The sequence below is a fragment of the Shewanella hanedai genome (genome assembly GCF_007197645.1).
Taxonomy (GTDB): Bacteria; Pseudomonadota; Gammaproteobacteria; order Enterobacterales; family Shewanellaceae; genus Shewanella; species Shewanella hanedai.
Window position 1 is genome coordinate 1 of the sequence record NZ_VKGK01000044.1, and the last position, 42,037, is coordinate 42,037.

Annotated in this window: 33 protein-coding genes and 6 tRNA genes; 33 read left to right on the forward strand and 6 right to left on the reverse strand. The window is 41.9% G+C overall.

Annotation, left to right across the window (positions count from 1 at the left end; translation table 11 throughout):
- Positions 1 to 372 precede the first annotated feature (372 nt).
- The 6 genes from FN961_RS23125 (at position 373) to FN961_RS23150 (ending at position 1,568) form a co-directional block, all read left to right on the forward strand.
- Positions 373 to 448, forward strand: a tRNA-Glu gene (locus FN961_RS23125).
- Between the two features lie 75 nt (positions 449 to 523).
- Positions 524 to 599, forward strand: a tRNA-Glu gene (locus tag FN961_RS23130).
- A gap of 449 nt (positions 600 to 1,048) precedes the next feature.
- A tRNA-Glu gene (locus FN961_RS23135) sits at positions 1,049 to 1,124 on the forward strand.
- Between the two features lie 75 nt (positions 1,125 to 1,199).
- Positions 1,200 to 1,275 (forward strand) — tRNA-Glu (locus tag FN961_RS23140).
- Positions 1,276 to 1,376: 101 nt separating this feature from the next.
- Positions 1,377 to 1,452: transfer RNA gene (locus FN961_RS23145), tRNA-Glu, on the forward strand.
- Between the two features lie 40 nt (positions 1,453 to 1,492).
- Positions 1,493 to 1,568, forward strand: a tRNA-Ala gene (locus FN961_RS23150).
- Between the two features lie 292 nt (positions 1,569 to 1,860).
- Here FN961_RS23150 and FN961_RS23155 read toward each other — a convergent pair.
- Positions 1,861 to 2,736: a LysR family transcriptional regulator gene (locus FN961_RS23155; RefSeq protein ID WP_144042517.1), complete on the reverse strand. Its 876-nt coding sequence runs from the start codon at positions 2,734 to 2,736 to the stop codon at positions 1,861 to 1,863.
- Between the two features lie 735 nt (positions 2,737 to 3,471).
- A complete protein-coding gene (locus FN961_RS23160; RefSeq protein WP_144042518.1) occupies positions 3,472 to 4,569 on the reverse strand; it encodes a DcaP family trimeric outer membrane transporter in 1,098 nt (365 codons plus the stop codon).
- Between the two features lie 487 nt (positions 4,570 to 5,056).
- On the opposite strand from FN961_RS23160, the gene FN961_RS23165 reads away from it, so the two are divergent.
- The 11 genes from FN961_RS23165 to FN961_RS23215 all read left to right on the forward strand — a co-directional run bounded on the left by FN961_RS23165 (position 5,057) and on the right by FN961_RS23215 (position 15,003).
- Positions 5,057 to 5,866, forward strand: a complete 810-nt coding sequence (locus FN961_RS23165) for a putative hydro-lyase (protein WP_144042519.1) — start codon at positions 5,057 to 5,059, stop codon at positions 5,864 to 5,866.
- Positions 5,867 to 5,905: 39 nt separating this feature from the next.
- Positions 5,906 to 6,997, forward strand: coding sequence for a TRAP transporter substrate-binding protein (locus FN961_RS23170; protein WP_144042520.1), 1,092 nt, complete (start codon positions 5,906 to 5,908; stop codon positions 6,995 to 6,997).
- Between the two features lie 42 nt (positions 6,998 to 7,039).
- A complete protein-coding gene (locus FN961_RS23175; protein WP_144042521.1) occupies positions 7,040 to 7,222 on the forward strand; it encodes a hypothetical protein in 183 nt (60 codons plus the stop codon).
- Positions 7,223 to 7,277: 55 nt separating this feature from the next.
- Positions 7,278 to 7,910 carry a TRAP transporter small permease subunit gene (locus FN961_RS23180; protein ID WP_144042522.1) on the forward strand — a complete coding sequence of 211 codons (633 nt, stop codon included), beginning with the start codon at positions 7,278 to 7,280 and terminating at the stop codon, positions 7,908 to 7,910.
- 2 nt (positions 7,911 to 7,912) lie between these two features.
- Positions 7,913 to 9,199 carry a TRAP transporter large permease gene (locus tag FN961_RS23185; protein WP_144042523.1) on the forward strand — a complete coding sequence of 429 codons (1,287 nt, stop codon included), beginning with the start codon at positions 7,913 to 7,915 and terminating at the stop codon, positions 9,197 to 9,199.
- Between the two features lie 116 nt (positions 9,200 to 9,315).
- Entirely contained in the window at positions 9,316 to 10,044 is a 729-nt protein-coding gene (locus FN961_RS23190) for a 5-oxoprolinase subunit PxpA (protein WP_144042524.1), read from the forward strand.
- Between the two features lie 2 nt (positions 10,045 to 10,046).
- A complete protein-coding gene (locus tag FN961_RS23195; protein WP_221936142.1) occupies positions 10,047 to 10,727 on the forward strand; it encodes a 5-oxoprolinase subunit B family protein in 681 nt (226 codons plus the stop codon).
- Positions 10,724 to 11,644: a 5-oxoprolinase subunit C family protein gene (locus FN961_RS23200; RefSeq protein ID WP_144042525.1), complete on the forward strand. Its 921-nt coding sequence runs from the start codon at positions 10,724 to 10,726 to the stop codon at positions 11,642 to 11,644. Before FN961_RS23195 ends, FN961_RS23200 begins: the two co-directional genes overlap by 4 nt.
- A 162-nt stretch (positions 11,645 to 11,806) precedes the next feature.
- Positions 11,807 to 12,058 (forward strand): OadG family transporter subunit, encoded by a 252-nt coding sequence (locus tag FN961_RS23205; protein WP_144042526.1) that lies wholly within the window; start codon positions 11,807 to 11,809, stop codon positions 12,056 to 12,058.
- Between the two features lie 9 nt (positions 12,059 to 12,067).
- The gene (locus FN961_RS23210; protein WP_144042527.1) at positions 12,068 to 13,861 is read left to right on the forward strand and encodes a pyruvate carboxylase subunit B; all 1,794 of its coding nucleotides are present in this window, start codon (positions 12,068 to 12,070) and stop codon (positions 13,859 to 13,861) included.
- An 8-nt stretch (positions 13,862 to 13,869) separates the two neighbouring features.
- Positions 13,870 to 15,003 carry a sodium ion-translocating decarboxylase subunit beta gene (locus tag FN961_RS23215; RefSeq protein WP_144042528.1) on the forward strand — a complete coding sequence of 378 codons (1,134 nt, stop codon included), beginning with the start codon at positions 13,870 to 13,872 and terminating at the stop codon, positions 15,001 to 15,003.
- A 224-nt stretch (positions 15,004 to 15,227) separates the two neighbouring features.
- Here FN961_RS23215 and FN961_RS23220 read toward each other — a convergent pair whose 3' ends face one another.
- The gene (locus tag FN961_RS23220) at positions 15,228 to 17,057 is read right to left on the reverse strand and encodes an ABC transporter ATP-binding protein (RefSeq protein WP_144042529.1); all 1,830 of its coding nucleotides are present in this window, start codon (positions 17,055 to 17,057) and stop codon (positions 15,228 to 15,230) included.
- A gap of 182 nt (positions 17,058 to 17,239) precedes the next feature.
- On the opposite strand from FN961_RS23220, the gene FN961_RS23225 reads away from it, so the two are divergent.
- The 6 genes from FN961_RS23225 to sstT all read left to right on the forward strand — a co-directional run bounded on the left by FN961_RS23225 (position 17,240) and on the right by sstT (position 24,183).
- Complete coding sequence (locus FN961_RS23225) at positions 17,240 to 18,775, forward strand: DNA-3-methyladenine glycosylase 2 family protein (RefSeq protein ID WP_144042530.1); 1,536 nt, start codon at positions 17,240 to 17,242, stop codon at positions 18,773 to 18,775.
- The gene (locus tag FN961_RS23230) at positions 18,772 to 19,335 is read left to right on the forward strand and encodes a methylated-DNA--[protein]-cysteine S-methyltransferase (RefSeq protein WP_229814792.1); all 564 of its coding nucleotides are present in this window, start codon (positions 18,772 to 18,774) and stop codon (positions 19,333 to 19,335) included. The genes FN961_RS23225 and FN961_RS23230 overlap by 4 nt, the downstream gene beginning before the upstream one ends.
- 153 nt (positions 19,336 to 19,488) lie before the next feature.
- Positions 19,489 to 20,787 (forward strand): DEAD/DEAH box helicase, encoded by a 1,299-nt coding sequence (locus FN961_RS23235; protein WP_144042532.1) that lies wholly within the window; start codon positions 19,489 to 19,491, stop codon positions 20,785 to 20,787.
- Between the two features lie 98 nt (positions 20,788 to 20,885).
- The gene (locus tag FN961_RS23240; RefSeq protein WP_144042533.1) at positions 20,886 to 21,356 is read left to right on the forward strand and encodes a dual specificity protein phosphatase family protein; all 471 of its coding nucleotides are present in this window, start codon (positions 20,886 to 20,888) and stop codon (positions 21,354 to 21,356) included.
- 331 nt (positions 21,357 to 21,687) lie between these two features.
- Entirely contained in the window at positions 21,688 to 22,590 is a 903-nt protein-coding gene (locus FN961_RS23245; protein ID WP_144042534.1) for a chemotaxis protein CheV, read from the forward strand.
- A 363-nt stretch (positions 22,591 to 22,953) separates the two neighbouring features.
- Positions 22,954 to 24,183, forward strand: coding sequence for a serine/threonine transporter SstT (gene sstT, locus FN961_RS23250; protein ID WP_144042535.1), 1,230 nt, complete (start codon positions 22,954 to 22,956; stop codon positions 24,181 to 24,183).
- A gap of 84 nt (positions 24,184 to 24,267) precedes the next feature.
- On the opposite strand, the gene FN961_RS23255 is transcribed toward sstT, so the two are convergent.
- Complete coding sequence (locus FN961_RS23255) at positions 24,268 to 25,674, reverse strand: Gfo/Idh/MocA family oxidoreductase (RefSeq protein ID WP_144042536.1); 1,407 nt, start codon at positions 25,672 to 25,674, stop codon at positions 24,268 to 24,270.
- A gap of 328 nt (positions 25,675 to 26,002) precedes the next feature.
- Here FN961_RS23255 and FN961_RS23260 point away from each other — a divergent pair, with 328 nt between their 5' ends.
- On the forward strand, positions 26,003 to 26,404 hold the full coding sequence (locus tag FN961_RS23260; RefSeq protein ID WP_144042537.1) for a hypothetical protein: 402 nt from the start codon (positions 26,003 to 26,005) through the stop codon (positions 26,402 to 26,404).
- A gap of 53 nt (positions 26,405 to 26,457) precedes the next feature.
- On the opposite strand, the gene FN961_RS23265 is transcribed toward FN961_RS23260, so the two are convergent.
- Positions 26,458 to 27,117: an RluA family pseudouridine synthase gene (locus FN961_RS23265; RefSeq protein WP_144042538.1), complete on the reverse strand. Its 660-nt coding sequence runs from the start codon at positions 27,115 to 27,117 to the stop codon at positions 26,458 to 26,460.
- A 253-nt stretch (positions 27,118 to 27,370) separates the two neighbouring features.
- On the opposite strand from FN961_RS23265, the gene FN961_RS23270 reads away from it, so the two are divergent.
- On the forward strand, positions 27,371 to 29,131 hold the full coding sequence (locus tag FN961_RS23270) for an aryl-sulfate sulfotransferase (protein ID WP_144042539.1): 1,761 nt from the start codon (positions 27,371 to 27,373) through the stop codon (positions 29,129 to 29,131).
- A 63-nt stretch (positions 29,132 to 29,194) separates the two neighbouring features.
- On the opposite strand, the gene FN961_RS23275 is transcribed toward FN961_RS23270, so the two are convergent.
- On the reverse strand, positions 29,195 to 29,797 hold the full coding sequence (locus FN961_RS23275; protein ID WP_144042540.1) for an acyl carrier protein phosphodiesterase: 603 nt from the start codon (positions 29,795 to 29,797) through the stop codon (positions 29,195 to 29,197).
- Positions 29,798 to 30,163: 366 nt separating this feature from the next.
- On the opposite strand from FN961_RS23275, the gene queA reads away from it, so the two are divergent.
- The 8 genes from queA (at position 30,164) to FN961_RS23315 (ending at position 41,914) form a co-directional block, all read left to right on the forward strand.
- On the forward strand, positions 30,164 to 31,201 hold the full coding sequence (gene queA / locus FN961_RS23280; RefSeq protein ID WP_144042548.1) for a tRNA preQ1(34) S-adenosylmethionine ribosyltransferase-isomerase QueA: 1,038 nt from the start codon (positions 30,164 to 30,166) through the stop codon (positions 31,199 to 31,201).
- 171 nt (positions 31,202 to 31,372) lie between these two features.
- A complete protein-coding gene (gene tgt / locus FN961_RS23285) occupies positions 31,373 to 32,506 on the forward strand; it encodes a tRNA guanosine(34) transglycosylase Tgt (RefSeq protein WP_144042541.1) in 1,134 nt (377 codons plus the stop codon).
- A 31-nt stretch (positions 32,507 to 32,537) separates the two neighbouring features.
- The gene (yajC, locus tag FN961_RS23290; protein WP_144042542.1) at positions 32,538 to 32,870 is read left to right on the forward strand and encodes a preprotein translocase subunit YajC; all 333 of its coding nucleotides are present in this window, start codon (positions 32,538 to 32,540) and stop codon (positions 32,868 to 32,870) included.
- Between the two features lie 17 nt (positions 32,871 to 32,887).
- A complete protein-coding gene (gene secD, locus FN961_RS23295) occupies positions 32,888 to 34,738 on the forward strand; it encodes a protein translocase subunit SecD (protein WP_144042543.1) in 1,851 nt (616 codons plus the stop codon).
- A 12-nt stretch (positions 34,739 to 34,750) separates the two neighbouring features.
- Positions 34,751 to 35,698, forward strand: a complete 948-nt coding sequence (gene secF, locus FN961_RS23300; protein ID WP_144042544.1) for a protein translocase subunit SecF — start codon at positions 34,751 to 34,753, stop codon at positions 35,696 to 35,698.
- A 1,580-nt stretch (positions 35,699 to 37,278) separates the two neighbouring features.
- Positions 37,279 to 38,820, forward strand: coding sequence for an alginate export family protein (locus FN961_RS23305; protein WP_221936143.1), 1,542 nt, complete (start codon positions 37,279 to 37,281; stop codon positions 38,818 to 38,820).
- Positions 38,801 to 40,129 (forward strand): serine hydrolase domain-containing protein, encoded by a 1,329-nt coding sequence (locus FN961_RS23310; RefSeq protein ID WP_144042545.1) that lies wholly within the window; start codon positions 38,801 to 38,803, stop codon positions 40,127 to 40,129. The genes FN961_RS23305 and FN961_RS23310 overlap by 20 nt, the downstream gene beginning before the upstream one ends.
- 906 nt (positions 40,130 to 41,035) lie before the next feature.
- Positions 41,036 to 41,914 (forward strand): hypothetical protein, encoded by an 879-nt coding sequence (locus FN961_RS23315; protein WP_144042546.1) that lies wholly within the window; start codon positions 41,036 to 41,038, stop codon positions 41,912 to 41,914.
- The last annotated feature ends 123 nt before the right edge of the window (positions 41,915 to 42,037 follow it).

Below are 42,037 nucleotides of genomic sequence, written 5' to 3' on the forward strand. Positions count from 1 at the left end.
GTTGCTCATGCCTTTGAGTTTCAACCTATAAGCTCTTTATTTGTAGAGTCTAAAGAATGAATGTCCGGGTCCCCATCGTCTAGTGGGAACAAGACTAGGACACCGCGCAGTGTTTTCTTATAGAGAGTACGGCGGTAACAGGAGTTCGAATCCTTTGGGTTTGGGACTATAGACAGCTCTCTTCACTGAGCACTCTGGTTAAGAGTAAAGATGAGTCCGGGTCCCCATCGTCTAGCGGGAACAAGACTAGGACACCGCGCAGTGTTTTCTTATAGAGAGTACGGCGGTAACAGGAGTTCGAATCCTTTGGGTTTGAGACTATAGACAGCTCTCTTCACTGAGCACTCTGGTTAAGAGTAAAGATGAGTCCGGGTCCCCATCGTCTAGAGGCCTAGGACACCGCCCTTTCACGGCGGTAACAGGGGTTCGAATCCCCTTGGGGATACCACTATTTATAAAGCGTTGAGTTTTAGCCTATAAACTCAATGAATATTCACTCTTTGCAGAGTCTAATGCAGTCCGGGTCCCCATCGTCTAGAGGCCTAGGACACCGCCCTTTCACGGCGGTAACAGGGGTTCGAATCCCCTTGGGGATACCAATATTTCTTTTTAACTGATGTGATTCGGTTAAATGTGAAAAGATTCACTTCCTGAAGGGAAGTAGTCACATGTAACGTTGTTGCTCATGCCTTTGAGTTTCAACCTATAAGCTCTTTATTTGTAGAGTCTAAAGAATGAATGTCCGGGTCCCCATCGTCTAGTGGGAACAAGATTAGGACACCGCGCGGTGTTTTCTTATAGAGAGTACGGCGGTAACAGAGGTTCGAATCCATAGCCTTCGGAATTGAACTTATAGATAACTCTTTATTTGTAGAGTCTAAAGAATAAATGTCCGGGTCCCCATCGTCTAGCGGGAACAAGACTAGGACACCGCGCAGTGTTTTCTTATAGAGAGTACGGCGGTAACAGAAGTTCGAATCCTTTGGGTTTGGGACTATAGACAGCTCTCTTCACTGAGCACTCTGGTTAAGAGTAAAGATGAGTCCGGGTCCCCATCGTCTAGAGGCCTAGGACACCGCCCTTTCACGGCGGTAACAGGGGTTCGAATCCCCTTGGGGATACCACTATTTATAAAGCGTTGAGTTTTAGCCTATAAACTCAATGAATATTCACTCTTTGCAGAGTCTAATGTAGTCCGGGTCCCCATCGTCTAGAGGCCTAGGACACCGCCCTTTCACGGCGGTAACAGGGGTTCGAATCCCCTTGGGGATACCACTATTTATAATAATCAGACTTCGGTCTGGTTGTTTAAGCGTTAAATCTTAGCCTATAGATTTAATGAATATTCACTCTTTGCAGAGTCTAATGCAGTCCGGGTCCCCATCGTCTAGAGGCCTAGGACACCGCCCTTTCACGGCGGTAACAGGGGTTCGAATCCCCTTGGGGATACCAATGTTTTACAAAGTTTCATGCAAGTTCCAGTGCGTGAAATGGGGCCTTAGCTCAGCTGGGAGAGCGCAACACTGGCAGTGTTGAGGTCAGCGGTTCGATCCCGCTAGGCTCCACCATATCAATACTTGTTACTATAATCATTGATGCAGGCAGTAATAAGGAAAAAACCACCGAAAGGTGGTTTTTTTATGTCTGAATTTTACACTTCCTGTTTATTATTCTCTGCGTAAATAGGATAGAAGAGGGCGGCTAACGATCGACTGGTTTTCTATGTGTGTCTGTTTGTTATAATATTTTATCCAAATCTGTTGTTATGAATAATTGACAAAATTAAAGAGCAATGGGATTTGGGATAAAGCTGGCTGTACTGTATGACCTCTACCATTTGATCACAGTGCAAAGATACGATTACTTGGCAACAGCAAGCGCTAACTCAATGGCTTTTTTTATCAAGCCATTGTATGGGGACTTAGGATAAGATGCTGTGAAATGTAAGTTGTTAGGCACCCAGTTCGTATTGACTATTTCTAGTTTTCCGCTGGCCAATTCGGCATCAATCATTTTTTTGGGTAACGGACTAACGCCTATCCCATCAGTTACCATGCGCAAACATGCAGATAATGAGCTGCATGAAAATAGTCTAGGTGGTGGAATGTTTAATTCACGAAATTTATTGCTTATATCTTCATATGGACGTGTGTTTCTAGCATAAGTAATGACTGGCCACTGGCTTAGTTGCTCTATTGATGTTGTCATTTTTGCCATGCCTAACTTTGGGTTAGCTACCCATATCAGCGAGAATTCACATAAATCTACATTTTCAATTTTACTGTCTGATACTGGGCCCATTAAAAAAGCTAAATCCAATGATTGTGAAAGCAGTCCTTCTCGTAAATTGGTAGTGACATCAACGGTTATTTCTACGTCTAGCTTAGGGAAGGTATTATGAATTTTATTCAAAAATGTAGGTAGCCATGTGTGAACAATAGTTTCAGATACGCCTAGTCGTAATAATCCACATAATGGTGAGTTTTCATCGGCCACCTCTTTTAATTGCTCTGCCATATGCATTATTTTTTTTACATACGGTAATATTTCTTGTCCTTTCGATGTTAAAGATACTGGGCTGTTATCACGTTCAAACAGTTTTACCCCTAACTCTTCTTCTAATGCGATAATCCGTGCTGATATGGAGGGTTGAGTTGTATTCATTTTTTCGGCTGTTAGTCGGAAATTTCCTAGAACAGCAACCCACATAAATGTTTCAAGACGTTTAAAATTCATAACAAAACCTTAGCTCTCATCAATAAGCGAGACACGCTTATCTGTTAAATATTCGTACTGAACCAGACTGTTTAGTGCATTTTTGATTCTTTTTAACTTGGCTCGTCAGTTGTCATCTCTAGACTCATTCAATCAAAATAAGAGATGGCTATGTGTCTGTGAACCTACATCACTTCCTTTATAATAGCTATGTGGCTAGAGGGAGCTGTAAAGTGCTCTCTAAGGCTAATTTATTATTAGCTTAGCTCATGTGCTATTACCTGCTTGGGCCTAGTAATGAGACTCATGGGCTTTAATGTGTATTACTTGGAGTATATTTAATGTGGTGTAAGAATACTGAGTTCGTCGGGTGTCTATCATGGCAAATTTGGGCATGATCTTGTTTGATAATAAAGTCATCAGAATATGATTCTGTGATGACATAGTCCATAAAGGTGATAGGTTATAATTTCAGGGATCATCTGAGCCCATTATTCTGGTCTTATATATCTATTTCTTATCATTTTAAGCTGCAATTACCCCATGTAACGTCAGGGAAACAATGCTAAAAGGTGTGTTGAAGCGATATTGTCGATTCATAGTGCTCAATCTTTGATTTAGTCAGCATATCGATAAATAATCAGAACAATGACGATGAAGTTGTCGTTGTTCTGATTATTTTTTACTGTTCTTAATCACATATGTCCAAAGGTTTTAGCGATAGCAAGAATAGTGATATTTGATAGTTAAAAGGCATCAAAAAGCATACTTAACACCTAACTGTAAACGGGTATTATTCGCATCATCACCATTAAACTCCACTTTTCGATTGTGTTGCAGTTCAACAGAGTATTCAATGCCATCATCCATTTTCCAAAAGCGATTAATATGAAATTCAATCGATTTTTCAAAGGTGTCAACAGACAAGCCATCTTGACGGTCGATTTTTAACTGTGCAATAGATGCATTGAAGCTACCATCATCAAGTTGATGCTTAAATGCTACTGCGACACTCGTGCTTGAGACGGCTTGCGCATCTCCATTGCTATCAATGTATGCATTTGCTGAGTACCATTTTTCTTGATTATAACGTCCAGGAGAACCAAAAATTGTGCTAATAGAAATTTTATCTTTAGCGCCTAGATTAACGGCAAGACCTAGGTGAGCCGCAGCAGCAACAACAGAATCTTCTACCCCAGAGTTATTTGTTATGTCAGCTGCTCTTATAAGGCCAGCAACATAATAACTAAACAGATCCCCTTGCTTCCTATATTTGACAACCATGTCGGGTAATATATCGTTGGAATGACCCATATAAGTTTTCAGTTCAGGGTTCTCTAACGAAAATGACCAGTTGTTATTGGTATAACGAATTTGAGATTGCCTAATAAATGACACACCTGGACTACTGGAAAAATCAACAAATTTCGGATATGCAATCCAATCCATAAATGTTGACCAGTTTTGTCCAACCATCCAATGGTCACTTTCTATATAGGCAAGCCTTAAGCGTAGAGAATGAGAATTTGATACGACTTGGTTTCCACCGTTACCATAAAAGTCTGTTTCTATCACAGCTTTAATTCCATCATTTTTTGCCGTAAAGTTAAGCCTACTTTCTCTAGCATGAATACGAACACTTCTTTGTTCTTCAATATCTCCAGTTTTCAAACCACCAGTAAAAGCCAAGTCTCCTTGATCTTGATTACTATCGATAATTAAATCGACTTTTACATACCCTCCAATATTTATATCCCAATCGTTAACTTCAGTTTTAAGTAATGCAGCTTCTGCAGATGCCATACTTAATACTGTACCCGCTATAAATGTAATTATTATATTTTTATTGCTCATTTTTATTACCTGTGAAGTGAGTTTTTAATTCAACAAGTTAAACTTAGTTCTCATTTGATGTATTTTAATAATATGACAGTAAGTGATAATGTTTTTTGATGGACAATATTGACAGTCCTGTCAGTTGTTTTATTTAATTGCTATTTACGTTAAGCCTAATTACAGTACAGGTAATTAAAAAAATAAGTCCAATCGTTAATATTTACTGTGAGTGATAGATATTATCTATCGGTATGTGGTTTTGTGGTTCTATAACCTAGGCTTCTCACCTTTACCGTTAATATTAGTTATCCATAAATATTAAAGTAAGAGTGTGAATAATGAATTTAGTACCTATCGTAGGGGGGAATAATGTTGGTTATCATTAATTTAACATACTCATAACCAAAGCTTATCAATGCTGTTAAATAGTTTCAATTAGACATGCAGGCTTCGATGTAAGATAAATATTAGCCATCGGGATAGATATCTTTATGGATGGATTAGAATGCAGAAACCAGTAAATAATAATTTTAAAGAGTCATTGCTACACACTGTGGACTCTCTTAGGAAGAGCATACGTTCTGGCGAGATGGATGATAGTACAAGTGGCTTAGTGCCAGGTTTAGTTCAAGTAAATATCGTCATCTTACCTAAAATATGGGTACATGATTTCTTACTTTTTTGTCAAAAAAACCCTATAGCCTGCCCACTCATTGACGTTTTCGATGCTGGACAGTTTCTATTAAAAAGCTTAGGGAAAGATATAGATGTTCGTACAGATATTCCTGAGTACTGTGTTTTTGTTAATGGAGTTAAAACTGAAGTAAAAAAAGACATATCAGATTTGTGGCAAGATGACTTTGTTGTTTTTGCATTAGGATGCTCTTTTAGTTTCGAGTATGCGTTACAGCAAGCAGGGTTATCTATCGCAAACCTAGAGTCTAATCGTAATGTTTCAATGTACGAAACTAATGTTCCAACCAATAGTGTTGGAGTGTTTCAAGGTAATGTAGTTGTATCCATGAGACCGTTTACACCTGCTCAGGCGATAAAAGCGATTCAAATTACAAGTCAATTCCCTCTGGCTCATGGCGCGCCTATTCATATTGGAAAGCCAGAGATGATAGGTATTCACTCTCTAAGTAACCCATCTTTTGGTGATGCTGTTGAAATAAATGAAGAGCATATTCCAGTATTCTGGGGTTGTGGTGTTACACCTCAAGTCGTTATTAATAATGCTAAAATTCCGATGTTCATCACTCATGCACCAGGGAAAATGTTAATTACAGACAAGCTATATTCTGAATTACGTTAATAATAAATTCTGCTATAAAAATAAAATAAAGGTGAAATTATGAATGTATTATCTAAGGTTCTTTTTACAAGTGTATTGTTACTCAATACCAACGTTATATTTGCTAGTGACAATAACAAGGAGGATAACGCGGAGACGAGTAATGTTCAAATTGATGACGTTAAGGTTTCGGTTGTTGGAACTTGGAGCATGCTGTCTCAGTATAAGCAATTTGAACGTCCTTTTTGGAGTGAAACGATTACTGAGAATAGTAATGGTGCCGTCATTGCTGACGTAAAAGGCTTTAATGAGATGGGATTAAAGGGGAGTGAAGTCGTAAGGTTGATGAAGAGTGGCGTTATAGACTTTGGCTCTACAGTGCTAGGTTATTTGGCTGCTGACAATCCCAAAAATGAAGCGATAGATTTAGCTGGATTAAGTCCCAATATAGAGACTGCAAAGATAGTTTCCGATGCATATAAAAATGAACTTAGCGAGTTATACAATAAAACATACGATATTAAACTATTGGGGCTATGGCCATATTCAGCTCAGGTTCTGTTTTGTAATGTACCAATAACAGGGCTTTCGGATTTAAAAGGTAAGAAAATCCGTACATCAAATAGAACACTTGCTGAGTTTGTTGGTGCATTGGGAGGAGTAGGTGTAACGATGTCGTTTGGTGAAGTGGTACAGAGTTTACAGAAGGGGGTTGTGGATTGTGCTATTACAGGTTCAATGTCTGGCTATAGTGCAAAGTGGCATGAGGTAACCACCCATTTGTATACCTTACCGTTAGGTTGGGCCAATGTTATGCATGCTGTGAGTAATAAAGCTTGGAACAAGTTACCGAAAGCGACGAAAAATTATATTGAACAAGAGATCAATGGCCTTGAAAGTGGCATATGGAAAGGTGCTGCACTGGAAACGGAACAAGGAATCGCCTGTAATACTGGTCATGGTGAATGTCAATCTGGTGAACCTGCAAATCTAATATTAGTCGAGTATACCGAGCGTGAAAGTAAGTTATTGGATAATATTTTAAGTGATCATGTTTTACCATTATGGGCAGAACGTTGTGGTAAACCTTGTGTAAATAAGTGGAATGAAACGATTGGTAAAGCAGTAGGGAAAGAAATAGAAACCAAGTAACGTTTGCTAAGGTGATAATAAGTTAGGTTTTGAGGATGTAAAATGGTTAATACACAAGAATTAAATAATTGTGATTATTTACTTTGTTTTAATGAACAACGTGAGAATGTAACAAAAAAAACAGAGAAAGAGAGGAGAGATACATTAAGTATGTTAAGCACAAATTTTCCAACTGTACTTGTCGATGACAGTGAAACTGAAAGTTATATTAGAGGATATAATTAAACCCTCTTGATTTACGTTAACTTTTAAATAATATAATTATAAGAGATGTTATTAAATGAATCTTGATAATAATAAAACCAACCTTAATCCCATTACTGGCTTATTAGACTCTATGATTGCTAGAGTAGAGACTATATCTCAGTGGATGGCGATTGGAGGAGGTGTGTTGATACTTTTTTCTGTTTTCCTTATATTTTCTGAAGTTGTTCTTCGTAAGTTATTCAATGTTTCGATTGGCGGTGCGGATGAGCTGTCTGGATATGCATTAGGTATTAGCATTACCTGGGCTTTAGCCTATAACGTTATTAGACGTGTAAATGTGCGCATTGATGCTGTCTATCAAATGTTGACTCCCCGTTACGCCTCATTTGTGAATGTAATGTCACTCATATCTCTAGGCTTAATAGGTATTCTACTTGTCTACTATGCAGGGCTGACCACGTTAGATACCTGGGAATTTTCATCAAGAGCAAACACTCCATTAGGCACACCATTAATTATTCCACAGTTCCTATGGTTATTGGGTTTTGTATTGTTTGAAACAACAATTCTATTGTTATTTATACGAAGCCTTATCGCTATTTTTTCAGGAGACCATGTCAAAGTTAACGACTTATGTGGTGTGCGGACTGTTGAAGATGAAATTATGGCAGAAAATCTTGATTTTGATAAACCTAGAAAGGTGTAGTTATGTTGGCTTTTACTTTAGTTATTTTGTTGGTGTTGTTGGCCCTAAGTATACCTATTGCCTCATCACTTGGTATATTGGCATTCTCATTGGATTCAAAGTATTCATCATTACCTTTATATAAGGCAGTTGGTGAAATAGCTTGGTCATCAAGTACTGATTTTTTATTACTATCTATACCCTTGTTTATTCTTTTAGGGGAAATAATGCTTCGCTCTGGAACGGCAGAACGTATGTATGATGGTCTTGTAAAATGGATCTCTTGGTTACCTGGTGGCTTACTACATTCAAATATCGGTGCCTGTGCATTATTTGCCGCGACATCGGGTTCAAGTGTTGCTACCGCCGCAACGGTAGGCACTGTTGCTTTACCACAAATCAAAAAACAGAAATATAATGAACCCCTGTTTTTAGGGACTTTAGCTGCAGGAGGCACATTAGGGATATTGATACCACCGTCTATCAATATGATTATTTATGGCGTGTTAACAGATACATCAGTACCTAAGCTATACATGGCAGGCATCATACCTGGGATCGTATTAGCTGGGTTGTTTACTTTATTAATCGTTATTTTATGTAGTTGTAAGAAATCACTTGGAGGACAGTCTTTACATTATTCATGGTCAGAAAAAATATCAAGTTTACCATCGTTGTTACCACCAGTATTTATATTCATTATCGTGGTAGGTGCAATATATGGCGGTTTTGCTACACCGACAGAGGCGGCTGCATTAGGTGTTGTGGGTTCATTGGGGATAGCTTTTAAGCAAGGAAAGCTAAGTTTATCAATGATAAAACTAGCGCTTGAGGGAACAGTAAAAACGTCATCTATGGTTCTACTTATCATTATTTGTGCTTACTTTCTTAATTTTGTATTGGCGGGGATTGGTTTAACTGATGAAATAAATAGATTTATAGTTGAATTAGAGTGGAGCCCAGCCCAAACAATTTTGGCTATTATTGTTTTTTATTTAGTGCTTGGTTGCTTTATGGAAACATTGTCAATGATGATAACTACCGTGCCAATAATGGCACCGATAGTTATTGGTATGGGATATGATCCAATATGGTTTGGAATATTGTTGATGGTGTTGTTGGAAACAGCTCTGATATCTCCACCTATTGGATTGAATTTATATGTTGTTCAAGGCGTTCGAGAACGAGGTGATATATCGGATGTTATGTTAGGTGTGATCCCTTTCTTCATAGCAATGTTAGCTATGATTGTATTAATAGTATGTATCCCTGAAATAGTAATGTGGCTTCCTGAACTTATTTACAATTAAATATTATAAGGTGGTTCTCGCTACAATGGTATTGAACTAGTTAATTGTTATCTAAAGTTTGATTAATAATGTATTAATTAGTTCGTTTTTTATTAGTAACTGAGAGTTGAATTCAAATGAAAATTAATTGTGACTTAGGTGAAAGCTTTGGTTCTTGGTGTAAAGGCCAAGATGAGCTAGTTATGCCGCTGATTGATCAGGCCAATATCGCGTGTGGTTTTCATGCCGGCGATCCTCAAATAATGGAAAATACGGTTAAACTGGCTATTGAAAATAATGTAGAGATTGGTGCACATCCGGGTTACCCAGATCTTATCGGATTTGGCCGTCGACCGTATTCTTGTGATTTATTAGAGTTAAGAAGTATTCTGCTTTATCAAATTGGAGCCCTGCAGGCAATGTGCAGCAGTTTAGGCACCAAGGTATGTTATGTAAAGCCTCATGGCGCTTTATATCATTCTATGATGAAAAATGAGGAGGTGATGAAATGTATTGTGCAAACTCTTTCCAGCTTACCTTTCCAACTGTCATTAATGGTACAAGCATCGACTGAACACGGTAAACATATTGATATCGCATCTAGCTTAGGTGTTAAGTTGATTTTTGAAGCATTCGCAGATCGTTCTTATGTTGATCACAATAATTTGGCAGGAAGAGAAATACCAAATTCTGTTAAACATGACAGTGATGAAATATTTTTAAATATTAAAAATATGAAAGAAAACCATCAAGTAGTCAGTATTTCTGGTGAAGTTATTGATATGAACATGGATACTATTTGCTTGCATGGCGATAATGAAAGTTCATTGTTAGCGTTAGAGAAATTACACCGTGTAGGACTATGATTGTGGATATTAAAATAATAAATGAATCTTCACTTATTATCTATTTTGGAAATGAGATAACGCCAGAGAATGGAGCTTTGGTATCACAGGCATGTAACATCATTTTGAAACAGCTATCTTCGATTGTGATTGATTATATTCCATCATATTGTTCATTGCATTTAAGTTTTGATATAAGCCGAGTCAACATACTCTCCATCAGAACTGATATACAGAATATTTTGAACTGTCAGCAAAGTATCGCAAGTGTAGATAGTGATTTAGTTATTGAAATCCCTAGTTATTATGATGTGGAAGTCGGCTTAGATCTTAACAATGTTGCTGAAGAGTCTGGATTTTCTATAAAGGAGGTCATTGAGTCCCATAGCCAGGTTATATACCAAGTATACGCAATTGGTTTTGCTCCTGGTTTCGCGTATATGGGGAATGTTGATAAAGGCATATCATTACCAAGAAAAAGGACTCCACGAACTAAAGTGCCTAAAGGAAGTATTGCTATTGCTGAATCTCAGACGGCAATATATCCAACTGAATCTCCAGGAGGTTGGCACATTTTAGCCAGAACCCCGATAGAGTTAATTGACTTTAACAGTGAAAATCTTACCCCTTTGAGTGTCGGTAATCGCGTCAAATTTGTTCCCATTAATAGGATTGAATATCTGAAAATGGGAGGCGTTTTATGAGCTTTGATATAATTAAATGCGGTATGTTGTCTCTATTACAAGATTATGGGCGTTACGGATATCAGCGCATTGGTGTTACTTCAGGTGGGCCAATGGATGAACATGCTTTTTTATGGGCAAATAAACTATTGGATAATGTTGCCAATGCGACTCAGATTGAGATTACGTTTGGTGGACTAGTACTAGTTGCGACTAAGTCCACAGTGATTGCTATAACAGGAGCAGACTTAGGCACTCATATAAATGAAAAGGTGGTAAAACCCTGGAGAACTTATAATATTTCTGTAGGCGATACTATTACGTTTAATCAACCTAACACTGGCTTGCGAGCATATCTTGCCGTAAAAGGTGGATTCCATGTAGAGCCTCATCTCGGCAGTTCTGCAACTGTTGTTAGGGAAGGGATCGGTGGTATTCAACGAAATGGGGTGAAACTTGAGGTTGGTGATAAGCTAAAATACACCCCTTACACAAATCAATATTTTCGTACTGTTTCTTCTCATTTTATTCCTGACTACTCAGGGACAATTGAGTTGGGGGTCATACCATCATATCAATTCAATGGCTTCTCTAAACATCAAACTAATATTTTCTTTAGTTCTACATATGAAATATCTAATCAAATTGACCGGATGGGTTACCGTCTAAAGGGAGAGGCTATCACATATGATGGTAACGGGATTATTTCTGAAGGTATCTCTATGGGGGCGGTGCAAATCCCTCAAGACGGACAGCCAATAGTGTTACTTCGTGATAGGCAAACTATTGGTGGCTATCCAAAAATTGGTTGTGTTAGTGCTTTAGATTGTAATTTGTTAGCGCAAAAGAAATCTGGAGATACCATCACTTTTAAATTGATTGACCTGCAACATGAACAGGGCAGGAGATGTATCTTCAATAGGTTTTTCTTCGATTGAAGTATTGTTGTTTATTTTAAATATTCAGCTGCATTTTTGTTATACATTAAATTTATTACGTTCTAATTTAAAAGGTGTGAATACGTCGTGGATGTTTTTCATCTAAATTACTCATGGTTTAAATTTATCCGTCGTTTGTCTTTTTATTTTAAGGTGTGTTTTATGGATGTTTACCAGGCGATTATTACTGCATTAAATATTATGTTGCTGGGGATGTTTTGTGTATTTACTTTTCTTGGGGTATTAATTTTAGCTGTAAAGTCTGTCGCGTATTTTTATTCTGTCAATAATGAAGTTGTCTTAGATAAACCTAAAGCAATAACTAATAACAATACAGATGTTATTGCGGCTATTACTACAGCTATTTATCAATATCGAAAATCTCGTTGTATGCCACACAATAAATATAACTAAGGAATTATCATGTCTAAGCGTCTAGCTCTTACCGACGTCGTTTTAAGGGATATCGACCAATCACCATTAACGGCTCATTTTAGTTTAGAAGATTTGTTACCTATCGCTGAGAAGTTGGACCAAATTGGGTTTTGGTCATTAGAAACATGGAGTGAGGCCACGTTTGATTCATGTATTCGCTATTTAGGAGAAGATCCTTGGCATCGAATTCGTGAGCTTAAAAAAGCGATGCCTAATACTCGTCAACAGATGGTGTTATCTGGCCAAAAATTACTTGGTTATCGTCACTATGCCGATGATGTTGTGACTAAGTTTGTTGAGCATGCACACCGCAGCGGTATTGATATATTTACTCTTTTCGATGGGATGAATGATGTTCGAAATTTAAAAGTGGCTGTTGAATCCGTCGTCAAGATTGGTGGCCATGCTCAGGGAGCAATTTGTTATACCAGTAGTCCAGCTCACAATCTTCAGATATGGCTCGACATGGCTAAAGGGTTAGAAGAGATGGGGTGCCACTCAATAGTCATTAAAGATATGGGGGGGGTGTTAAATCCGTTTGATGCTTATGAGTTAGTCTCAAGCCTTAAGAAAACAGTTAACTTACCCATTTCAATGCATTGTCAGGCTACGGCAAGCTTATCTACGGCTATTTATCAAAAAGCGATAGAAGCTGGAATCGACATCCTTAATACTTCTTGTTTTTCAATGAGTCATGCCTATGGGGACGCCGCCACTGGTACGCTTATCACAATGACTCAGGGCACTGAATATGAGACAGGGTTAGATCTAGCATTACTGGATGAGGTTGTTACTTATTTAGATGAAGTGAGCCAGAAATATAAACAATGTGAAGCTTCCTTCTGTGCAACAGATGTGCAGATTTTAATGTCAAAATTACCTGAATATATGTTAACTGATATTGATAATCAGCTTAAAGAACTCAGTGCTGGCCACATGATGAGTGACGTTTTACAAGAGATCCCTAGGGTACGTCAAGATTTAGGCTTTCCACCGTTAGTTGGTTCGTCATGGCAGGTTGTTGGTACTCAGGCAGTTCTGAATGTATTAACCGGTGAACGTTACAAGACCATAACCAAAGAAACGGTGGGGGTATTAAAAGGTGAATATGGTTCGACTGCTGGTGCTAAGAATGCTGAGCTACTCGCGCTTGTTTTAGATGGTACAGAGGAAATTGTCTGTCGTCCTGCGGATTTAATAGATGATGAATTTGAAACGTTAAAGACCGAACTAGAACACATTGCCAGAGATAAGAATATTTCGTTATCAGATCAAATCGAAGAGGATGTACTCACTTATGCACTGTTTCCGCAAATTGGACTTAAATTCTTAGAAAATCGCAACAATCCTGATGCTGATAAGCTCGCTGTTGATACCGAAATTGCTACTGTTACTGCTACTCCAGTCAGCCAAGCTGTGGGAGTTTCAGAAAATTATAGTGTTCGTGTGAATGGTGTGGTTTATCAAGTCGAAGTTGCATCTGGTGGAGCTATTAGCAATATCGATCCAGTTGTTGATTCAACACCTGCGATACCTCCCTCAGCCCCTGTACCCGTTGCTTCAGCAGGTGGGTCACCATTGGTTGCGCCACTGGCGGGTAATGTCTTCAAAGTGTTGGTTCAGCCTGGGCAACATGTCGCTGCGAATGATGTCATCATCATTATCGAAGCAATGAAAATGGAAGCTGAAGTTTGTGCTCTTAACAGTGGTGTTGTGAGTCAGATTCAAATCAAAGAGGGTGACAGCGTTACCGTTGGCGATATATTGATGACAATAGGGTAGAGGTTGTAATGGAAGGGTTACTTACACTATGGCACGACACTGGATTATATAATTTTCAGGTTGGTCAACTTATCATGATGTTTATTGGCGGGTTATTATTGTACCTAGCAATAAGTAAGCGTTACGAACCATTACTATTATTGCCTATTGGTTTTGGCGCTATCTTGGCTAATATCCCAATGGCTGGGTTTACTGAAGAAGGCGGACTTCTCTGGTATATCTATCATATCGGAATTGAAACCGGTGTATTTCCGTTGATTATTTTCATGGGCGTTGGTGCGTTGACTGATTTTGGGGCGTTAATCGCCAACCCCAAAGTGTTGCTCTTAGGCGCAGCAGCCCAGTTTGGTATTTTTTCGACCCTGTTCGGTGCGATAGCGTTAAATATGGTACCGGGATTTGAATTCAGCTTGAGTGATGCAGCAGCTATCGCCATTATTGGCGGCGCCGATGGTCCTACTGCCATTTTTCTGGCCTCGCGACTGGCGCCAGATTTATTAGGTGCAATTGCCGTTGCTGCCTATTCTTATATGGCATTGGTGCCCTTAATCCAACCACCTATTATGAAAGCGTTGACGACTCATGAAGAACGTTCAATTGTGATGGAACAGATGCGGCATGTGTCGAAGATAGAAAAAATAATCTTTCCCTTAATGGTCCTTGCCCTAACAGTGATGTTTTTACCTGCTGCGACGCCATTGGTCGGGATGTTCTGTCTTGGGAATATAATGCGAGAGTCAGGTGTCGTCGATCGCCTCAGCAACACAGCACAAAATGAATTGATAAACATAGTGACCATTTTTCTCGGGCTGGCTGTTGGCTCAAAGCTATCGGCTGAAAAATTTCTTAATCTTGAAACTTTGGGGATCCTTGCTCTCGGAGCCATAGCTTTCAGTATCGGTACGGCATCGGGCGTGATGATGGCTAAGTTGATGGGGCGTTTTTCTAGTTCCCCAATCAATCCATTGATCGGTGCCGCCGGTGTATCGGCAGTACCTATGGCGGCGCGCGTTGCTAATAAAGTTGGATTAGAGGCTAATCCACATAACTTCTTGTTAATGCATGCAATGGGGCCAAACGTTGCTGGCGTGCTCGGTTCTGCGGTGGCTGCTGGGATATTACTGGCAATCATTGGTGGATAAGACTTCAGTTGGTATTGGATTGAACCATGGTTAAGTCATTTTTGAACATGAGAAAAGTGCCATTGTGTCGCGAAAACTGGATGTTTAATGTGTAGAAATGACTCAGTGATGCCTTGATCTACTGCCGGTTACAGTATTCCACTTTTTCTCAGTGAAAAAACTGTAACCGGCTGGCAAAGGTTAAGATAAATAGCAGTCGTGGGCAGAGAAGATTGGGGCGATAATTAATCTACTCCCAAGAAGCCACCGGTTTGATGAGCCCAAAGTTGAGCGTAGATACCACCAGAAGCAATTAACTCTGCGTGGGTACCTTGTTCTACTACATTACCTTGATCTAACACGATCAATCTATCCATCGCGGCGATGGTCGATAGTCGATGTGCTATCGCGATGACTGTTTTGCCTTCCATTAACTGATACAAGCTTTGTTGAATAGCAGCTTCAACTTCAGAGTCCAGTGCCGATGTTGCTTCATCGAGTAATAGGATGGGGGCATTCTTTAAAAGTACTCGTGCGATGGCGATTCGTTGGCGTTGTCCACCAGAGAGTTTGACCCCACGTTCACCCACTTGGGCATCTAAGCCTTGATTACCTTCAGGATCGGTCAGTGATTGAATAAAATCATATGACTGAGAATGCTTAATTGCACTTTGAAGTTCCTCTTCGCTGGCATCTGGCTTACCGTAAAGAATATTTTCACGAATAGAGCGATGCAGCAGAGAAGTATCTTGAGTTACCATGCCAATATTGGCGCGTAATGAATCCTGCTGAACATGTTTAATATCTTGGCCATCGATTTCAATGGTGCCTTTTTCAACATCATAGAAACGCATCAACAAATTAACCAAGGTTGATTTGCCTGCTCCAGAACGACCCACTAAGCCAACCTTTTCGCCAGGTTTTATTTTGAGGTCAAGTTGCTCGATCACGCCGCTATTTTCACCATAGTGAAAGCTGACATGATTAAAATCGATCGCACCATGAGAGACCTCAAGGGCTTTGGCGTTATCAATATCTTGGATCTCTGTGGGTTTAGATAATGTCGTAATACCATCAGCAACAGTCCCTATGTTCTCAAATAATGAGCTTATCTCCCACATTATCCATTGAGACATGCCATTTAACCTGAGTGAAAGGCTGACAGCGATGGTGATTGCGCCAATCGTTATCGCGTGGTGACTCCATAGATATATTGAGATAGCGGCGATGGCAAAAACGAGTAAATAATTGATTATCTGTACGCTGACGTTAATCCCAGTGACGAGTCGCATCTGACGATATACGGTGTGCAGAAAGCTTTCCATGCTACCGCGTGCATATTCTGCTTCATTTTTTGTATGAGAGAACAGTTTGACCGTGGTGATATTGGTATAACTGTCGACCACTCTTCCGGTCATTGTCGAGCGAGCATCGGCTTGTGCCATCGATGCGGCTTTGAGCTTAGGGATAAAAAGAAATTGAATGCCAACGTATGCACACAACCAGATGATCATTGGTGCCATAAGACGAATATCAGCATTGGCAATCATGACTAACATCGTGATGAAATACACTAAAATGTAGACGAGCACATCGAGTATCTTGGTGACGGCTTCACGCACAGCGATGGAGGTTTGCATTACTTTCGTGGCAATTCGACCCGCAAAATCGTTCTGATAAAAAGAAACACTCTGTTTTAGTAAGTATCTATGGGCCAACCAACGGATCGACATGGGGTAGTTCCCCAATAAGCCTTGATAGACAATCAGTGCATGCAGTAATACCAGTGCTGGGATAACGACTAATACCAGTACTGTCATGCCGAGAAGTTTTAATCCCTCTTTTTCGAATAAGCTAGCAGGATCATGGGCAATTAATAGATCGACAAGCTGTCCCATAAAGCCAAATAATGACACTTCCAGTACCGCTAATATGGCAGTAATGATCGACATTAAGATCAGTGGCAGCTCAAATCCTTTGGTGTAAAAACGGCAGAAGGCGTATATGCCGGTAGGGGGTTGCTCTGGCTCCTGTGGGGGCAAAGCATCAATCCATGATTCAAAACGTTTGAACATCTAGGTACTCAATTTATGTCGTTATTTCTACGAGAGAAGGATGAGTTGTAGCATATCGTAAACATGTCTGTTTTGGGGGGATTATTTATTTTAAATTCAGTTCCGTTTTCCGCTAGTTCAATAGCAAAAATATGCGTAAAGTGATCGTAATTCGTTCGCTATTCCATATGTAAGGTTCATTAATGTGCACCAATTCTAGTAGACCTCTATCACACGAGTCCTGTCGTAGAGCAAGATTAGCCAGAGATCCACGTTTTGATGGGGTGTTCTTTACTGGAGTGTTGAGCACGGGGATTTTCTGCCGCTCAATCTGCCCAGCAGCTCCAGCAAAAGAGGAGAATGTGCGTTACTTTTTTTCTGCTATCAGTGCTGCAAATGCAGGGCTCAGACCCTGTTTACGTTGTCGACCCGACAGTGCGCCAGGCTCCTCGGCGTGGAAAGGAACGCAAACAACTGTTGATCGCGCCTTATCACTTATCGATGCAGGATACTTGTTTGGCGACAATGGAGGCTCTTTGGAATCATTAGCGGAAAAGCTTGGGATCACGAGTCGCTATTTGAGAAAATTGTTTTTAGAGAAAGTCGGTACCTCGCCTAATAAATACGCCCAATTTCGCCAATTGATGTTTGCTAAGCAATTGCTACATCAAACCGATCTGTCGATAACTCACGTTGGACTGGCCGCGGGATTCAGTAGTATCCGACGCTTTAATGAAGTCTTTCAGCAGACTTTAGCTTTAACACCGTCTGCTTTACGCAAGAAAAGAGGGACAAACATGAGTCAAGATAAGCATGAGCAGGGTGAGGTTTGTCTATCAATGCAACTGGCTTATCGGCCGCCCTTAAATTGGCAGAAGCAGTTAGATTTCTATCGACTAAGAATGGTCGAGGGGATGGAGTGGGACAATAAAGCTGAGGGTTATAGTCGCAGCTTTCAAATTGGTAATGTAAAAGGTTTTTTTGAAGCTGAGCATGACGAAGCTCATCACAGGTTTAATGTGACTATTCATTTAGCCGATACTCAAGCTTTGCCTGTGCTGAAAGAGGTGGTGACACAGATAAAGCGTGTATTGGATCTTGATGCTGACATGGCTCAAATTCAAACAAGTTTATCGTCAATCGACATTATCAATAATGCGATATTAGATGGATTAAGATTACCGGGTACTTGGAGCGCATTCGAAGCAGGATGCAGGGCTATTTTAGGTCAACAAGTCAGTGTTGTTCAGGCAACTAAGCTGTTAAATCTGATGGTAAACGCTAATGGTGAAGAGTTGACTCTCTCTGGCAGAGTAATACGTCTTTTCCCGACTCCTGATGCAATAGCGAACGCAAGTTTAGATGAACTCAAAATGCCTGGCGCGAGAAAGGCGGCACTTAATGCATTCGGGCAATTTGTGAGTGAACACCCACACGCGTCGGTTGATGACTGGATTAACATAAAGGGCATAGGCCCATGGACGGTGGCATACGCAAAAATGAGGGGCTTAAGCGATCCAAATATTTTGCTGTGTTCAGATTTGATTGTCAAAAAGAAGGTGCTTAAGCGTTATGAGGAGTTACATGGTACTACTGAGCACTTAGTTAAAAAATCAGCTAAAAATTCAACTGACAACATGCCCACTGCGATTAATTACAAGGCTGTTACCGAGCAATTAGAGAGCAATATTGCTCCTTGGGGCAGTTACTTAACCTTTCAATTATGGAATTTAGCATGACAGATATCATTCAAACTCAAGCGCCACTTTCATCTTTTACGGACGTGACCGATAAGACGTTACTCATTCCGGTAGCTGACAGATTGGTTCAAAGCCCCGTTGGAGTACTGCATATCAAGGCAAATCAATTTGGTATCAGTCACCTTGGCGTAGCTAAAGAGGACGCTGAACTAATTGAATGTGTGAAAGGGGAGATTGTTGAATCTGCTCAGTCACATTTGCAGCAGCTTGAGCGTGAATTAGCGGAATATTTTGACGGTGAGCGTCACTCATTTACCGTGCCACTGGCGCCGAAAGGAACAGAGTTTCAAACTCAAGTGTGGCAAGCCTTGATTGAGCTAGGTTATGGCAATACCTGTAGTTACGGTGATATTGCACAACAGATAGCACGCCCTAAAGCGGTGAGAGCGGTAGGCGCGGCTAATGGTGCCAATCCCATCGCGATTATTGTGCCTTGTCACCGTGTGATTGGAAAAAATGGCAAGCTGACTGGTTATGCTTATGGTCTCGGCATGAAGCAGCAGTTACTTACCTTGGAAGACCAAAATAGAAGGGGGTAAGCGTAAGCGGGGATCACAATTACGGGCGTTATGTCTGATAGGGGGATTTTGCAGACTTACGTCGACTTGGCGTGATCAGCAAAACCTCGCCAGCGGGATACAACTAGCGTAGAATACGCCTCATATTTTTTTAATGGCCTCACCTGTAAATCTATGACCCACGCACTCTCTTGTGAAACAACAAACAGCGCACGCTTTGACGAATTGGGCTTAATCCCCGAGCTACTTAAGCGGGTCACCGAACTTGAGTATTCAGCGCCCACTCAGATCCAGTCTCAAAGTATCCCTCTGGTACTGAAAGGAAGTGACCTTCTCGCTGGAGCGAATACGGGATCAGGTAAGACTGCTGCCTTTGCTTTACCCATCTTGCAGCATCTACATACCCAGACAAAGGCTGCTGCGAAAGGTAACTTTGTTCGCGCATTAGTGATAGTGCCAACTCGAGAACTTGCACAACAGGTGGCGACAAGTTTTAAAAGTTATGCTCAGTGTTTAACACCAAGAGTAAAAATCGAGGCTGTATTTGGTGGTGTTTCTGCAAACACACAAATGCTAGCACTGCGTGGTGGTGCTGACGTACTTGTCGCAACGCCTGGACGTTTATTGGATCTGTTATCAAGTAACGCTATTAAGTTATCGCAAGTCACTCACTTAGTGCTCGATGAAGCTGATCGCATGTTAAGCCTTGGCTTTACCGATGAGTTAGGGGAGATCTTAGCTTTACTGCCAAAGCGTAAACAAACGCTACTTTTCTCTGCCACCTTTCCTGAAGAAGTCAAAGAGCTTACTGATGCACTGTTATCATCGCCTGTAGAGATTCAACTGCAGAGCGAAGAGGAAAGTACGTTACGCCAACAGGTTTATACGGTAAATAAAAGCCGTAAAACAGCATTGTTAGGCCATTTGATTAAAGAGAATAATTGGCGTCAAGTACTCGTATTCGCAAGTGCTAAAAACACCTGTAATCGTCTAGAGCAAAAACTGGGCAAATTGGGTATTACAGCACAAGTCTTTCACAGTGATAAATCTCAAGGGAGCAGAACACGTGTTCTCGAGGGATTTAAAAATGGTGAGATAAGTGTACTTATCGCCACTGATATCGCTGCGCGTGGTATTGATATCGAAAAACTTCCCGTTGTTATCAATTATGAATTGCCGAGAAGTCCTGTTGATTATATGCACCGCATCGGACGTAGTGGACGAGCTGGTGAAGCTGGTTTAGCGTTATCTTTAATCTCACATCATGAATATCAACACTTTAAGTTGATTGAGAAAAAGAACAAGCTCAGTTTGGAATGGGAACAGATTGCCGATTTTGAAGCTGATGACGAAGCTCCTTTAGATTGCCCATCAAGAGAGATTAAAGCGGTGGCAGCGCCTGAAGGCATGGGAAAGAAAAAGCGTAAAAAATTACCTCAAGCTAATGCTGACTTATGGGGTAAAAAGTCCTGAATAGGCATTAGGGTAGAGCTATTGCGTGATCATCATTTACTGATATCACGCTGCTAAATTTCAATTATTGTTAATTAATGTGTAAATAGGTAGTAATAATGCAGCATCTATTTTGGTTAGTCGAAGACAAGATTGCTGGACGCAGTGGACCAAACAAGGAAGTGTGGGATCTGAATGAAATTAAACGTTCAGGTATAGGCGCCTTACTCTCAGTTAATGGTGGTGAAGATTGCGATTTAGCTGAGATTGAAGCAGCTCAGTTGGTTTATGCATGTATTCCATTTTCGAGTAATATCCCACCTAAAGAAGAAGATTTAGGGCTTTGTGTAGAGCAGTTGCCAAAGGCGTTGGCCTTTATTCGTGATTGTGAAGCGAAAGGGTTACCTGTTTTAATCCATTGCCGCTCAGGTAAGGATAGAACCGCTCTATTGATGGCTTACTATTTGATGGAGAATGGCGCAGCGCCGTTGCATGCTGTGAGTCAAGTTCGTGCAGTGAGAGATATTGCATTCAGTGCTGAAGGTTGGGATCAATTTGCCTTTGACGTGTTGTACGCACTACAAGATTAAACTTGTTTTACATTGAAACTGAGCAGATTTGCTTATTTTAGGGCTTTATTTGATTAAGGTCCTAAATATTCCAACTACCTTTGAGCTAGATTGCTCGGTTTAAAACACAGAATATTCGTTTAATATAGTTAATCCCCCCTTCGTTTTACTCTGCTATTTTCCATCTGTTTTGGTCATCTAAATCCACTGGGTTTGAGTCATTTTTTTCGCTTAATCCTATATATAATCAAAATCTTAATCTAGGTTGAGCATTCTTTTTGAAATCGAGATATTTTTTCATGATTTATGGTTATACTTCATATTATTATAGTCATCAGAAATTGGTACCCTAATGAAGAGTAAGGCTACCCAGTCACAAGGGTTGTTACTTTTTAGATTGTCTCACAGACAACTGTTTGCTGTGGGGACGCTAAAGGTGCGTGAACTTGTACCTTACACTCCGCTCAATGCAATTCCTCATTCTCATCCAACCATTTTGGGTGCAGCCACGATTAGGGGCAACACGATTCCTGTTATCGATATGGCAGCCGCAGTTGGCTACAAAGGGCTGTTAAAAGAAGAGTTAGCTAAAAGCTACATAGTGGTCACCGATTGTCAGCGTATGGTGATAGGTTTTTTGGTTCGCAGTATTGATAAAATTATTGAGTGTAATTGGAGAGACATAGAATCTCCGCCAAATAACTTAGGTCCTAATGCTTATTTGACCGGGGTGACACGTTTTGAAGATGGTTTAGTGCAACTTCTTGATGTTGAGTTACTCCTTTCAAAAGTGTTTCCTGCAAGTCCTGAGACCAGCCGCCCAATTTTAACCGATGTGCAGCGAGAAAAGCTTAAACCTCTAAGAATACTCTTAGTCGATGATTCTAAAGTGGCGCGTAAGCAACTATCTGATGCACTTGATAGAATCAATATCCCCTACCAAGTTACGTCAGACGGGCATGATGCACTCGCGATAATGAAAGCGGCTGCTGAAAATCACGAGCCAATAGACATGTTGGTTAGCGATATTGAGATGCCAGGTTTAGACGGTTATGAGCTGGCGTTTGAGGTGAAAAATACCCCAGCCTTGGCAAAAGCGTACATCATACTGCATACATCACTATCAAGTGAGATAAGCGTAGGTCAAGCTCAGCAAGTCGGGGCTAATGAAGCGTTAGAGAAGTTCGATGCGCATGAACTGATCAGTGCCATGCTGCGCGGAGCTGATTGTATCAACCTCGCTGAATCCAGCTGATATTCATCGTATGTGGAATCGTGTTTTTGCAATGTCACATGCAGTTGTTCTACGCAAGAATACGTGTGGTAGCAATGGTATTGTAGGGCGAATATCCTGACCTTATCTACTGAGATTTAAATTCCCGCCGCAAGATCACAAAACTCGCCGAAATCCTATACCAAGGTAAAAGTTAGCACCTTGATACTTTAATGCTATTGATAGGTAATATTGTCGCCTATTTGTGATCTATGACTAGACATATGAAGCCAGTTTAGTTACAACTTCTGATTAAAGAAAATTAACCTATTCAGTTAGCGTCACTTCCCCGTTTATAGGGTGTGATTGTTAATCATCATAACTATAAGAGTGACAGGCTACTTCATGAAGCAAAATCAATCTTTATTGGCCAGACTGGCTAATGGCAGCTTAGTGCTGCAGATCCTATTTGGGATTATCGCGGGTGTTATTGTTGCCACTTTTTCTGAAGGTACAGCGAAAAATGTCGCGTTTTTAGGAGAGTTATTTGTTGGTGCATTAAAAGCTATTGCACCGATTTTAGTTTTTATCTTAGTTGCAGCATCGATTGCGAATCAAAAGAAAAACGCTAAAACGAATATGCGCCCAATTGTTATTCTTTATCTGTTTGGCACGTTCTCGGCAGCAGTGACAGCTGTATTGATGAGTTTTGCATTTCCTACTACGCTGGCATTGTCACTGGATGCTGCGCAGGCATCACCACCAGAGGGTATTGGTGAGGTTATTCATACCTTGCTATTCCAGCTTGTTGATAACCCAGTTAATGCGGTAATGACAGGTAATTATATTGGTATTTTGGCTTGGGGTGTTGGTCTTGGTTTAGCCTTACATCATGCAACCGATTCAACTAAGCAAGTGTTTGCAGATGTGAGTCATGGTATCTCTCAAATGGTGCGTTTTATCATTCGGTTAGCACCAATAGGTATTTTTGGTCTAGTGGCTGCAACATTTGCAACTACCGGTTTTGCTGCCATTGCAGGTTACATGCACTTATTGTTAGTACTGTTAGGCGCAATGGCAATTATGGCATTAATTATTAACCCAGCTATCGTGTTCTTTAAAATACGTCGCAATCCATACCCATTAGTGTTCACTTGTATTCGTGAAAGTGGTGTAACAGCGTTCTTTACTCGTTCAAGTGCTGCAAATATCCCAGTCAACATGGCATTGTGTGAAAAGCTGAAACTGCATGAAGATACTTATTCTGTGTCGATTCCGCTAGGGGCTACAATCAACATGGGTGGCGCGGCGATCACTATTACTATCTTAACGTTAGCAGCAGCTAACACCATGGGTATTGAAGTCGATATTTTGACAGCGATTTTATTAAGTGTGGTTGCGGGTGTGTCTGCATGTGGTGCTTCAGGTGTTGCTGGCGGCTCATTGCTTTTGATCCCACTAGCTTGTAGCCTATTTGGTATTTCAAATGATGTTGCTATGCAAGTGGTTGCTGTTGGTTTTATTATTGGTGTGATTCAAGATTCAGCCGAAACAGGCCTGAACAGTTCAACTGACGTGATATTTACAGCGGCAGCATGTGAAGCTGCTGAAAGAAAAGAAAACGCTGGAACGTAAATTTTCATCGTTAATACTGCTCAATAAAAATGCCTAACACTGAAAAGTGCTAGGCATTTTTTTATCCCGTCATGTCCAAGGGAATTAAGCCCCAACGATCCCTAGTGGCTTACCTGTCTTCCAGGCGCCGCGGGTAAAATCAGGGAAAGTGACAGAGTTGCTTCGGTTATTGACGGACTCTTCGCTTAAAATATTGACCACAGACCAAGCTGCTCCATCATATACATCTTGATCTAATGCTTCACCATTGCGTAAGCAGTAAACCATGCGCCATAACATTAAAAAGTCCATGCCACCATGACCGCCATTTCTCTCCGCTTCTTGGCCCATCTGCTGCCAAAGCGGATGATCATATTTGTCGTACCATCTCGTCATGTCCATGTCCCAGCGATGGAAGCTTTCAGCACTGGCTTGCTCACCTTGGTTAAAGGGTGATTGTTCTAAGGCTATTCTATTGGGAAAGCCTGCAAACACGCCGTTTGTTCCTTGAATTAAGTTATGGCGGCTGTAGGGTCTAGGTGTCGTCGTATCATGCTGAACCATGATAGTGCGACCTTTTACCGTTTTAATTAAACTGGTATTCATATCACCATTAACAAATTCAAGTTGATTACGTTCATGATCAGCCGGAAATTCACGTTGAGCATACAGTGCCCGCCCAAGCGCGGGAGAACTCATTGAGGTGAGGTAATCGAAACGATCGCCGCGATTGATGTTCATATACTGGGACACAGGACCTAAGCCGTGTGTCGGATATAAGTTACCGTTACGTTTAGTGTGCCAATGGGTGCGCCATGAGCCTGTTTTATGATCAAGCTCTTTCATCTGCCAACGCAGTTCGTGGATATAGGCAGCTTCACCGTGCAGCAGATCACCGAACACACCTTGGCGAACCATGTTTAATACCATCAGTTCATCACGGCCGTAATTGACGTTTTCCATCATCATGCAATTTTTTTGAGTTCGCTCGGCAGTGTCGACGATTTGCCAGCACTCTTCGACACTCATGGCTAAAGGCACTTCAACGAAGGCATGCTTACCATTTTCCATGGTATCAATGCCCATCGGTGCATGCCATTCCCAAGGCGTTGAGATAATAACGATATCGATGTCATCACGCTTAAGCATCTCTTGGTAGGCATGTTCACTGCCTGTATATGCGGTGGGTTTAGGTAAATCTTGCTCAACGACAAATTCGATTGCTCTGTCTAGTACCGTTTGATGCGTATCACAGATGGCCTTGATTTCGACGCCATCAAGGTGGCAGAAGTGCTTCACATGCCCATATCCACGTTGGCCGACACCGATAAAACCGACTCTAACAATGTCTAACTTTGGAGATACCAGCCCCATGACACTTTTACCAAGATGAGGTTTTGGTGGCATTTTAACTGTTTTTGCTGATGTAGGGAGGGCTAAACCTGCAGTGACAAGACTGGCTGTTGTTATACCGGCAGCTTTTAAAAAAGTGCGGCGATTATAGTTTTTCATAGTCTTCCTAGGGAACAAGTAGTTGTTAATTTTGACTAATTTAATTAACAAAAATGATAATAGTTAGCTGCTTTATGATTATTATTTTACCAATATCAGTTATATCAAATTTTAGCACTTGAGTTTGAGCATTTTCTACTCATCCGATGGGTTAGGTCATTTGGTTTGTGTTATTCAAAATAATGCATATAAAGTGATTTAGTTCGCGGTTTTCTTTTACTTTTGCGATACACTTTATTACATTAAGTTTATTCAATTCTTTATTTTCCTATAAGACGTAAGCGTTACAAGTGATTAGCATTTGTGGCGTCAATGGGGTGAAACAACAATGGTGTCAGCGACTGCAGTCAAATCGGAATCAAGTTTTAAAGTCCAGAATAGTGAATTACTCAAAGTGATTAAAATGTCAGTTGTCGAGAAAAGACAACGCCTAGGTTGGCAGGCTAATGAGGCTGAAAAACGTGATATTGTCGGTCGTTGGGTTGATGAACGTAACGGTGTTGAAGATAAAATCACGCTCTATCGAGAAGACGATAAGATTTTTCTGGAAACCTGGTACAACGATGGATGTCACAGTTTAGATGAGGTTCAAACAACATCGACCACTGAAGGGTTAAAACTTGAGGATATCGGTGGCAATATCTTTGGTGAGTATTTTCTTTTGTCGGATGGAAAAAACCTGCAGTTTTGTGATTCCTCCAGCTGTTTTTATACGGCTAAATCGGTTTAATAAAGTTAATCGCTAGAGTATTGATTTTAAACACTCTAGCGATTACAGATTTACTAATCAGTAAAAGGGTGTTTACTGGTAAAGGTTAAGCTTTTCCCTGAATAGGGATGAGTGATACTCAGTGACATCGCATGCAGACAAAGTCTGTGAGACGCTTCTATCAATTCCTCATCGCCATAAAAATCATCCCCTAAAATAGGATGCCCTATTGCTAGCATATGCAATCTGAGTTGATGAGTTCGTCCCGTGACCGGATTTAGCTCAACTAAAGTGCTATTCTCTCGATGCTCTAGCACTTTGAAATAGGTTTTAGATGGTTTGCCATCTTGCGCTATTTTTTGTAAAGGAGGGCGTTCACTATCGGCCTTCATGGCTAATTCAATGACCCCTTCCTCGGTTTTTAACTTTCCTTGTACCTCGGCAATATAGGTCTTTTTACTCAATCTATTTTGAAATTGTGTTTTTATATTTGATTCAGCTTTTTTATTGAGTGCAAATACCATGATGCCGGAGGTGGCACAATCTAAACGATGAACCAAGATCGCTTCAGGGTAACGCTGCAATAAACGGGTTAATGCACAATCGAATGTATTTTCAGCCCGACCTGGATTTGAAAGCAAGCCCGAAGGTTTATTAATAACAATCATGTCTCGGTCTTGATATCGAATATCTAACCAAGGTATTGAGGGTGGGGTATAAGTGAATATCTGCATGAGTTCTCCTGTTGCGAGGCGATACTAGCAAATATGAGTGTTGATTAATATCCATAATAACGTCCGTTTATCGGATATTTAAGCTGGAATAGGTGCGGGAAATCACACTTACTTCAGCTTTTATCTTTGAGGATCATTTTTTGTGAGTTTGCTATAAGCACTAAACGTAGTGAACTGGTATTTTCCATCGCAAATCTTAGCAAGACTGACTTCTGCTAATGCACCGACTCTGTTTATTATTTTGGAAAGCTTAATGAATGTAAAACGCTTAGCTATCTGTATTTTGCTTGCTTCAGGCGCCATGTTATCGAGTGTTTCCCAACCCGCTTTTGCAGGTGGTGATCTTCCAGGGACCTCTTCATCTGCGGTTGCTCAGGGTCAATTAGGGTTTGTGTATGTCGACCCTTATAAATTTAGCCCTTTGGTTGCCTTGATTGATCTGGGGGGGAAGCAGATCTCCGATGTGGCGGTTGTGGTCAAGGGGAAGGGCGATAAAGGGATCGATATCACTTATCAAGTGGGGCAGACTCAATTGAATACCCATGATGGTATTCCGATTTTTGGGCTTTACCCTGATACATTAAACACTGTCGATGTCGAATATACGCATGCTGGGAAGCATGTTGAGGAAACCTATAGGATCAGAACCAGTGCGTTACCTCAAATACACATAGATGGGCAGGACCGCAGCCAATATGAGTATGAAGTTGTCACCGCAAAACAGGGGTTTGAAGACCGATTCTATCTGGTTGATGGTCAGGTCATTCCACCAAACGTGCGGGATCACTGGGACTGGCATCCAACTCAAAATATCATCGACACCAATGGTGATGTGCGATGGCACATTGATGCCAGTGTTATTTATGACAGGCCAGGTGGCTCTATGTCATTTAAGCAAACATCAGATGGCAAGTTGATATTTGGTCAGGGATTGATGTTTGAGCAACACCCAGGTTTTAATGCTGCTTATTACGCTAAATATGACTTTATTGGTAAGCCAATATTAAAACGGGCTTTACCTCGTGGCTTCATTGGTTTTTCACACGAAATTACTGAAATGCCTAATGGCCACCTTTTGTTGCGCGTGGGCAAACGGGATTATGTAACACGAGACGGGCTTAAGGTTGATACGGTTAGAGACCATGTGATCGAGGTCGATGCCAATGGCGATGTCGTTAAGGTGTGGGATTTTAATCAAATATTAAATCCTTTGCGGGACATGGTACTTAAGTCGCTTGATATGGGAGCTGTGTGTCTTAATGTTGATGTGAGTCAAGCTGGGAAAACCAAGAGCGTAGGGCAGCTGGCTAATGAGCCCTTTGGTGATGTCGCAGGTGTGGGAACGGGCCGAAACTGGCTCCATATTAACTCTATTGGCTATGACAGCAACGACGACAGCATCATCATCAGTAGCCGCCATCAATCAGCAGTGATAAAAGTCGGGCGGGATAACGAGGTTAAATGGATTTTAGGTACGCCAGCAGGTTGGGAAGGGGAGTTGGCGAGCAAAGTGTTAACTCCAGTAGATAAGCAAGGTTTAGCGCTCAGTTGCGATGACAGTGGCTGTGAAGGAGAGTTTGATTGGAGCTGGACTCAACACACTGCTTGGCCTGTTAACGAGCGCGGCACGGTGACGGTATTTGATAATGGTGATGGTCGTGGGCTCAAACAGCCTTTCTTTGCCAATGATAAATACTCTCGTGGGGTTGAATATCGAGTTGATATGAACAGGATGACAGTAGAGCAGGTTTGGGAGTATGGCAAAGCACGTGGTTATGAATGGTACAGTCCTATTACATCAATCACTCAGTGGCAAAGCGATCATCAAACCATGTTTATGGCATCCGCATCCGCAGGGTTGCTAGAAGGGGATAAAGCCCCAGAGCACTGGATAACGGAAGTCGACCCTGAGACGAACGAGGTAAAGGTGGAGATTAAGGTGAAAACCTTAACCAAACATGAGCCGGGTTATCGAAGCACTGTCGTGCATCCAGATAGAATGTTTAATCAATAGAGATGGTATTCAGCTTGCTGTGAAATATGAACCTAGCCAATGGTTAGGCTCATATTTTATTCTTTATTCTACAGTGAGGTATTCTGCTGGTGTCTGTCTTGCCCAGATCCGGCTGTATGCCATCAGTTGAGGGTAAAAGGTTCTAAAGGCTATCTCTACTTCAATATCTAAGGTTTCGACGGCTTTCGTCGCTCCGTTAAATATCTCAGGTTTCGAAACTCTGTTAGCGACAGACTCAATGGTTTTATTGAGGCCTTGTCGATGTTGATAGGCCGTCAGCCAATTCTCACTGCGGATTTTAGGTGCGATCTGCTGTAAAGCTTCTGGCAGTTGTTCGCACGCTTCTATTTGATCGTATGCGTAAGTTGAAAACACCTGCAAACTGTCGTTGTGATACTCATCCCAGTACTTGGCTAACATATGATCGAATGCGAGATCGATTAAGATGGGCGCCGCTCGTCTCAGTGACGTTGGAAATTTAGTTAGCAGCTCTTTGGTTATTTCATGGCTATCGGTTAGCTGGTCTATCTGTCTGTGTAACCAAATCCCTTGTTGCAGATGCTTAGGATGATCGGCAATATTTCCTTTAGCGAAATCTCCCGCTAAATTGGCCGCTAGGCTGGTATTACAGTTATCGGCTAGGTGAAGGTGTGCAAGAAAGTTCATAGCTGTTCTGTAGATGTTCTAAGTTGAAAACGCGAATTTCACGGTATCATGCGCGCAGATGCTAAGATAGGCCTGAATAGATTTAAATGCTGGCTTTGTTCTTTCTCAAGGATTGTCCCCTCAAGGTTATTTTCTTATCCAATATCACTTTATAAGTTCAAGGATGATGAGTTTGTCTCAAGAAAGGCGCTTAAGGTAAGTGTGTAGAGATTATCTTTCTTTCGAATAGCATCGTTATCGAAGGGGAAATGTCGATATAAAATCCAATAATGGCACTGAAGAGGATAAAACCGCTCACTGATTGTTGATCTTATGCTGCTCTGCCAATAAACTAGCGCCCGATTTATGTTAAAGCAGAGACTAACCATGCGCGTTACCGATTTTTCTTTTGAACTTCCCGATGAGCTGATCGCTCGCTATCCTATGGCTGAACGAACGTCGTCTCGCTTACTCTCTTTAGAAGGTAACAGTGGCCAGTTAGGTGATCAACAGTTCACCGATATTCTAGATATGGTTAACCCCGGTGATCTAATGGTGTTTAATAACACGCGCGTGATCCCAGCCCGACTCTTCGGTCAAAAAGAAACTGGCGGTAAGCTTGAAGTGCTTGTTGAGCGCATGCTTGACGATAAACGCATCTTGGCCCATGTCAGAAGCTCAAAGTCACCTAAAGTAGATTCAAAGATTTGTTTAGATGGCGGCTACCAAATGACCATGCTTGCTCGTCATGACGCTCTGTTTGAACTTGAGCTTAACGATGACAAGAGCATTCTTGAAGTCTTAGAAGAGGTGGGTCATATGCCTCTTCCTCCTTATATCGACCGCCCCGATGAAGACGCAGATAAAGAACGTTATCAAACCGTTTATAACAACACGCCAGGTGCGGTTGCTGCACCAACGGCAGGGTTGCATTTTGATGATGAATTGCTACTGAAATTAAAAGAGAAAGGTGTTGATACTGCGTTTGTCACTTTGCATGTGGGCGCGGGAACTTTTCAGCCAGTTAAAGTCGATGACATCCTTGATCATAAGATGCATTCAGAGTGGGCAGAGGTTTCTCAAGAGGTTGTCGATAAAGTCGCCAATACTAAAGCTGCTGGTGGCAGAGTGATTGCTGTCGGTACTACATCTGTTCGCTCGTTAGAGAGTGCAGCTAGAGCAAGTGAAGCAGAGCTGCAAGCATTTTGCGGTGATACTGATATCTTTATCTACCCCGGTTATCAGTTTCAAGTAGTTGATGCCATGGTGACCAATTTCCACCTTCCTGAATCAACCTTGATCATGTTGCTGAGTGCTTTTGCTGGTTTTGATGAGGTAAAAAACGCCTATCAGCATGCGATTGCTCAAAAATACCGCTTCTTTAGCTATGGTGATGCCATGTTTGTGACTAAAAAAGCGAACTAATACTGAAATTTGGTTTAAAATACCCACCCACTTAAAGCGGTGGGTTTTTTTTAACTGCCTTTTTAGGATTAAGGGTTGATCCTCAATAGTTTGCCCTTATCTCTTATGTTTACTTCGGCTCGGTATTAAATACGAGTTTATGTCAGACTGTTTTTCTGGCGAGGATATAAAATGAAATTTGAATTAGATACAACTGATGGACGCGCACGTCGCGGACGTTTGATATTTGACCGTGGTACGGTCGAGACTCCTGCATTCATGCCTGTTGGTACTTACGGTACCGTGAAAGGGATGACGCCAGAAGAAGTGCGTGAAACCGGCGCCGATATCCTACTGGGTAATACTTTCCATTTATGGCTTCGCCCAGGCGAAGAGATCATGCGTAAGCATGGCGATCTGCATGACTTTATGAATTGGCAGCGTCCTATTCTTACCGATTCAGGCGGGTTTCAGGTATTCAGCTTAGGCGATATCCGTAAAATCACTGAAGCGGGTGTTCATTTCCGTTCGCCGATCAATGGTGAGAAAATCTTCCTAGATCCTGAAAAATCTATCCAGATCCAAAACTCATTGGGCAGTGATGTGGTGATGATTTTTGACGAATGTACGCCTTATCCTGCGACAGAAGATGAAGCGCGTAAATCAATGCAGATGTCATTGCGTTGGGCTCAACGTTCACGTGACGAGTTCGATAGACTTGAAAATCCAAACTCGCTGTTTGGTATTATTCAAGGTGGCGTGTATGAAGACCTGCGTGATGAAAGCCTTAACGGCTTAGTCAATATTGGTTTCGACGGTTATGCCGTTGGCGGTTTGGCGGTAGGTGAGCCTAAAGAAGACATGCATCGTATTCTTGAGCATGTTTGCCCACAGATCCCAAATGACAAACCAAGATACTTGATGGGGGTTGGTAAGCCGGAAGATTTAGTTGAAGGCGTTCGACGTGGTGTTGACATGTTTGATTGTGTTATGCCAACTCGTAATGCTCGAAATGGTCATCTGTTTACCAGTGAAGGTGTTATCAAGATACGTAATGCACGTCATCGTGATGATACAGCAACACTCGATGATAAGTGTGACTGTTATACCTGTAAGAACTATTCACGGGCGTATTTGTACCACTTAGATCGTTGTAATGAAATTTTGGGTGCTCGTTTAAACACCATTCACAACCTTAGGTACTACCAAAGATTGATGGAAGGTTTGCGCGGCGCTATCGAGACAGGTACATTAGAGGCCTTTGTTGAGGAGTTCTATACCAGTCAAGGTCGCGAAGTCCCTGAAGTTCCAGAATTAATCGTTTAATTTTTACACTTAAATATAAGAAGATAATACTATGTTTATATCAAATGCTCACGCTGCCGACACGGCAGTTTCAGGCGCCGGTGGCACCATGGAACTTGTTTTCATGCTGGTTATATTCGGCCTGATTTTTTACTTCATGATTTTCCGTCCACAATCTAAGCGTGTTAAAGAGCATAAAAGCTTAATGAGTTCATTGAGCAAAGGTGATGAAGTCCTCACTAGTGGTGGTATTTTAGGTAAGATTGCAAAAATTAATGACGAAAACGACTATGTGTTATTGTCAATTAATGATGCAACAGAAATCACAATCAAGAAGGATTACATAGCGGCCGTATTGCCTAAAGGCTCTATTAAGTCACTTTAAGCTAAGAGGGCGATGGTGTGTTAAATAAATATCCAATGTGGAAAAACTTTATGGTGATGATTGTCATCGCTGTGGGTTTTTTCTATGCGATTCCAAACCTCTTCGGGGAAGATTATGCCGTGCAAGTTGTGGCAACCCGAGGTGCAGAGGTTACGGCAACGACTCAGTCGACCGTAGATGAGCTGCTTGCAAGCAAGAATATCACGGTAAAACGCTCTGAGCTTGAAAATGGTCAGTTATTAGTTCGAGTAGGTAATGGCGAACAACAACTGTTAGCAAAAGAAGCAATTGTCGAATCGCTAGGTGATAAATACATCGTCGCCTTGAACTTGGCTCCAGCTACACCAGATTGGCTTGAGTCAATGGGTGGCAGCCCAATGAAGTTAGGTTTGGATCTACGTGGTGGTGTGCATTTCCTGATGGAAGTGGACATGGGCGAAGCAATTCGAAAGATGACAGAAGCTAAAATGTCAGACTTTAGAACCGATCTACGTGGCGAAAAAATTCGTTATGCGGGGATTCGCGATACACCTAGAGGGATTGAAATTAAGTTTCGTGACGCAGAAAACTTAGGCAAAGCTGAACGTTTTCTAAAAACCCGTGGTAATGACATGGTGTTTGATGATATTTCATCAGGCGACAACTATGCACTTCGGGCGAATCTTAGCGAAGCGTATGTTAAGCAAGTGAAAGAGGAAGCACTGCAGCAAAACATCACAACGATCCGTAATCGTGTGAATGAGTTGGGTGTGGCAGAGCCTGTGGTACAACGTCAAGGTGCAGAACGTATTATCGTTGAGCTTCCTGGTGTTCAAGACACTGCTCGTGCTAAAGACATTTTAGGTGCAACGGCGTCAATCGAGTTCCATATGGTTGATGAGAAAGCCGATGCTGCAGCCGCAGCAAGTGGACGAATCTCTCCGAGCTCTAAAGTCTATGAACGCCGAAATGGTGGTCAAGTCGTATTGCAAAAAGCAGTTATGCTGACCGGTGATCATATTCAAGGTGCGCAACCAAGCTTTGATGAATACAGTCGTCCTCAAGTAAGCATTAACTTAGATTCAAAAGGCGGATCTATCTTTTCAAATGTGACTAAGGACAACATTGGTAAACCAATGGCGACCCTATTCATTGAGTACAAAGATAACGGTGATAAGAATCCTGATGGCAGCATCAAGATGCAGAAGATCGAAGAGGTCATCTCAGTTGCGACAATTCAAGCTCGTCTTGGTCGTAATTTTGTTATCACAGGTCTTGAGCATGCTGAAGCACAAAATTTAGCCCTACTACTGCGTGCCGGTGCCTTGATTGCGCCAGTGACGATTGTAGAAGAGCGTACGATTGGTCCAAGCCTAGGTGCAGAGAACATCCAAAACGGTGTTCAGGCGATGATCTGGGGTATGGCTGTCGTACTGATTTTCATGCTGGTTTACTACCGTGGTTTTGGTCTTATCGCTAACTTAGCGCTAACGGCTAACCTTGTGATGGTTGTTGGCGTGATGTCGATGATCCCTGGCGCTGTTCTTACTCTGCCGGGTATTGCAGGTATGGTATTAACCGTTGGTATGGCTGTTGATGGTAACGTTCTGATTTACGAACGTATTCGTGAAGAGTTACGTAACGGTCGTAGCGTACAGCAAGCGATTCATGAAGGTTACGGTAATGCGTTTTCAACCATTGCTGATGCCAACATCACCACCTTTATGACAGCGCTTATTCTGTTTGCTGTTGGTACTGGTGCGGTGAAAGGCTTCGCTGTGACACTGATGATCGGTATCGCAACGTCTATGTTTACCTCTATCGTGGGAACCCGCTCAATAGTTAACGCTATTTGGGGTGGTAAACGCGTTAAGAAACTATCCATATAAGGAGGCTTGATTATGTATCAGATTTTATCAATAAAAGGCACGATCAACTTCCTTCGCCATGCAGTGCCGATCAGTATGATTTCGTTGGTATTAGTATTGGGTTCATTGACCTCATTAGCCACAAAAGGGATCAATTGGGGACTGGATTTTACCGGTGGTACCGTTGTTGAACTTGAGTTTTCATCACCGATTAATTTAGAGCAATTGCGCACTAACTTAGCCAGTGTTGAAACAGATGGCGCTGTGGTGCAGAACTTTGGTTCTAGCCGAGATGTGTTGGTTCGTCTTCCTGTTAAGGAAGGAGTCGCAACAGATATCCAAGTCGCTCAGGTGATGGATGCTGCGACAACTCTCGACCCACAAGTGATTCAAAAGCGTGTTGAAGTTGTTGGCCCTCAAATTGGTAAAGAACTGGCTGAGCAAGGCGGATTAGCGGTGTTAGTGGCCCTTATCTGTATTCTTATCTATGTTTCTTTCAGATTCGAATGGCGTTTAGCAGTTGGTTCTGTTGTGGCATTGGCTCACGATGTGATCATCACCTTAGGTGTGTTCTCTCTGTTCCAGTTAGATTTTGATCTAACAGTACTGGCGGGCGTGCTGACGGTGGTAGGTTACTCTCTTAACGATACGATCGTGGTATTTGACCGTATTCGAGAGAACTTCCTCAAGATGCGTAAGAGCACGCCTGAAGAGATTGTGAACACTTCTATTACTCAGACCATGAGTCGTACGATTATCACGACGGGAACGACGCTAGTCGTGGTTGTCGCGTTATTCCTTAAGGGCGGCACTATGATCCACGGTTTTGCTACGGCATTGCTAATGGGGATATTTGTCGGTACTTTCTCATCTATCTACGTGGCGAGTTTCCTAGCGATTAAGCTTGGTATTAACCGCGAGCACATGATGCCTGTTGAGATAGAAAAAGAGGGCGCAGATCAAGATGCATTGATGCCTTAATCTCTTTATAATTAGCCATCATGAACCTATGATGGCTAATATGGAGATAGAAAAAGAAGGCGCAGATCAAGACGCGTTGATGCCATAATCTCTTTATAGCTAGCCATCATGAACCTATGATGGTTGATATTAGAGATAAAAAAACCACCTTCGGGTGGTTTTTTTATGCCTTGAAAACCTTACAGTTCATCAGTTTTCGAATGAAGACTGAATATATTTTCGATTTAGCTTCTGACTGGTTTGGTATGAGTGGTGCGTTTGAAGGTCTTATCTTCACCTATGTTTATATACAATCGTATTCAGACGGTTAGAAAGTTGAGCCTATGTTTCCAACACGAATACACGCTTTACTATTGAGTTACGAATGGAAGCTCTGTAGGTTTAGTAGGATGAAAGTACGCGCTCTTGTACTTTTGTGATAACAGGCAAGATAAGAGTACAAATTAGTTTTATCCGAATGTGTATTGGCAAAACACGCTGGCCGCATATTGAAATGTTAGATTTCGCGTGAGTTGGCCCTAAAATGAAAACTCCGAATATCATAAGCTCTTAAACAAAGAAGAAACCGTTCCGCCAATGTGTTATAGGCGGAACATAAAATATTACGAGCTGGTTAGTTATGTAAATAATACTATTGCATGCTACTTATCCGGCAACTCTAAAGCGGTCGAGGTGTTTGTGGAAAGGTCACGTATTTTTATAAGTGATAACCCTCCTACGAATGATGTAAAGACTATTAAGAGTTGGTCCAGCGTATTTAATAGCGCTAGAGGAATCATGTTGTTGAAATTTCATCTAACAAGGCTATAAACAGGGCGTTATTTGTTCATCGTTATCACCATTACTCTGGAAGGATTTTCATATTAAAATAGATGCAAAAATGCGGTTTGTGGCTCGATTTTTTTTTGTTGTATTTACAATTGTAGTTATTAATATGCTGATAAATGGAGGGTATAAATCTACCACTATGGGCTCTGAACGTTTTGTTAGTGCGGCCTCCAATCCTTTAAAATATTACTTTGCACTTGTTTGGCAATCATTAATCATTTGCGTGTCATTTTATTTTGGCTTCATTGTTAAACTAGGGACTAACAACGGTGAAAAAAACTCTTAACAAGAGACGATGCTGTCAATCGTTAAATTTAAGACTATGACGCTTCTCACACTCATTCACCAAGGTGCCATCTCTCAGCATCGAATTAAAAATCATAGTCACCTTTATTCATATTTTAAATTCAAATAGCTTACTCAACATTACCACTGCATGTATTCCCCCTATACCTAGCCCTCTAAATAGCATTAAACGAGTTCATGTAGGGTTGATCTGCCTGCTAAAACTTTCTGATGTGAAAAGTCTTTTATGCTGTAAATTTGATGTGAATATGATAAATATATGCATGTGGAACAACTTTACATCGATTAAACACTATCCAGAGAAAGGATACTCAATAAGTATCAAGGCCATTAAGAGCAGCCCCGTAAGTAGTTGGCTTCGCTTTATTACAAATCTTAGCCTTTTACTTGTCCGCTTATTACGGCGTTCGCCTAAATAAGATATCTGCTTAAGTAAGGAGACACAAATGCCTTGGTACAGCACTAAACGCGCTCAGCATTGGTTGAATGAAGGAGCCATTCCCTTAAGCTTTCGTCAGAATAATTTTGTGATTCGCCGTGCTTTACTCCTCGCTATCGCTGCAGGAATGATATCCCATAACTTTCCTGCATCTGCAGCAGAAACGACGGGATCCACGCTGAGTGAATCCGACCCAATGCTGTTTATTGACTCGAAAGCATGGACCGTGCGTGGCCATTTTCAACTTGGCGTGAACGCAGTGGCAGAGCGCAACCTTTTTTGGGATCTCGGCGAGTCGGCGACCGGTAACACCGAGTTTAACGCAGACAAGGAATGGCTGGAGTTCTACGCTGAGCCAGGGATCAGTTTCGAGCGGCATTTGGCATCAGGCTCGGCTTGGTTTGGCAAGGTTTCAGCTGTGGGTTCATATACCGCAGGGACGGACGCGTTTGATGCAAGCAACATAGGTAGCGTCACCGCTGAGGAAGTGTACCTCGGCTATCGGACGAAATTTGCTGGTGATTGGGATATCGAAGTGTCGTTAGGACCTCGTGTGCTCAAGCTTGGCACGGGAATGTTGATTGCTAATGGTGGATCCGATGGCTTTGAGCGCGGCGCCCTTAAGTTAGGTCCCCGAGAAGCTTGGGAAAAAGCCGCTATCGTGCAGCTCACTGGGGGAGGTTTCAAAACCACCGCCTTCTATATGGCACCAAATGAGATGCCGTCCAATGACACCAAGAATCTTCTCAATGGGGTAGACCTACGCTGGGACGGCAAGCATGGCGACTATAGCGGACTGACGTATATCCACGTTCTTAAGTCCGAGGCCGCTTATCCGAAGGCTGCTCCAGGCGGAGTAGGCGCCCCGACTATCATTCCCGACGCACGGGCCAAGTTGAACGCCCTGAACTTCTATGGAAAAATGGACGGCCTTAGCGGTGCCCTGAGTAACCTGAGCCTAGCACTTGACATCGCCTATGAGTGGAACGACCGCATTGACCTTCGTGCCTGGGGCGGGCGTGTTAAACTCGAGTACGCTTTCACGAGTCAACCGTGGCAACCGACCCTAGGTTACTCGTTCCAGACCTTTTCGGGCGACGACCCAGATACCACTCGAATCGAGCGCTTCGACCCACTCTATTATGACGGCTCACCAAGTACATGGGCGACGGGGTCAAAATCTGCGATGGTATTTATTAACTCGAACGTGCTATCGCATAACCTCAGCCTTCGCGTCACGCCGACGGTGCGTGACACGGTTACCTTACGTTATTCCCATGTCCGTGCGAACGAACTCCGTAGTCCACTGCAGTTCGGGCAGGCTACCCGGCTAGACTTTTCCGATGGATTATCGACCGTGGTTTCAGGCGTCACCAACGCCCATCTTTCGGACGATGTTTTCATCGAATACAATCGCATCGTCACCCCTAACATTTATCTAACCGCAGGATTAAGCATCTCTATTCCAGGGGCGGGCATCATAAGTGCCGCTGGAGGGAATGCCCCTGACTGGAAAGGAGGATTTATCAATGTCGTCTTCAACTACTAAAATCGTATTCACACTCTCTGTTTTGGCCGCCACCTTTGTCTCGAACATCTGGGCGAGTGATGGGGCACAGGTTCCTCTGAGTGACAGCGAGTCCAATCCCATTAAGCTCGGTTGGATGCAGGGATTTCCGCCACCTCAGGATAAGCTCATCATGCAGCCGGAGTCTGATTTTTTTAGCTTTCCGAAGATGCGTTGGACCGTTTGTCACATCCGTGAACTGATGCCCACCAAAGAAGTGAGCAGAGGTATCGGTGCGCCTGTGCCGATGGCCTATGCCCTAGATAGCGGCATCGACTCAGTTAAGTTCAATCCGCTAGGCAGTAATAAACCCATGACTTGGAAGCAATCGTTATCGGCAAATTACACCGATGGAATGCTTGTCCTACATAAGGGGCGGATCGTTTACGAAGCATATTCTGACTGCCTCAACGACACGGGTAAGCATGCCGCCATGTCGATGACCAAGTCCCTTACAGGGCTGCTTGCTGAGATCCTTGTCGTTGAGGGGCGGCTCAACCCAACAGCCAAGGTTGCAACCATCATCCCTGAACTTAAGGACAGCGCGTTTGGTAATGCCACCGTGCGGCAAGTCATGGATATGACCACATCACTTAAATACAGTGAGGACTATGCGGATCCAAACGCGGATATCTGGGTCTATTCAAAGGCAGCTAGCCCTTTACCTAAACAGAAGGGCTATAAAGGCCCCAATGGTTATTTCGAGTATCTGCAGACCCTTAAACAGGACGATATCAAGCACGGAGAGGCTTTCGGTTACAAAACTGTCAACTCTGATGCACTTGGCTGGATTATATCCAAAGTCACTGGAAAGGATATTGCGAGTATGTTGTCTGAACGGATCTGGCAAAAAATGGGTGCAGAGCAGGATGGCTATATGACTGTAGACGCCAAGGGGATCCCTTTCGCGGGCGGCGGACTCAGCGCTGGCTTACGTGACTTAGGTCGAATCGGTCAGTTAATGCTGAACAGCGGAGAGATCAATGGGCAAAGATTGTTCCCAAAAGAGGTTGTGGAGAATATTCAAGCTGGTGGCGACAAGAACGCTTTTGCGAAGGCCGGATACAAAACACTCGAAGGCGGCAGCTATCACAGCATGTGGTGGGTCATGCATAACGAGCATGGTGCTTACGCTGCGCGCGGCGTACATGGGCAGACTATCTATGTGGATCCAACCGCTGAAATGGTTATCGTGCGATTCTCGTCTTTTCCATCGGCTGCAAACTCGAAGATTGACCCAACCTCGTTGCCTGCCTATCAAGCCGTGGCCAAGTATCTGATGCAAAATTAAGGGAGGCGATAATAGGGAACAAGGCGCTTCAGCGGATGCGGACATGGGTAAGTCGAGCCGCTGAACTTACACTCTAGAACGATTGTTCTAAGATGCTTTTCACCAAAGTTGGTTAGCCTTCAAATGAAGGTGGTTACATTTTTTATTTTAGCTTCAGGCTGGATGGTATTGAGTTTGATCATTGAAGGTCGTACCTTCATGGTTGTTTATCGCCTCCAGCGGGGTATGTGCAGACACTTCTGCGAGACGCTGTAAATATATCCCTATACGCTCTACGACTTCCAATAACTTCCCTGTTAAACGGCCAGTTCGGCGTCCAAGCCTCTCGTTCGAAGAGTATCACTTCGCGATACCTCACCCTGAAGTCGAAGCCCGCAGCCGTATCTACACTTGGTTATTTATCTCTTCGATTTGGCTTTACTTGGATTTCGACACTCATTTATGCCCCATTACAAGCTAGTGGTAACAACGATACTATTCAGTTCCAATCAAAAGCTCCGTACTTTTTCTAATCTTTCTTGAGCGCTTTACTTGCCACCCAAAAGACTGGTTGCCCGTGGCTTTTCGTAGACACTGGTATAACTGATTTGCTTCAAAGTGAGATAATTCTGGCATTAGAAGATGCGCAAAATGAGCTTTTTACGCATCGATAATTTTGTAACATTTAGGAAAAACTATACATATCAATCTACTGCGAAGTATTGAAAAGTGTTGTATAGACCTCTTAAACAAAGACGCATTCTTTTTCCTACGGTATCTTGAGCATTGTTTATGTATTTACGGAAAATATTCGATTTACAACAATGATTTAGTGGTGGTACCTTTGAAGTTTGAATTGAGCAGTCTGGAACGTTATCGTGCTGCTATTGAATAAGCTGTTATATTTAAAGGGAGTTACCTACACGTATGGAAAGTTCTGCTAACAGAGCCATTTTACTTCACGAAAAACTATCGAGTTCTGACACGTTTCTATTGCTCTCCGGAGTTTTTCTTTATACAGATGCGTTTTTATCTATCTTTCATCAAGTTAGTTTATATGATGTCGGCTTTTCGTGGTACAAAAATAACTTCGCACTTAGCGATATGGTGACTTATATATTCGGCTTCTCATTCCTATATGGAGCGCTTATTCCTTTTACATTGTGGCTCATAGATTTTTACTTGATGCCTAAGAGTATGGCTACCTCAGTTAAGTTCGAAGGTAGAATACGGTTAGAAGTATTGAAGCGAGATGCAATAGTTGAAGGAAATTCTGCAGCGTACAAACATTTTGAAAATTCAGCTTCAGAACTTGAAAAAATCGAGACAAAGCGAAGGTATGTACTCGCTATTATACTTTGCTTTCTTGCTTTAGTAGTCTCTATTCCGCTCTCCTCCGACCAGGGTGTTATTCAATCTATATGGGCAAGAGCTTCGGCAGATGGACTTGTTCCAACGTTCATTCGATTTAGTTTGTTTGGTTTATCAATGTGGTTTTTGGGTATTATTATGCACACTACAGACCACTATACTAATGATGAAACTATATCTAACTATACAGAGCGCTTAGAAAGTAAGTGGATTTCAGAGGTGAGCTCAAAGTTGTTAGATAAAGACAAATTATATGAACATCTAAATGAAACACTTAATGGTTTTAATTCTTTTGGGACAAAAGTCAGCTACGATCATAGCAATGAATCACATAAGTTCTGCAGAAAACATGGACTTATAAATAATGAAAACGAATTCAAGCTCACCGAAAAAGGTAAGTTTTTCTCCAAATATAGAGATTTGAATCAAAATTAAATATAATCGGGTAGCCGGAGGTATCTAACCTCCAGCCCCCACACCACCCTGCATGCGGCTCCGCACAGGGCGGTTCATTTAGAACACCTAATTCATTTTCTGATTAGGATATTGAACTGCGAT

Excerpts from the sequence above, each read along its gene's own strand:
- FN961_RS23200 (WP_144042525.1), top strand. The coding sequence starts at position 10,724 with ATGAGCTTTGATATAATTAAATGCGGTATGTTGTCTCTATTACAAGAT.
- FN961_RS23180 (WP_144042522.1), top strand. The coding sequence starts at position 7,278 with ATGAATCTTGATAATAATAAAACCAACCTTAATCCCATTACTGGCTTA.
- FN961_RS23310 (WP_144042545.1), top strand. The coding sequence starts at position 38,801 with ATGTCGTCTTCAACTACTAAAATCGTATTCACACTCTCTGTTTTGGCC.
- FN961_RS23170 (WP_144042520.1), top strand. The coding sequence starts at position 5,906 with ATGAATGTATTATCTAAGGTTCTTTTTACAAGTGTATTGTTACTCAAT.
- queA (WP_144042548.1), top strand. The coding sequence starts at position 30,164 with ATGCGCGTTACCGATTTTTCTTTTGAACTTCCCGATGAGCTGATCGCT.
- FN961_RS23245 (WP_144042534.1), top strand. The coding sequence starts at position 21,688 with ATGAAGAGTAAGGCTACCCAGTCACAAGGGTTGTTACTTTTTAGATTG.
- FN961_RS23305 (WP_221936143.1), top strand. The coding sequence starts at position 37,279 with ATGCCTTGGTACAGCACTAAACGCGCTCAGCATTGGTTGAATGAAGGA.
- FN961_RS23165 (WP_144042519.1), top strand. The coding sequence starts at position 5,057 with ATGCAGAAACCAGTAAATAATAATTTTAAAGAGTCATTGCTACACACT.
- FN961_RS23275 (WP_144042540.1), bottom strand. The coding sequence starts at position 29,797 with ATGAACTTTCTTGCACACCTTCACCTAGCCGATAACTGTAATACCAGC.
- yajC (WP_144042542.1), top strand. The coding sequence starts at position 32,538 with ATGTTTATATCAAATGCTCACGCTGCCGACACGGCAGTTTCAGGCGCC.
- FN961_RS23210 (WP_144042527.1), top strand. The coding sequence starts at position 12,068 with ATGTCTAAGCGTCTAGCTCTTACCGACGTCGTTTTAAGGGATATCGAC.
- tgt (WP_144042541.1), top strand. The coding sequence starts at position 31,373 with ATGAAATTTGAATTAGATACAACTGATGGACGCGCACGTCGCGGACGT.
- FN961_RS23230 (WP_229814792.1), top strand. The coding sequence starts at position 18,772 with ATGACAGATATCATTCAAACTCAAGCGCCACTTTCATCTTTTACGGAC.
- FN961_RS23205 (WP_144042526.1), top strand. The coding sequence starts at position 11,807 with ATGGATGTTTACCAGGCGATTATTACTGCATTAAATATTATGTTGCTG.
- FN961_RS23160 (WP_144042518.1), bottom strand. The coding sequence starts at position 4,569 with ATGAGCAATAAAAATATAATAATTACATTTATAGCGGGTACAGTATTA.
- FN961_RS23315 (WP_144042546.1), top strand. The coding sequence starts at position 41,036 with ATGGAAAGTTCTGCTAACAGAGCCATTTTACTTCACGAAAAACTATCG.
- FN961_RS23220 (WP_144042529.1), bottom strand. The coding sequence starts at position 17,057 with ATGTTCAAACGTTTTGAATCATGGATTGATGCTTTGCCCCCACAGGAG.
- FN961_RS23255 (WP_144042536.1), bottom strand. The coding sequence starts at position 25,674 with ATGAAAAACTATAATCGCCGCACTTTTTTAAAAGCTGCCGGTATAACA.
- FN961_RS23265 (WP_144042538.1), bottom strand. The coding sequence starts at position 27,117 with ATGCAGATATTCACTTATACCCCACCCTCAATACCTTGGTTAGATATT.
- FN961_RS23215 (WP_144042528.1), top strand. The coding sequence starts at position 13,870 with ATGGAAGGGTTACTTACACTATGGCACGACACTGGATTATATAATTTT.
- FN961_RS23240 (WP_144042533.1), top strand. The coding sequence starts at position 20,886 with ATGCAGCATCTATTTTGGTTAGTCGAAGACAAGATTGCTGGACGCAGT.
- FN961_RS23175 (WP_144042521.1), top strand. The coding sequence starts at position 7,040 with ATGGTTAATACACAAGAATTAAATAATTGTGATTATTTACTTTGTTTT.
- FN961_RS23185 (WP_144042523.1), top strand. The coding sequence starts at position 7,913 with ATGTTGGCTTTTACTTTAGTTATTTTGTTGGTGTTGTTGGCCCTAAGT.
- FN961_RS23190 (WP_144042524.1), top strand. The coding sequence starts at position 9,316 with ATGAAAATTAATTGTGACTTAGGTGAAAGCTTTGGTTCTTGGTGTAAA.
- sstT (WP_144042535.1), top strand. The coding sequence starts at position 22,954 with ATGAAGCAAAATCAATCTTTATTGGCCAGACTGGCTAATGGCAGCTTA.
- FN961_RS23225 (WP_144042530.1), top strand. The coding sequence starts at position 17,240 with ATGTGCACCAATTCTAGTAGACCTCTATCACACGAGTCCTGTCGTAGA.
- FN961_RS23260 (WP_144042537.1), top strand. The coding sequence starts at position 26,003 with ATGGTGTCAGCGACTGCAGTCAAATCGGAATCAAGTTTTAAAGTCCAG.
- secF (WP_144042544.1), top strand. The coding sequence starts at position 34,751 with ATGTATCAGATTTTATCAATAAAAGGCACGATCAACTTCCTTCGCCAT.
- FN961_RS23270 (WP_144042539.1), top strand. The coding sequence starts at position 27,371 with ATGAATGTAAAACGCTTAGCTATCTGTATTTTGCTTGCTTCAGGCGCC.
- FN961_RS23235 (WP_144042532.1), top strand. The coding sequence starts at position 19,489 with ATGACCCACGCACTCTCTTGTGAAACAACAAACAGCGCACGCTTTGAC.
- FN961_RS23155 (WP_144042517.1), bottom strand. The coding sequence starts at position 2,736 with ATGAATTTTAAACGTCTTGAAACATTTATGTGGGTTGCTGTTCTAGGA.